The following is a 54,111-nucleotide window of genomic DNA, read 5'->3' as shown; positions in this document are numbered from 1 at the left end:
GTCCGCACAGCAGCCTCGGCGGCATGGCACCCGCCGACTTCACCAACCGCCCGCGCCACGGGCATGAGGACACCGAAGCTAACTTATCGGTGGCCTGAAAATGGGGAGCAGGTCAAATGCGGCCCAATCGAGAAACGACCAATCGACTTTATGAAGTTCGCGGTTCAGGATCGCCAAGCGAACCCCCTGGCCGTATTTTCCCCCGACTGTGGTTGCGGCGTGGCCGCAAATCTGGTCGACGATCCGTTCCAGCACGCCCGCTTCCAGAGCGAGGTCCTTGAAGCCATGACGGAAGCTGTGGAAGACCAACCGGGCGTCGGTCGAGACGTATCGATCGATGACACGGTTGGCGATGCGCGAGGCCTCTTTCGTCCGCTTGCCGAAGCCGTTGGGAACCAGATCGGGGAAAAGTCGAGTGTGTCCGGCCTTCTTCACCGCCTTGATGTAATCGCGAAAGCCCAGTTCGATCAGTATGGCATGGACAGGTACGAGCCGGCGTGACGTTGCCGTCTTGATCGATTTACTGTCATCGCTGGCCTCGGCCGCATAATCGTCGATGTCGATATAGGTGATGGTGCCATCGGCTTTCACATCGGCGATCATGGCCTGGCCGACTTCCTCCAGCCGGGCGCCCGTCGTCAGGCCGAGCAGAAATAGCCAGTACAGCGTCATGTCGCTGACCAGACGATCCTGCTTCCACGTCGCGGGGGCGGTGAACAGAGGGCTGGCGAACAGCCGTTGCAACTCCTCTTCCTGAAAGGTCTGGCGAGCGGCGGCACCGGTCTTGGAATAGCCGAGGATCGGCACATCGCGGCCCTCGTTGCGGCTGATCCACTTCTGGCCCTTGGCGAAGCTCAGCAGCGCCTGGATCGCGCCCACCCGTTTCTTGAGCGTCGCAGGGCTGATCCGGGGCGTATCGGAATACCGATGGCGATTGAGGCGTTCGGTAAAGCTCAGCCCGCGATCGGCGCGCGGCATGGAGGCAGGCAGATGGGCCGCCTCGTCGCGATAATCGAGGAGGTCGTTGTTGACGACCTCCTCGACGGGGATGTCGCCGATGAAATCGATGAAATCGCGTGCGGCACCCTCATACTCGTGCGCGCTCTGCAGGGAGGGCTGCATCACCGCCTGCCAGTCCGCGAACAATTCCATCAGGCGCACGTCGGGGCGTAGACGGCCCGAGGTCGGACGACGCTTGCGGGCCTTGGGCGTTTCGACCGGGACCGCGTCGAGATAGGTCCTGATCGCGGCCTCGATGCCTTCGGGGAGATCGGATGCTGTAGTGTTATTGTGCCGGGCGATCTGGCTGACGATACGGCCAATCTGTTGGTTTCTGGCATCAGGACGGAAGCTTTCATCGCCCCAGCGCCAGATCGTACCGGGCGCATGGCCTAGGGTCGGCTTGCGTCCGGGATGATCGCGGAACAGTGCGGCGTTATTCGCCATTTCCCACCATTGCTGGTCATGCAGAGAGGCAGGGGAACTGCATCCGGTCGGGGTCGCGTTCCACAACCCACGATCGAGTTCCAGCCTGGCCAGTAGCAGCCGTTCTTCACCATCCAGTCCGCCAGTCTTGAATTCGGGGCCCTGGAAATAGGCGAATACCATTTCGTCGGCACGGTCGCGCGCGGAAGGGCAGGGGCTGCCCGTTGCCTTCAGCCGGGCTCCCGCCTCTTCGAACCGCTGTTCAAGTGCGGCGTTGGCTTGGAGGAAGAGCACCGTGGCCTCGCTGCCATTCTTGGTGCCCAGCGATACCTTCCACAACGCCTTGCCGTCGAATGCGGGGCGCAGCTTTTCGGGAATCTGTCGGCGCAGGTAATAAACGCCGGTCGAAGGGTGTTTCCAGGGTGTCGCCATAAGGGCCATTTCAGTGCTCGCTGTACCTGTGCGCTGTACCAGCGAGCGGCAAAGAATGGCTTAATCGCGCAATTCTGCGCTCTTGAGCGCAGATGGTGACCCCTACGGGAATCGAACCCGTGTTTCAGCCGTGAAAGGGCCGCGTCCTAACCGCTAGACGAAGGGGCCGCCGGGTGGCGTGGAGGGGCCTCTAAGGGAGGGTGTCGAAACCGTCAAGCGCTTTTTTCAGTCGGCCCATGCGGCGTCGTCGATATGCAGTTCGGCGACGTCGCGGCCCGACCAGTCGTCGACCTTGGCACGGCCCGCCAGCCACAGGCGACGGCTGCTTCCGGCGCCCAGCAGGGCTTGGCCGAGCACGGTGTCGGCCTGGCGGAAGGCCATGGCCTTCAGGCTGCGTCCGTCCGCGCCCGCGACGATCGCGCGGACATGGTTGGTGCCGACCAGATCGGCCTTGATCACGCGGAAGGGGCCGGCGGCGATCCGGGGGGCGGGCCAGCCCATGCCATAGGGGCCGCCCGCCTCCATCGCGCCGACCAGGCCCGGATTGACTCCGCCGGGGGCCAGGACCGCGTCGACCAGCAGCGCGCGGCCCGCACTGGCGCGCACGACCGCCTCGGCCAGCCGTTCCTCCAGAAAGTCGGCAAACTCGGCGATCCGACCCGCCTCGATCGTCAGGCCCGCCGCCATGGCGTGTCCGCCGCCGGCGATCAGCAGGCCGTGTTCCTTGGCGGCCAGGATCGCCGCGCCCAGATCGACCCCGGTGATCGAGCGGCCCGAGCCCTTGCCCAGCCCATGTTCGTCCACCGCGATGACGATGGCGGGGCGGTCGAGCTTTTCCTTGAGCCGTCCGGCGACGATGCCGATGACGCCGGGATGCCAGCCTTCGCCGGAGACGACCGCCACCTGTCGGTTCCGATCGACGGTGGTTTCGGCGACGGCCTGCACGCCCGCCTCGATCGCGCGGCGTTCGTCGTTGAAATGGTTCAACTCCTCGGCGATCGCACGGGCCTCGACCGGGTCGTCGGTCGTCAACAGGCGGACGCCCAGATCGGCGCGACCGACCCGCCCGCCCGCGTTGATCCGCGGGCCCAGCGCAAAGCCCAGGTCCGCACAGGTCGGCGCGCGGGTCAGACGCGCCGCCTCGGTCAGCGCGGACAGGCCGACATTGCGCCGCTGGGCCATGACCTTCAGTCCCTGGGCGACGAAGGCGCGGTTCAGGCCCTTGAGCGGCGCGACGTCGGCCACCGTGCCCAGCGCGACGAGGTCGAGCAGGTCGAGCAGTCGCGGCTCGGGCCGATCGGCAAAGAAACCGCGCGCGCGCAAGGTGCGGATCAGCGCGGCCCCCAGCAGGAAGCACACGCCGACCGCCGCCAGGTGACCGTGCGCGGCCCCCTCGGTTTCGTCCAGTCGGTTGGGATTCACCACGGCATGGGCGAGGGGGAGCTCGGTCGCGCATTTATGGTGGTCGACCACCAGAATCTCGATGCCCGCCGCCTGCGCCGCGGCCAGCGGTTCGAAGGCCTGCGCGCCGCAATCGACGGTCACGATCAGGTTCGCTCCCTCCGCCTGGAGGCGGAGCAGCGCGCCCGCCGTCGGGCCATAGCCCTCGGTCATGCGATCGGGGATATAGGGGCGGGCGTTCAGGCCCAGGTCGCGGAGCAACCGGACCATCACCGCCGCCGACGTCGCACCGTCGACGTCATAGTCGCCGAAGATCGCCACGGCCTCGCCCGCGATCACCGCGTCGGCCAAGCGATCGGCGGCGCGGTCCATGTCGCGGAAGATCGACGGATCGGGCATGAAGCCCCGGATCGACGGCATGCGATGCGCCTCGATCGCGTCGGGCGGACAGCCGCGCGCCAGCAGCAACTGGGCGACCAGATCGTCATGGCCCAGCCCGTCGCGCGCATCGGCGGCGAGCGCACGCCAACGCCAGGGTTGGCCAAGGATGGACTGGGCGATGCCGAGAACCTCGGTCATGGGCGGATCACGATAAGCGGGAACGTCACGCGAACGCCATGCCATGCCGCATGGAGTCGCGACAAGAGCGGTGGGCGCCGCTTAGTGGCTGACCCAGTTGCCCTCGCGAAACCATTTGGTGATGACGTACTTCGTGCCCTCGACCACCGGCATGCCCTCGTGGAGAGTCATTTCGTTGGGGCTGCCGTCGAGCTTCATGTTGTTCCAGGCCAGCAGCAGGCCGCGACGCGGAGCCACGCGGATACCCGCCTGGGGAAACCAGGTCGCGCCGCCCTCCGCCACGTCGTTGAGATAGATCATCGCGGTCCAGGTCCGCTGTCCGCCATGGACGCGCACCCGTTCCCAATAGCTTTCGCTTTCATGGAAATAATCATGGTGCGCGCGAAACTGCTGGCCCGGCGCGTAACGCTGTCCCTGCATCGTCTCGCCCTGTTCGGGCGCGATGCCGAGGAGGGCCGCGATCGACTCGTCGATCGGCTGCACATCGGGTGACCAGCGGGCCATGTCGCAGCTTTCCGATGTGCGAAAGCCGTAGTCCGGCCGGTCGGACAACAGGGTCGAGGGCCGCCGGTTGGAGTCGATCATTGCCATCAGCGCGTCGCATTGTCGACCGGTCAGGAAATCGGCTTGATAATAAATCTGCGCCGTGTCGGTCGCCACGCGGGTGACGGCCGGGTTGGCGTCGAGATGCTGGCCGACGGTCGCCCCGAAGTGCGCGCGGACGGGGGAGGCGGCGGGATTGCCCTTCGGCTTCCTCGAAAAGAACGACATGCTGCCGATTTGCGATGGCCGCGCGCCAAACACAAGAGGGGAGGGGGTGCCATGGTCCCCTCCCGTCCCGTCCAACGCGTCACCAGAAGATGTCGTACACCACGTCGACGACCAGGCCGCTGCGCACATCGACCAGGATCGCGTCGTTATAATAACGGACCCAGCGATACGCGCCGTAGGCGGGCGGCAGGCGATAGGCGAACGGATCGTCCAGCCAGTAACTCTGGCCGAAGAACATCGGCTCCAGGATCACGCCGCTGGAAAAGCGCTGATAGCCATAGCCGCCGCCCGGCCCGTAATAGCGCGGCAGGTGATAGGCGCCCCGGTTCAGCGATCGCCAGCCCATCCAGTCGTAACGCCGGTCGCGCCGCCAGCCGCGATTCCATTGATCCGCCCAGTTGCGCCGCTCGGCGAAACCATAGGATTGATCGCCATGGTCGCGCCAGTCACCATTGTTGCGGCGGAAGCGGTCGCGCTCTTCCCGCTGGCGACGTTCGTCGTCACGCCAGCGTTGGTCCTGGCGCTGGTCCTGCCATTGCTGGCCACGGTCGCCACGCCATCCGTCGGGCCCCCGATCCTGGCGGTAGACCCGCACGCCGCTGGCCCCCGGATCGGGGCGCGGCATGGGCGCAGGCCTGGACTGGTCGCGCCAGCCGCCGCGATTGCCCCCGGAATTCCCCCATGCGCGTTCCTGGCCGGGAACGGGCGCGGGTGACGGCTCGGGTCGGTTGCGCCAACGCTCGCCGCGCCCACCGCCGTCGCGCGGGTCGACGCGCGGTGCGGCCTGGGGCGGGCGCGGGGCCTCGGCATGGTCCGGGCGAAAGGCCGGACGGTTTTCGGGGAAGGATTCGCGGTTGTTGAACAATGGCCGCCCCTCGCTGCGCTCCAGCCGTCCGGCCGGACCACCGGGCCCGCCCGGGCCGCCACGCGGCGGACCACCCTCGGGCCGGGCGCGCGGGCCTTCATCCATCCGCAGGTCCTGTGCACGTGCCGCCGCCGGGGTCGCCCCCGCCACCATCGCCGTCGCCGCCAGCAGAGCCGCCATCCAACGCCTGTTCATCATCGCTTACCCCATGTGTCGGCGCACGAGCCGACCCCGATCATGAGACGGGTTCTGCCAGACGTGCGTTGAGCGGTTGCTGAACTGGCCTGTCAGCAACGTGAAAGAATCATGGCGCGATCATGCCGGTGAAAGCGGGCCTCAGCGCTCCTCGGGCATCGCCCCCGGCACCAGCGCGGGGACGGCACGGGCGGCGTCGGCGGGATCGGTGCCGGGCATCGGGGCGGCGGGAATGGTTTCCTCGCCGCGGCCTGCGCGGGCGGCGCGCTGGATGGCATCGACCAGACGGGGGTAGATGCCGCAGCGGCACAGGTTCGTGATCTGCGCGCGGATCATTTCCTCCGACGGGTCGGGATGCTGGCGGATCAGCGCGGCGGCGGCCATCACCATGCCGGGGATGCAATAGCCGCACTGGCTGACATTGGCCGCCAGAAAAGCCTGCTGAACCGGGTGCGAGCGGTCGCGGGACAGGCCCTCGATCGTGGTGACGACGCTGCCCTCGATCCGGCCGATCGATACCTGACAGCTTCGGACCGCGCGGCCGTCGATATCGACCGTGCATGCGCCGCAATCGCCGGTGCCGCAGCCATATTTGGTGCCGGTCAGGTTCGACGCATCGCGCAGCGCCCAGAGCAGCGGCGTGTCGGGCGGCAGGCGATAGCGGACGGGCTGGTTGTTGACGGTGAAGCTGGACATCGCGAAGCCGGGCTTAGCCGATGCGCGGGGCGGGTGCTACCGATCCAGCAACGGCGCGGCACGGTCGAGCGACAGGTCCGCGTCCGAAAACCGGATCGGCGTGCGCACGCCCGGCACGCTCGATCCGTCCGGCCGCTCGGGCAGGATGGCAAGGCCGCGCGCCAAGATCTGCGGGTCGGCAAAGGCCTGTTCGACGGTGTTGATCGGCCCGGCCGGGACGCCGGCGGCCTCCAGCGCGGCCAGCAATGCGTCGCGCGGCCAGCGGGCGGTGGCGACCTCGATCACCGGGGTCAGCGTGTCGCGATGTTCGCAGCGCAGCGCATTGGTCGCAAAGCGCGGGTCGTCGCCATCGATCCCGACCACCTTCGCAAAGCGCCGGAACTGCGCATCGTTGCCGACGGCCAGGATGAACCAGCCATCGCTCGCCGGGAAGGCGGCATAGGGGACGATGTTGGGATGCGCATTGCCCAGCCGCGTCGGCGTCCGGCCCGAAGCGAGATAGTTCATCGCCTGGTTCGCCAGTACGCCGGTCATCGTGTCGAGCAGCGCCATGTCGATCTGCTGCCCCCGACCGGTGCGCGTCCGCATGTGCAGCGCGGCCTGGATCGCGATCACCGCATAGAGCCCGGTCATGATGTCGGCCAGCGCCACGCCGATCTTCTGCGGCGCGCCGTCTGGTTCGCCGGTCAGGTCCATGATGCCGCTCATGCCCTGCACGATGAAGTCGTATCCCGCACGCGGCGCATAGGGGCCGTCCTGCCCGAAGCCGGTGATCGAGCAATAGATCAGGCGCGGGTTGATCGCCGACAGGCTGGCATAGTCCAGGCCATAGCGGGCGAGGCCGCCCAGCTTGAAATTCTCGATCACGACATCGGCGTCGGCGATCAGGTCGCGGACCCTGGCCTGCCCCTCGGGTGTGGCGAAGTCGGCGACAAGCGAGGTCTTGCCGCGATTGGCGGCGTGGAAATAGGCCGCATCCCGGCTGCCGTCCGGGTTGTCGATGAAGGGCGGACCCCAGCGGCGGGTATCGTCACCCTCGGGGCTCTCGACCTTGATCACCTTCGCACCGAGATCGGCCAGCACCTGGCCTGCCCAGGGACCGGCGAGAATGCGGGCGAGTTCGACGACCTTCAGGCCGGTGAGGGGGGCGGGTTTGGCCATCTAAATCCTCCCCAAGCTGTGCTTGGGGAGGGGGACCATCGCGCCAGCGATGGTGGAGGGGCACGACGAACCTGCCATGCCCCTCCACCATGGCCTTCGGCCACGGTCCCCCTCCCCATCGGAGATGGGGAGGATTTGCGTAATGCTCAAAACGCCGCGATCCCCGTGATCGCGCGGCCCAGGATCAGCGCATGGACGTCGTGCGCCCCTTCATAGGTGTTGACCGTCTCCAGGTTCACCAGATGGCGCATCACCTGATATTCGCCCGAAATGCCGTTGCCGCCATGCATGTCGCGCGACGCCCGCGCGATATCCAGCGCCTTGCCGACATTGTTGCGCTTGACGATCGAGATCATCTCGGGCGCGAACCGGCCTTCGTCCATCAGCCGCCCGACGCGTAGCGACGCCTGCAGGCCCAGCGCGATCTCGGTCTCCATATCGGCCAGCTTCTTCTGGTAGAGCTGAGTCGCGGCCAATGGTCTGCCGAACTGCTTGCGGTCCAGGCCGTACTGGCGCGCCGCGTGGAAGCAGAACTCCGCCGCGCCCATCGCGCCCCAACTGATGCCGTAGCGAGCGCGGTTGAGGCAGCCGAACGGACCCTTCAGCCCCTCGACATGCGGCAGCAGCGCGTCCTCGCCCACCGCCACCTCGTCCATCATCACCATGCCGGTGATCGATGCGCGCAAGGACAGCTTGTTGTCGATCTTGGGCGCGGACAGCCCCTTCATGCCCTTTTCCAGCACGAAGCCCCGGATCACACCGCCATGCGCCTCCGACTTGGCCCAGATCACGAAGACATCGGCGATCGGGGAGTTCGAAATCCAGGTCTTGGCCCCGGACAGGACATAGCCGCCGTCCACCTTCTTCGCGGTGGTGCGCATGCCGCCGGGGTCGGAGCCCGCATCGGGTTCGGTCAGGCCGAAACAGCCGATCCACTCGCCGCTGGCCAGCCTGGGGAGGTAACGGTGCCTCTGTTCGTCCGAGCCATAGGCATGGATCGGATACATGACGAGGCTGGACTGCACGCTCATCATCGAGCGGTATCCGCTGTCGATCCGCTCCACCTCGCGCGCGATCAGGCCGTACGCGACATAGGATGCGCCCACGCCGCCATATTCCTCCGGGATGGTCGGGCCCAACAGCCCCAGCTCGCCCATCTCGCGGAAGATCGCGACATCGGTATGCTCGTTCGCGAACGCCTCGATGATGCGCGGGGCCAGTCGGTCGTCGGCATAGGCGCGCGCGGTGTCGCGGATCATCCGCTCGTCATCGCTCAGCTGGTCGTCGAGCAGGAACGGGTCCGCCCAGTCGAACTTGCCCATCGGGGACATTGATCTCTCTCCTTATGTCCCTCGCTTCTCGGCAAGGCGGGCGGCTTTGTCCACCCCCGGCCGCGACGGGGCGTGGGCCGGATACATACAAAAGGCCCCTCCCGCGGGAAGCGGGAAGGGCCAGTCTTTCCAACGCGCCAAAGGGGGGGTGGCGTCAGAGCTTGAAGCTGAGCGTCGCGCGCAGGTCGCGCCCGGACAGCGGTGCGAAGTCCTTGAGGACGCTGGCATGGCGGCGCGCGTCGACATCGAAGATGTTGTTCGCCGACAGGGTCAGCGTCGTCGGGTTCAGCGTGCCCCAGGGCTTGAGCTGGACCGAGGCGTTGACGAGCGTGAAGCCGTTGGTCGGCGTCTCCAGGCCCAGCACGCGGGTCTGGCGGAAGCTGCGTTCGACCTCGACGCGCGCGTTCACGCGGTCCGACTGCGCCTCGAGCCCGCCGAGCAGGCGCAGGGGCGGGATGCGCGGGGCAGGGCCGGTGCCGATGATCTGGGCATGGACATAGTCGCCGAGCAGGTCGGCGTTGATCGCGTATTTGCCCAGCGTGGCGAGGCGCAGCGAACCCTCCGCCTCGATGCCGTAATAGCGGGCATCGGCCTGCGCATATTGGAAGCAGGGCAGGTCGACCTCACGGCCCGACGGTGCGGCGGCGGCTTCGCACGGACCCTGCTGCACCAGCGCGTCATAGATGTAGTTGGAGAAGCGGTTGTAATAGGCGGACGCGTCGAAGCTATAGCCGTCGCCGTGACCGTGGACGGTCGCCTCGATGCCCCAGCTCGCTTCCTTCTTGAAGTCGGGGTTGCCCAGTTCATAGGCCTCGGTCCCGGCGTGTGGGCCGTTGGCGAACAGTTCTTCGGCCGAGGGCGCGCGTTCGGTGCGCGACAGGTTCAGGCCCGCCCGCCAGTCGGGGGCAAAGCCGTAGCTGGCGCCGATCGAACCCGAAAAGGCGTCGAAGTTGCGCTGGCCCCGGAAGAAGCGGTCGTCGGTGACGGCGGTGCGCGCGGTCAGCGAGGTATGCTCGAAGCGGGCACCCGCCTCCATCTTGAACGCGCCGCGATCCAGCTGTTGCAGCGTGAACAGGCCGACCTGCGCGGTGTTGTTGCGGGGCAGGAACGCCTCTTCGCCGCGCACGTCGAAGTCGCGGTTGAAGAACTGCACGCCCGACGCACCCTGCCAGCCGCCGCGCTTGGCCTGGACCAGTTCGACGCGGCTTTCGATGCCCTTGTTGTAGAAGGCGGTGCCGACCTCGCCGGTTTCCTCCAGCTCGAAGTGGCGATACTCGGCCGCCCCGGCGCGCAGGCGGATGCGGTCCAGGAAGCCGCCGCCCGTCTCGATCTCACCGCGCAGGTCGAGGCGGTTCTGGACCAGGCTGAGGCGCGGGGCCTCCGGCTCCTCGCCGCCGGGCGTCAGATTGTAGCGGACCGGAACGCCGTACAGGCTGTCATAATGGCTGTAGGCGATGCCCAGCGAACCGGTGTCGGTGATCAGCGCGCCGCCCAGGCCTGCGGTCCAGGTCTCGCTGGCGGTGTTGGGCAGGCGACCGCGCAGGTTCGCGACCGCGCCGAAGTTCAGCGGATCGTTCGGGGCCTGCGCGGCGGCGGCCTGCGCCTGGGCACGCGCGCGCGGGCTCAGGACATAGCCGCCGATCTTCAGGTCGTCGGTCTTCAGATAGGAGCCATCGGCGTGCAGCACGAACTGCTTGCCCACCGCGACATCGGCGGCCCCGGCCACCGATCGCTCATTGGCGGCCGAGCCATAGGAGCCCATGCCCGACAGGCGATAGCCGTTTTCGGGCACCGTGCGCGGGATGCGGGTGTCGATCACATTGACCACGCCGCCGACCGCCGACGATCCGAACAGCAGGGCGGAGGGGCCGCGCAGCACCTCGACCCGCTCGGCGAGCAGGGGGTTGATGACGACCGCATGATCGACGCTGGTGTTCGACACGTCGATCGAACCGATGCCGTCGGACAGGACGCGGATACGCTCGCCCTGGAAACCGCGGAGCACCGGGCGCGAGGCGTTGGGGCCGAACGAGGTCGCCGACACACCCGGCTGGCGCGCCAGCGTCTCGCCGATGGTCGGGCGGATCGAGCGTTGCAGTTCGTCACCCGTCACGATCGAGGTGCCCGCCAGCACATCGGCCTCGGACTGCTGGACCGGCGCGGTCACCACGATCTCGCGACCGCGATTGGCGGTGGGCGCGTTGGACTGGGCGACGGCGGGGGCCGCGAGCAGGCTGGCGAGCGCGGTGGCCGACAGGCCGGACAGGAGGACAGGCTTGAACACGAACAGGGCTCCCGAGGAATGAAGCCCTGCTGCGTAGCGAGGTGATACAACATATCAAGCGAAAAATGACGCCTGAATGGCGTCGCCGTCATCCATTCGCCGCATCGAGACAGAGCAGCGCGCGCAGACGCCAGGCGTCGTCCACCGGCTCGACCGTCAGATCGGCTACGATGTCGCGCCCCATCGGCAGGTCGCGATCCGGCAGTTCCGCCAGCCAGGCGAACAGGGCCGGGGCGGCGCGCGCCGTCAGCGTGAGGGTGACGACGACCCCGGCGAACGTCGCCGAGGACCAGGGCGTGACGTCCTCCACCTCAAGCACGACCGGGCATCCGGCGCGCATCGCATCGCCGGACAGGATACGCGCCAGACGCTCGCCGCGATCGACGGGGCGGCGGATGCGATAGGGCGATTTCGGCTGCGCCGTCGCGTGATGCGACGGATGGAGCAGGGAGGCTGTCGCGATCATGCCTGCGGCCCCCGGATGAAGGCGGCAACGCGGGCGATCATCTGCGTGCCCGGCTCGCGCCCCTTGCGCAGGTCGCTGACCAGCCGTGGATCATTGACCGCCAGTCGCCCGAATTTCGTTTCCGGCATATGCGTCGTTTTCAGATAGCCTTCGATCAGCCTCAGCAATTCCATGGACATTCTCCCAAAGTCCGATTCCCGTTTGAATGTTCATGATCCGTTCTCATTTCCAACTTGTCTAGGAAAATTCCTATGCCTATATCATCGGCTATGACGGGCTCCGAGATCAGGACGGCAATTCAGGCGCTTGCGGCACAGGCGGGGGTCAGTCTGGCGGCGCTGTCGCGGATGCTGGGGCGCAACGAGGCCTATCTCCAGCAGTTCGTGCAGCGGGGCACGCCGCGCGTGCTGGCGGAGGGGGATCGACGACAGCTGGCGGAGTTTTTCGGGGTGTCCGAAACGCGGCTGGGCGCTTCGCCCGAGGCCGGGCCGATGCTGATGCGACGGCTGGCGGTGGCGGCTTCCGCCGGGCCGGGCGCGACCGTGGACGGCGAGGTGATGCTGGGCGTCGAGGCGATCGACCGCCAACTGGCGCGCAGGCTGGGACTGCGCGACGGGTCGGCCTCGGTCATCCGGGTGCGTGGTGATTCGATGGCGCCGGGGTTGCTCGACGGCGATCATCTGGTGGTGGACCAGGACGATGTGCGCCCGACCGCGCGCGGCGGGCTCTACGTCATCCGCATCGGCGACGCGCTGCTGGTCAAGCGGGTCCGCGCCGGGGCGCAGGGATTGACGGCATCCAGCGACAATCCCGCCGCACCGCCATTGCCCGATGGACCGATCGCGGTGATCGGCCGCGTGGTGTGGCAGATGCGGATGCCGAATTAAGGCCGATGCCCCCTTTCTGCCCAACAGTGGAGAGGAACCGGAGACCCTATCGCCCGCGCCACCACAGTAGAAGCGCGACGGCGATGCCGATCGCCAAGCCGATCAGGACGCCCAGCGTGACCTCGCCGGTGGCCACGCCCCCGACGATTCCGCCGACCACACCCAGGGCGATGAAGATGCCGCCCGCAGGCCCGGTCGAGGCCGATGGCGGTGCAGGCGGGGAAACGGGCGGGGGCAGGGGATCAAGGGGATCGGTCATGCCCCATCCTGTCACGGCGGACGCGATCCGGCCAGTCGCACCATGGTTGACAAGCCGCTAACCAGCCGCGGGGGGGCTCCATTCATAACCCCGGCTTAGTCGGACATTCGTTCCAGGCTCGTATTCGGGGTATACATGTACGATCACCGCGACTTCCGTCCCGTCACGCCGTTCGTCAGCGACAACGACGTGGCGACCGCGGCGGCGCTGATGAGGACGTTCGGCGAATCGGCGGGGGGCGAGGCGGCGGCGCGCGCGGATCGCAGCCGGGGGCTGGGCAACTATATACATTTCTGCCGCTGGCGTCAGATTGAGCGGCTGATCGCCCTGCTGGCGCATGACGAGGTTTTCGGCACCATCCATTGAGGCCGTGGAGCGGCGCGCCGTCGTTGCGCGACCACCGGATCGGCAAATCTGTTCAAGCGAGGTGGCTTGGGGGTGTCGTTATCGCCTTCGCGCGGCTAGGGATTGCTGCATGATGGTCCGCGTCAGGCGGCCGTGCCGCTCGGCCGCCATCTTATGCATCGCAATGGGGGTGGGCGGCACGGGCTGGTCCGGCCGCGCCGTTGCGCAGACCGCATCCGCCGCGCCCGGCAAGCCGCCCGCGCAGACCACGCCGTCGCCCGATGTCGACGATCCCACGATGCTCGACCCGACCGCGCCGCTGGCCCCGCTGCCCGAGATCGGCGTCGCCTGGCCCGATCTGGCGACCGCGCCGGGCGATCCGGCAGGCGTCATGGCGGGACGGGTCGATGCGGCGGCCGAGCGGCGTTATCGCTGGCGGGTCGAGGGGATCGACGGAGCAGGTGCGCTCGTCCGCCAGCGTTTCGACCAGTTGTCCTCGCTCGATGCCAATGACGACGAACCCGCCAATGCCGCGCAGCTCGACCGCCGCGCGCGCGAAGACGCCGCGCTGCTGACCAATTTGTTGCGCGGGGCGGGCTATTACGATGCCCAGGTCGCCACCCGGATCGAGCCGGGCGACCAGCCCACCGTCGTGCTGGAGGCCGTACCGGGCAATCTCTACCGGTTCGCGGGCATCACGCTGGAGGGAGTGCAGGCGGCGGGAGACAAGGCGCGGTCGCTGGAGACGGCGTTCGGTATCAAGCCCGGCGATCCCGTCAACGCCGACACGATCGTGGCGGGCGAGGCGCGACTGAAGGCGGCGGTGGGCGAGGAGGGCTTTCCCTTTGCCAAGGTGGCCGAGCCCCGGATCGTGGTCGACCGGGCGGAGCGTACCGCGACGCTGGACCTGTCGGTCGATCCGGGCTCGCCGCGTCGTTATGGCCGGATCGTCATGGCGAACGACAAGTTGTTCGACGCCGCCCATGTCCAGGACATTGCGCGGTTCCGACCGGGCGAGCCTTACGATTCCGCCGGACTTGACGATCTGCGCCGGGCACTGGTCCAGACCGGCCTCGTCTCGTCGGTCGATGTGAAGCCCGTGCCCGGCGCCACGCCCGAAACGGTGGATATCGCCGTGGCTCTTGAACCGGCGCCGCCGCATACCATCGCGGGCGAGTTGGGTTACGGCACCGGCGAAGGCGCAAGCGCCACGATCAACTGGACCGACCGCAACCTCTTCCCGCCCGAAGGCGCGCTGACCCTGCGCAGCGTGCTGGGCACGCGCGAGCAGCTGGGCGCGGTCGTCTTTCGACGCAACAACTTCCAGGGGCGCGACCGGGTGCTGACGGCGCAATTCTCCGCCGCACACATCCTGCGCGATGCCTATGAGGCCAAGACGCTGTCGCTGTCGGCCGGGTTGGAGCGACAGACCAACATCTTCTTCCAGAAGACCTGGACCTGGTCGCTGGGTGCCGAGCTGCTGACCTCGGACGAGCGCGACGTGATCGAGAGCACGGGCCAGCCGCGTCGGCGGACATTCTTCATCGGCGCGTTGCCGACCAGCCTGAACTATGACGGGTCCGACGACCTGCTCAACCCGACGCGCGGCTTTCGCCTCGGCGGGCGGCTCAGCCCCGAACTGTCGCTCCAGGGCAGCGTCTTCGGCTATACCCGCACACAGGTCGACGCCAGCCTGTACCACCCGTTCGGCAAGCGGGTCGTGCTGGCCGCGCGGACCCGGCTGGGCACGATCCTGGGCGCGCCGCGCGACCAGATCGCCCCGTCGCGGCGTTTCTATGCGGGCGGCGGCGCCTCGGTGCGGGGCTACGGCTTTCAGGCGATCGGGCCGCGCGACGCGAACAACGATCCGATCGGCGGGCGCAGCCTGGCCGAATTCTCGATCGAGGCGCGGGTGCGCACCTTCGGCAATTTCGGCATCGTGCCGTTCCTGGATGCGGGCAACATCTCGACCTCGCCACTGCCGCGCCTGACCGGCCTGCGCTTCGGCACCGGGCTGGGCGTGCGTTATTATTCCAATTTCGGCCCGATCCGCCTGGACGTCGGCACGCCGCTCAACCCGCAGCTCGGCGACAGCCGGGTCGCGGTCTATGTATCGCTGGGGCAGGCCTTTTGAGCGACGCGCCCGAGCCTTCCCCGCCACCACGCGCGCGCCGTCGCTGGGGGCGGGCCGTATTGGTCGCGGCGGCCGGACTGGTCGGCATCGTGCTGGCCGCGTTGGCGATCGTCGACACGTCGATCGGCCATCGCTGGGTCGCCGACCGGGTCGCGACCATCCGTACCGATACGGGCCTGCGCTTTTCGATCGGGCGGATCGACGGGTCGCTCTATTCGGACATGCGGCTGGTCGACCTGCGGGTCTATGACCTGGACGGCCTCCTGGTCCGGGTGCCGCAGGCGCGGCTGGACTGGCGGCCGTGGAACTGGACGCGGGGGATGCTCGACATCCGGCGGGTCGAGGCACCGCTGGCGACGCTGTATCATGTGCCGCATACCCGGAAGACCGGGCGGCAGGGGCCGATCCTGCCCGATTTCGATATCCGAATCGACCGGCTGCGGCTCGACCGGCTGATCCTGGCCACGCCCGTGCTGGGTCGTCAGCGGGTGGCGCGGATACAGGGGCGGGCGGATATCCGGAACGGCCGGGCGCTCGTCGCGATCGACGGGCTGGTGGCGGGGACCGACCGTCTGCGCCTGCGGCTGAATGCGCGGCCCGATCGCGACCGGTTCGATTTGGACGTCGCGGCACGCGGCGGCGCGGACGGTGTGCTGGCCCGGATGGTCGGGGCCCGTTCCCCCGTCTCGCTCGTCATCGACGGGGCCGGCCGCTGGTCGCGCTGGGACGGGCGGGCGCGGGCGACGATCGCGAACCGACGCGCGGTGGCGCTCGGTCTGTCGGCGCGCGCCGGGCGCTATACGCTGTCGGGGGACGTCGCGCCTGCGCTGGTCCTGCACGGGCGGTTGCAGCGTTTGACCGCACCGCGCATCGTGGTCGCGGGACAGGCCGATTTCACCGACCGGCGGCTGAACGGCGCGCTGGTCCTGCGCTCGCCCGCCCTGCGGGTGCGGGCACGCGGGCTGATCGACCTGGGGGCCAATCGGTTCGAGGGACTGCGCATCGATGCCGCCCTTTTGCGGCCTAACGCGCTGTTCGCCAATATGAGCGGGCAGACGATCGCGCTGACCACGCGGCTGGACGGTGCCTTCGAGCGCGCGAGCTTCGACTATACGCTGGCGGCGCGTCGCTTCGCCTTCGACCGGACGGGGTTCGAGGATGCGCGGGCGAGCGGCAAGGGGCGGTTGACCGGTGCCTGGCCCTGGACGCTGCCGGTGCGCTTCACGGCGCAACGTGTGACCGGCATCGGCGATGTCGCAGGGGGTATCCTGCACCGCCTGTCGGTGGCGGGCAATTTGCGCATCACGCCGCGCGCGATCGACGGGCAGGGGTTGGTGCTGCGCTCCGACAAGCTGGCGGGCAAGCTGGCGCTGCGCATCGACCTGACCAATGGGCGCTATGACGTCGCCTTGAACGGCGCGCTGCAACGTTATCTGATCCCCGGTCTGGGCATCGTCGATGTCCGCTCGACCCTGAACGTGGTGCCGGGTGCTGATGGGCACGGCACGCGCGTCGTCGGCAAGGGCGAGGCGCAGGTCCGTCGGCTCGACAATGCGTTTCTCCGTTCGCTGGCGGGCGGTCTGCCGCATCTGACCACGGACGTGGAGCGCGGTGTGGACGGCGTGTTCCGCTTCCGTCGCCTGGTGCTGACCGGACCCAATATCCGCCTGACCGGCGAAGCCATAAGGCGGCGGGACGGGACGTTCCGCTTCGTCGGTGGCGGACGCCAGCGCAGCTATGGCCCGGTCCAGCTGGTGCTCGACGGCCGGATCGACCGGCCCACGCTCGACCTGACGCTGGCCGCGCCGAACGCGGCAATGGGGCTCAGCGGCGTGACGGCGCATCTTGACCCGACCGATCAGGGCTATGGTTTTCGCGCGGTCGGTGGTTCCCGGCTGGGGCCGTTCCAGGCGAGCGGTGCGATCCTGTTGCCGCGAGGACAGGCTGCGGTGATCCAGTTCAACCCGCTGCTCGTCGCGGGCGCCCGCGCCACCGGGGCGCTGACCGTCGCCAAGGGGGGCTTTGACGGGCGGCTCGACGTAGCGGGGGGCGGCGTGTCGGGCGAGTTGCTGTTCCGCCCCGTAAACGACGTGCAGCGGGTCGAGGCGCATCTGGCGGCGCGTCAGGCGCAACTGGCGGGCGTGACGGTGCGGCAGGGGCGGCTGGACCTTGTCACGTTGCTCGATCCGGCGGGTGCGTCGGTCGAGGCGTCGGCCAGGGCGCAGGGGCTGCGGCACGGCGCCCTCAACATCGCCCAGCTCAACGGCACCGCCCGGCTGCGTGGCGGTATGGGCGAGGTGCGGGTCGGCATCTCCGGCACGCGTGGTCGCGCCTTCACGATCCAGACGGTGACCCAGGTCACGCCGGGCCGCTTCGTGGTGAACGGGCAGGGGACGCTGGACCGTCGTCCATTGCAACTGCTGTCGCCCGCGATCGTGACGCGCGAGGACGATGGCTGGGTCTTGGCCCCGACCCGGTTGAGCTTTGCGGGGGGCGAGGCGAAGCTGGCCGGGCGGCAGGATGCCGACGGGACCGAGGTCCAGGCCAGCCTGACGCGGATGCCGCTGGCCGTGCTCGATATCGGCTATCCGGGCTTGGGCCTGGGTGGTTCTGCGACGGGCACGCTCACCATCCGCCAGGGGACGGGTGCGCCGACGGGCAAGGTCGACCTGACCATTCGCGGCCTGACCCGAGCGGGTCTAGTCCTCAACTCGCGGCCGATCGACATGGGCGTGGCGGGGCTGTTGGCGGACGACCGTCTGGGCGTGCGCGCCGTCATGGCCTCGGGGGGCAAGACCATCGGGCGCGCCCAGGCGCTGATCGTGCCCGGCGGCGCGGGGGACTGGGCCGCGCGGATGCAGGCGGGGCGACTGATCGCGCAGCTGCGCTATGCCGGGCCCGCCGACACGCTGTGGCGGCTGACCGGGGTCGAGATGTTCGACCTGTCGGGCCCGGTCGCCATCGGCGCGGACGTGACGGGCTCGCTGAGCCAGCCGGTCATTCGCGGTGCGGTGAAGGCGGTCGGTGCGCGGATCGAAAGCGCCACGACCGGCACCGTCCTGACCGACGTGCAGGCCAGCGGCCGCTTCGGCGGATCGCGCCTGGTCATCGACCGGTTCACCGGCCAGGCGGGCAAGGACGGCCGGGTCAGCGGCACCGGGCAGTTCGAGTTTGCAGCGGCCAACGGCGTCGGCCTCGACCTGTCGCTGAATGCCGCCAATGCGGTCATGATCGCCCGCGACGATATCGGTGCGACGGTCACCGGGCCGCTGACCATCCATTCCGATGGCGCGGGGGGCACGATCTCGGGCGACGTGGTCCTCAACCGCAGCCGCTATCGCCTGGGCCGCGCGACGGCGGCGACGGCGGTGCCGCAGCTCAACATCCGGGAGATCAACATCCCCGGCGGCGGTGAGGAAGACGACGTGCCGCGCAAGCCCTGGACGCTTGCGATCCAGGCCAGGGCGCCAAACGGCCTGATCGTCTCGGGTCTGGGCCTGAACAGCGAATGGTCGGCAGACCTGAAGATCGGCGGCGCGCCCGACAATCCGGCGATCACCGGCCAGGCGACGCTGATCCGCGGCGATTATGAATTTGCCGGTCGCGAGTTCGATCTGGCGCGCGGCGTCATCCGTTTCGGCGGAGAGGTGCCCGCCAACCCCGCGCTCGACATTGCCGCCAACGCCAATGTCCAGGGGCTGAGCGCGACGATCCGCGTGACCGGCACCGCGTTGAAGCCGGAGATCGGCTTTTCCAGCACGCCGGCACTGCCCAATGACGAACTGCTCTCGCGTCTGCTCTTCGGCACGTCGATCGCCAGCCTGTCCGCGCCCGAGGCGTTGCAGCTGGCCGCGGCGGTCGCCGCACTTCAGGACGGTGGCCGCGGGCTGAACCCGATCAATGCGGTGCGGCGGGCGGCAGGGCTCGACCGGTTGCGCGTCCTGCCCGCCGACGTGCAGATCGGCCGCGCCACCTCCGTCGCGGCGGGCAAGTACATCACCCGGCGTTTCTATGCCGAGATCATCACCGACGGGCAGGGTTACTCGGCGACCCAGATCGAGTTTCAGGTCACGCGCTGGCTGTCGCTGCTCTCCAGCATCTCGACGCTGGGGCGGCAGAATGTGAACCTGCGGATATCCAAGGACTATTGAGGCGTTGCCCCGCCCGAACCCGCGAACAGGAGATGCGCCCATGGAAAAGACCGCGTTCATCGAAAAGACCGGCGGGCCCGAGGTCATCCAGTGGCGTGACGAGGACCTGCCGCCGCCGGGGCCGGGCGAGGTTCGGATGCGGCACCACGCAGTCGGGCTGAACTATATCGACACCTATCACCGCAGCGGCCTCTATCCGATCGACCTGCCCGGCAAGCTGGGCTCCGAAGCGGCGGGCGTGGTCGAGGCGGTGGGAGAGGGCGTGACCGACTTCGCGGTCGGCGACCGGGTCGGCGTATTCGGCCCCGCGCGCGGTGCCTATGCCACGGCACGCAACGTCGCGGCCGAGCTGCTGGTGCCGCTGCCCGACCATGTCGATGACGAGACGGCGGCGGCGATCCTGTTGAAGGGGGCGACGACCGCCTTCCTGATCGAGGATTGCGCGAAGGTGCAATCCGGCTGGACCGTGCTGGTCCATGCGGCGGCGGGCGGGGTCGGGCATCTGGCGGTCGGCTGGCTGAAGGCGATCGGGGCGACGGTGATCGCGACCGTGGGCAGCGAGGCCAAGGCGGAGCGGGCCCGCGCGGCGGGTGCCGACCATGTCATCCTCAACCGGCAGGAGGACGTCGCCGCCCGCGTGCGCGAGATTACCGGCGGCGCGGGCGTGCCGGTGGTGCTCGACGGCGTGGGCAAGGCGACCTGGGACGCCTCGCTGAACAGCACCGCGCGGCGCGGGCTGATCGTCAGCTTCGGCAATGCCTCTGGCGCGGTGGACGGCGTCAATCTGGGCATATTGGCGGCCAAGGGCTCACTGTTCGTCACCCGGCCGACATTGTTCGATTATGCGGTGACGCCAGAGGAGAAGCGCAGCCTGATCGCGCGGGTCTTCGCGATGCTGGAGAAGGGCGCGATCACGCCGGAGATCGGGCAGAGCTTTGCCCTGGCCGATGTGGCCGAGGCGCACCGGGCGATCGAAGCGGGCGAGACGGTGGGGAGCACGGTGCTGATCCCGTGAGGGGAGGGATACACCCGGCCCTAAATCCCCGCTAACCAGTCCGCCAACACCGCACCCGGAGACCAAGATGATCGCGCTCCTTCCCCTCGCGCTGCTCGCTGCCCAGACCGCCCCCGTCACGCCGCCAGCCCCCGCCACGACCGAGGCGCCCAAGCCCGTCATGGCGCGCGTGGCGATGCAGACCAGCCTGGGGCCGATCGTGCTCGACCTGGATCGTACCCATGCGCCGATCACGACCGCCAATTTCCTTCGCTATGTCGATCAGCACCGGCTGGACGGGGTGACCTTCTATCGCTCGGTCCGCGTTGCCCCCGATTTCGGCTTCGTCCAGTTCGGTATCCGGAACGAACCCAAGCGCATCCTGCCGCCGATCGCGCATGAGCCGACGACCAAGACCGGCATCAAGCATACCAATGGCACCATCTCGATCGCCCGCCTCGCTCCCGGCACGGCGCGCGGTGACTTCACGATCATGGTCGGCGACCAGCCTTCGCTCGACGCCGATCCCACCAAGCCCGGTGACAATCTGGGCTATGCCGCCTTCGGCCATGTCGTCGAGGGAATGGACGTGGTCCACCAGATACTGGGCCAGCCCGCCGATCCCGCCAAGGGGCCGTTCAAGGGCGAGATGCTGGCCGCGCCGGTCAAGATCCTTTCCGCCAAGCGGGTGACCGTCACGCCGTGACCGCCATATTGTTGGTCATCGGCACCTTTCGCCTCGCCGCCCGACCAACTGGCGGCCGCGCGGCCGGTGATGCAGCGTATCATCGACGCCAGCCGCGTCGAGCCGGGATGTTTGGACTATGGCTATGCCGAGGACGTACTCGATCCCGGCCTGATCCATGTCACCGAGCGGTGGGTCGATCAGGCCGCGCTGGATCGCCACTTCGCCTCGCCGCATATCGCACAGTGGCGTGGCATCTGGCCCTCGCTCGGCATCGGCGAACGCCGATTGTCGATTTATGAAGTCGGCGAAGCCCGCGCGACCTGAACCGGTCAGAGCGCGGCTTCGGTGCGGCAGCTGGTCTTGGTCCCGACGACCTCGACCGTAGCCCGCTCGCCGTGCGCCATCGGAACCAGATTTTCGCGACCCTTCCAGTTGAACTTGAAGGTCACCGGGCCGACCAGCCGGCAGATCGCGCCCTTGCCCTTCATCATGCACATATCGTCCAGGCGTTTATATTCGGCCACATTCGCGGGCTCGATCGGCTTCACCCCGACGCCGGTCGCCGCCGAGCCACCGATCAGGAAGCGCTGGCCGAAACTCATCGCATTGGCCGTCCATGCGGTGTGCCCGTCCGGGGCGGCAGGCTTGTCGATACCGCTGTTCATCGCGAGGCGGGCACAGAAGTCGCCCTTGGCGGCATCCGGCTGAGTGGATGACACGGCCGCGGTCGATGCCAGCAGTGCTGCTCCGGCCACACATATGCGAACGACGATCATCATGCCCCCTTGCTCTCCCGCCAGTCGGGACGGACCTAGGTCAATGCAGGCCGTCAGGCAATCGCGTGGGTTCGAGTCCGGACCATCTGGGTGATGCCCAGCAGGTCGATTTTTCACCAAGTTCCTCTTTCCTTCTCTTCGGGGCGGGAGAGGATGAGGAGATGTGTCGCCAGAGCATGGAGACGCGAAGGCAGGGCCGCGTAGCGTGTCACACATGCCAAGAGATATATCCTGCTCCGACTTGCTCAGCCGGCCACGTGCTTGCTCCCGATATAACAGGATGACGTGACGAAGAATCGGTAGCGATGTCCGGTGTTCGGTGTGCGATCGAGAGGTTTGACCAACTTCTCAGTCCGGGACACCCCTTCGTCAGGCCTTCGGCCTGCCGCCTCCCATCACAGGGCAGGAATGAATTGGATATCGACGGGCCCCAGGATCAGTGTTGCGATCTGCTTTGCGTTCAGGGTCACGGCCACGATCCAGGGCGGCCGCCGCCGAAAATCCGAAACCGAGAGCGACGCCGTCCTCCCCAAAAAGAAAGGGGCCTTGCGGCCCCTTTCCCCGTAGTGACATCGTGCAGGGGCTGGATCAGCCGCTGTAGTACATGTCGTACTCGACCGGGCTGGGGGTCATTTCCCAGCGCATCACTTCGTGCATCTTCAGCTCGATATAGCTCTCGATCTGGTCCTTGGTGAACACGTCGCCCTTCAGCAGAAAGTCGTGATCAGCGGCCAGCGAGTCGAGCGCTTCGCGGAGCGAACCGGCGACGGTGGGAACCTGGGCCAGCTCGGCGGGCGGCAGGTCGTACAGGTTCTTGTCCATCGCTTCGCCAGGATGGATCTTGTTCTGGATACCGTCCAGACCCGCCATCAGGAGCGCCGCATAGGCGAGATACGGGTTTGCCAGCGCGTCGGGGAAGCGCACTTCGACGCGCTTCGACTTCGGGCCGGTGCCGTACGGGATGCGGCACGAAGCCGAGCGGTTGCGCGCCGAATAGGCGAGCAGCACCGGCGCTTCATAGCCCGGCACCAGACGCTTGTAGCTGTTGGTGGTCGGGTTGGTGAAGGCGTTCAGCGCCTTGGCATGCTTGATGACGCCGCCGATGAAGTACAGGCAGGTGTCCGACAGACCCGCATAGCCGTTGCCGGCGAACAGCGGGGTCTTGCCTTCCCAGATCGAGAAGTGGGTGTGCATACCCGAGCCGTTATCTTCCTTGATCGGCTTGGGCATGAAGGTCGCGGTCTTGCCATAGGCCTGGGCGACCTGATGTACGACATACTTGTAGATCTGCATGCGGTCGGCGGTCTGGGTCAGCGTGCCGAAGGTCATGCCCAGCTCGTGCTGCGCAGCGGCGACCTCATGGTGATGCTTGTCGCAGGGCAGGCCCATTTCGAGCATGGTCGAAACCATCTCGCCACGGATGTCGACGGCCGAGTCGACCGGCGCGACGGGGAAATAGCCGCCCTTGGCGCGCGGACGGTGACCGAGGTTGCCGCCCTCATATTCGCGGCCGGTGTTGGTCGGCAGCTCGATATCGTCGATCTTGAAGTAGGACGAGGCATAGTTCGTGTCGAACTGCACATTGTCGAACATGAAGAATTCGGCTTCCGGGCCGACATAGACGGTGTCGCCGATGCCGGTGGTCTTCACGAACGCCTCGGCGCGCTTGGCGGTCGAGCGCGGATCGCGTGCATACAGCTCGCCGGTCGACGGCTCGACGATGTCGCAGAACACGATCAGCATCGGGGTGGCCGAGAACGGATCGGTGTAGACGGCGTCGAGGTCGGGCTTCAGGACCATGTCCGACTCGTTGATCGCCTTCCAGCCCTCGATCGACGAACCGTCGAACATCAGGCCGTCGGTCAGCTCGTCCTCACCCAGGATCGAGGCGACCATGGTCAGGTGCTGCCACTTGCCCTTCGGATCGGTGAAGCGCAGATCGACCCACTCGATCTCTTCGTCCTTGATCTGGTTCAGAATGTCGCTGGCCGTTTTCGCCATGTGCCGTTCTCTCTCTGCTTGGATCCGTGCCCCGGAAGAAGACCGGGGCCGGTTGTACGTTTTTAGGCGGGCTGGGTGTCAGCCCGGTGACGTTTAGGGGTCGGGATGCGTCAGATCGCCGCGTCGTCGCGTTCGCCCGTGCGGATGCGCAGCGCCGTCTCGACCGGGATCACAAAAATCTTGCCGTCGCCGATGCGGCCGGTCTGCGCGGCGGCGGCGATCGCCTCCACCACGCGTTCGGCCAGACCGTCCTCGACCACCACTTCCAGCTTCACCTTCGGCAGGAAGTCGACGACATATTCGGCACCGCGATAGAGCTCGGTATGCCCCTTCTGGCGGCCGAAGCCCTTGGCCTCGGTGACGGTGATGCCGGACACGCCGATCTCGTGCAGCGCTTCCTTCACCTCATCGAGCTTGAAGGGCTTGATGATCGCCTCAATCTTTTTCACGAGTCTGATTGTCCCCGATGATGTACGAACCCTCGCCCGATCACCCGCGGTGCAGGGATCGTGCCAACTGCCCTGCCCTCGGCAGAGGGTAGGAATTCGGTAGGAAATGCGCTCGAAAAGCGGGCAGTTTGCTGTCCGCTGCTCAAATAACAGGCAGTGGTCACAGGATGCTCCGCACGGCTTCGGGGGGGCGACCGATGACCACCCCCTTGGGCGTTTCGACCAGCGGCCGCTCTATGAGAATGGGGTCGGCGGCCATCGCGGCAAGCACCGCCGCGTCGTCGGCGGTTGCGAGCGTCTTGGCTGCGGCCTCCGCCTTGCGCAGTCCGTCGCGAGGGCTCAGCCCACCCTTGGCATAGAGCCGGGCCAGTTCCTCGGCGGTGGGGGGCGTCTTGAGATACTCGATCACCGTCACATCGGCACCTGCCTCATTCAGCAGGGCCAGCGCCTCGCGCGACTTGGAGCAGCGCGGGTTGTGGAGGATCGTCGCCTTCATCGCCGATGCTTGTGCCATGGGCGGCGGGGAATGTGGAGGGGCAATGCTGATAAACAGGCAGGAAAAAGGCCCCCTTCCAACCGGAAGAGGGCCGTTTCGCTGTTCGGCGTGTCGAAAGAGGCTTAGCCGTTCTGCTTGGCCAGCCATTCCTCCAGCCACTTGATCGTATAGTCGCCCTTCTGGAATTCGGGATCGTCCAACAGTGACTGGTGGAGCGGGATGGTGGTCTTCATCCCCTCGATCACGAATTCGTTGAGCGCGCGGCGCAGGCGACGCAGCGCACCTTCACGGGTCGTGCCGTACACGATCAGCTTGGCGATCATGCTGTCGTAATAGGGCGGGACCTTATAGCCCTGGTACAGGCCGCTATCGACGCGGACATGCATGCCGCCCGGTGCGTGATACATCTTTACCACGCCTGGCGAGGGGGCGAAGGTGCGCGGATCTTCCGCGTTGATGCGGCACTCGATCGCATGGCCGCGGAACTGCACGTCCTGCTGGCGCAGGGTCAGCGGATGCCCCTCGGCAATGCGGATCTGTTCGCGGACCAGGTCCAGGCCGGTGATCATCTCGGTCACCGGATGCTCGACCTGAAGGCGGGTGTTCATTTCGATGAAATAGAACTCGCCGTCTTCCCACAGGAATTCGATCGTGCCCGCGCCGCGATAGCCCATATCGGCCATCGCCTTGGCGACCACGCCGCCCATGCGCGCGCGCTCCTCGGCCGTGATGATCGGCGAGGGGGCTTCCTCCAGCACCTTCTGGTGGCGGCGCTGGAGCGAGCAGTCGCGCTCGCCCAGATGGATCGCCTGGCCGTTGCCGTCGCCGAACACCTGGAATTCGATATGCCGGGGGTTGCCCAGATATTTTTCCATGTAGACGGTCGAGTCACCAAAGGCGGCCTTCGCCTCCGACCCGGCCTGCTGCATCAGCGTTTCGAGCTGGTCCTCGGACGGCACGACCTTCATGCCGCGACCGCCGCCGCCGCTCGCCGCCTTGATGATTACCGGATAGCCGATTTCGGCCGCGAGCGACTTGGCCGTCTCCAGATCCGAAATCGCGCCGTCCGAACCGGGGACGAGCGGCAGGCCGAGCGCGCCGGCGGTGCGCTTGGCCTCGACCTTGTCGCCCATGATCCGGATATGCTCGGGCTTCGGGCCGACGAAGATCAGGCCGTGCGCCTCGACGATCTCGGCGAACTTGGCATTCTCCGAGAGGAAGCCGTAGCCAGGGTGGATCGCGTCCGCGCCCGAAATCTCGGCGGCCGAGATGATGTTCGGGATGTTAAGATAGCTGTCGGTCGCTGCGGGCGGGCCGATGCACACCGCCTGGTCGGCGAGGCGCACGTGCATGGCATCGGCGTCGGCCGTGGAGTGCACGGCGACGGTCTCGATCCCCATTTCGTGGCAGGCGCGGTGGATGCGAAGCGCAATCTCACCGCGATTGGCGATCAGGAGTTTCTTGATCTGCGCCAAGGCGGCTTACTCTACGACGACGAGAGGCTGGTCGAACTCGACCGGCTGGCCGTTCTCGACCAGGACGGCGGTGACGGTGCCGGCCGCGGTCGCGGTGATCGGGTTCATCACCTTCATGGCCTCGACGATCAGCAGCGTATCACCGGCGGCCACCTTCTGGCCGATCGCCGCGAACGGCTTGGCACCCGGTTCGGCCGACAGATAGACGGTGCCGACCATCGGCGACTTCACGGCATTGGCCGAGATGGCCGGGGCCGAGGCGCCGACTTCCGCCGTGGCGGGCGCCGCGGCTGCGGGTGCCGCCGGAGCGGGGGCCGCTACGGGCGCAGGCGCGTAACCCATCTGGGCCACGGCCGCCGCCTTGCGCGCGACGCGGATCTTGCGGTCGCCATGCTCGACCTCGATCTCGGTCAGGGCGGTGGCGTCGAGCAGCTCGGCGAGCTGACGGACGAGGTCGACATCGACCTTCATCGCTTGTTCAGTCTTTTCGGTCATGGAACGGGCTCCTGTCAGAACCGGGCCGCGGCTTCAAGCGCGAGCAGATAGGAATGCGCGCCAAAACCCGCGATTGTGCCTTTTGCGGCACGCCCGATGAAGCTCTCATGCCGGAATGCCTCCCGTGCATGAGGGTTGGATAGGTGGACTTCGATCACCGGCGTCGTCACCGACTTGATCGCGTCGTGGATCGCGATCGACGTATGGGTGAAGCCGCCGGCGTTGAGCAGCACGGCCTTCGCCTCATAGGCCTGGGCCTCGTGCAGCCAGTCGATCAGATGGCCTTCATGGTTGGACTGGCGCATGTCGATCGTCAGATCGAGCTCGCGCGCCCGGTCCTCCAGCATGCCCGCAATGTCGTCCAGCGTGTCGTGACCATAGATATGCGGCTCGCGCATACCCAGCAGGTTCAGGTTCGGCCCGTTGAGGACGTAAACGGTCGCGGGCATCGGCACTCCCATGGTTGCGGCTCGGGATGGCCGGGCCTAGATCGAGGGCCCTCCTTAACCGCTTGCCCACCTCTCCGTCGAGCGGGCAACGACTGCATGGTAAGTGACACATATGCCGCACACCGATGGAACCGTGACGATCACCGTGAATGGCGAGCATAAGCGGGTCACCGCCGGACTGTCGCTCGCCGACCTGGCGAACCAGCTGGGGCTGGTGCCCGAAAAGGTGGCGGTGGAGCGCAATCTGGAGGTCGTGCCGCGCTCGACGCTCGCGCAGGTCGAGGTCGAGGATGGCGACGAGATCGAGATCGTCCACTTCGTCGGTGGCGGCGACCATGTGGCGGCGGTCGATGACGATTCGTGGGAAGTGGCGGGCCAGCGTTTCCGCTCGCGCCTGATCGTCGGCACCGGCAAGTATAAGGACTTTGCCCAGAACGCGGCGGCGGTCGAGGCGGCCGGCGCGGAGATCGTCACGGTCGCGGTGCGCCGGGTCAACGTCTCGGATCGCAACGCACCGATGCTGACCGACTATATCGACCCGAAGAAGATCACCTATCTGCCCAACACGGCGGGTTGCTTCACCGCCGAGGACGCGATCCGCACGCTGCGCCTGGCGCGCGAGGCGGGCGGCTGGGACCTGGTTAAGCTGGAGGTGCTGGGGGAGGCGAAGACGCTATACCCTGACATGGTCGAGACGCTGCGTGCGACCGAGATCCTGGCCAAGGAAGGCTTCAAGCCGATGGTCTATTGCGTGGACGACCCCATCGCTGCCAGGCGGCTGGAGGATGTCGGGGCGGTCGCGATCATGCCGCTGGGCGCGCCGATCGGCTCGGGGCTGGGTATCCAGAACAAGGTGACGATCCGCCTGATCGTCGAGGGCGCCAAGGTGCCGGTGCTGGTCGATGCGGGCGTCGGCACCGCGTCCGAAGCGGCGGTGGCGATGGAACTGGGCTGCGACGGGGTGCTGATGAACACCGCGATCGCCGAGGCCAAGGACCCGGTGCTGATGGCCCGCGCGATGAAGGCGGGCGTCGAGGCGGGGCGCATGGCGTACCGGGCCGGTCGTATGGGAATGCGCCGCTATGCCGACCCGTCCAGTCCGCTTGCGGGCCTTATCTGACATTAATTTCAGGGAACCAGCCGCGTAACAAACCGTTTTGCTTCCGAGTGTTCAACGGGGATTTGACGATCCCTTAGCAAATGGAGGCCTTCATGGGTGAACTCACCGACAAGATCAAGGGCAACGTCAACGAGCTGGTTGGCAAGGCCAAGGAAGCCATTGGCGAACACAACAACAATGACAAGCTCGTAGCCGAGGGCGAAGCCCAGCAGGCCAAGGGCAAGGGCGAGCAGGTCAAGGGCTCGGTCAAAGGTGCTCTTGGCGACAACATCTGAACCTGCTAGTCGTTTTCTGACTAAAGCAATCAGCAACGAACTTGCCGCCTCGGTTTACACCGGGGCGGTTTTGTTTTGTCTAGGCAAGATCAGTCATCGCAATCGTTTTCATGATAGCGTTATTTTCAGACTATTCGGTTTTGTTTGAAGGCTTTTGTCGTTGTCCGGCAACGGAATGTGGGACGACGGCGCGCGGGTAAGGATGCCCATCGATCGTCTCCACTTGCAGCGAGAACTCAGCGGCCAGCGATTCGCGACAATGTCGTGGCGGGGGTGATGACCTCGATATCGGTCTTCAGATGCAGCAATCGTACACCCGTCTCCGCCATGGCGCGGGAAAGGGCAGGGGCGAAGTCCTCGGTCCGCGTCACGGTTTCGCTCCAGCAGCCATAGGCCCGCGCCAGTGCGGCAAAGTCCGGGTTAGCGAGGCCCGTCGCGGCGATGCGGCCGGGATATTCCCGCTCCTGATGCATACGGATCGTGCCGTAACCGCCATTGTCGACGACGATGACCAGCATCGACGCGCCGTGCTGCACGGCGGTCGCCAATTCCTGCCCGTTCATCAGGAAACAGCCGTCGCCCGCCAGCGCGACGACCATGCGGTCGGAATGGCGTAGCGCGGCGGCGGTGGCGGCGGGGACGCCATATCCCATCGCGCCGCAGGTCGGGGCAAGCTGGCAACCCGGCTCGTAGCGCCAGTAACGGTGCCACCAGCCCGAATAATTGCCGGCGCCATTGCACAGGATTGAGTCGGCCGGGAGTGCCGAACGCATGGCCGCGACGCACTGGCCGAGGTCCAGCGTCACGCCGTCGCGCGGGGCAGGGTCGGACCAGGCGAGATAGGCGGCATGGGCTTCGCGGCCCGAGGGGTGCTGGGCGGCGGCTTCGTTCGCCAGCAACTCCAGCATACCCAGCGCACGGTCCATGTCGCAGCATAGCGCCAGGTCGGTGCGATAGACGCTGTGCAACTCCTCCGGGTCGGGATGGATGTGGATCAGCGTCTGCCCCGGATGATCGGGGGTGATCAGCGTATAGCCGTCGGTCGTCGCCTCGCCCAATCGCGCGCCCAGTATGATCAGCAGATCGGCGTCCTTGACACGGGCAACCAGCGCCGGGTTGGGGCCATAGCCGAGATTGCCCGCATAGACCGGGCAGGTCGCCGACACCGCATCCTGTCGCCGGAACGCCGCGACCAGCGGAATGCCCTTCGCCTCGCCCCATTGTTCGGCCAGTGTCACGGCCTCGGGGCTCCAGTGCGCGCCGCCGATGATGGCGACGGGGCGCTGGGCCTCTGCGATCATGGCCTGGACGGCGATGGCGTCTTCGATTCGCACATCCTGTGACGGGCGTGTGATGCGGGGGCGGGGGGTGCCTTCGACCAGGTCGCACAGCATGTCCTCGGGCAGCGCGAGCACGACCGGCCCCGGCCGCCCGCTCATCGCGGTGGCATAGGCGCGGGCGACATATTCCGGGATACGCGCGGCATCGTCGATTCGCGCTGCCCATTTGGCCAGCGGGGCGAACATCGTCAGGAAGTCGACCTCCTGGAACGCCTCGCGGTCGCGAGTGCCCCGGTCGACATCGCCGATGAACAGGATCATCGGTTGCGAATCCTGCCTGGCCACATGCACGCCGATCGCCGCGTTGGTCGCCCCCGGTCCGCGCGTGACGAAGGCCACGCCCGGCCGCCCGGTCAGCGTCCCGTCGGCGCAGGCCATGAACGTCACGCCGCCCTCCTGCCGACACGTCACCAAGTCGATCGCGGGCGTGTCGTGCAGCGCGTCGAGCACCGCCAGGAAACTCTCGCCCGGCACGGTGAAGATACGGTCGCACCCCTGTTCGAGAAGCGCATCGACAAGCAGGCGTCCGCCGGTTTTCAAACTCATGGAACGCAGCCTGCCTTGCTTGCCGGCAAAGCGCAAACGCCGGGTTGACCCGCCTCCACCGCTCCGCCTAACGCTTCGGCGATCATAGGGAGGACGCCCATGCAGAAGCTCTATTCCGACGCGGCCGCCGCGCTCGACGGCCTGCTCCATGACGGCATGACCATCTGTGCCGGGGGCTTCGGCCTGTGCGGCATCCCCGAACGCCTGATCGACGCGATCGAGGCGGCGGGGGTGAAGGACCTGACCATCGCCAGCAACAATGCCGGGATCGACGGCGTCGGCCTGGGCAAGCTGCTCCGCTCGCATCAGGTGAAGAAGATGATCTCGTCCTATGTCGGTGAGAACAAGGAGTTCGAGCGGCAATATCTGTCGGGTGAGCTCGAGGTCGAATTCTGCCCGCAGGGCACGCTTGCCGAGCGTTGCCGGGCAGGGGGCGCGGGCATCCCTGGTTTTTATACGAAGACCGGCGTCGGCACGAAGGTGGCCGAGGGCAAGGAAGTGAAGAGCTTCGACGGCGAGGATTACATCCTGGAGTGCGGCATCCGCGCCGACCTGTCGATCATCAAGGGATGGAAGGCCGACGAGGCCGGGAACCTGATCTTCCGCAAGACCGCCCGCAACTTCAACCAGCCGATGGCGACGGCGGGAAGAACCTGTGTGGCCGAGGTGGAAGAGGTGGTGCCGGTGGGCTCGCTCGATCCCGACCAGATCCATCTGCCGGGGATCTACGTGAAGCGGATGATCGTCGGCGCGCCGTACGAAAAGAAGATCGAGTTTCGTACGGTGCGCGAGCGGGTTTGACGGTTAGGGCAGGGGGTAGGGCGGGCCCTCCCCCCGACCCCCTCCCGCTTGCGGGAGGGGGGGAGCGCATGTGACGGAGGGCATGGCTTTGAGAAACGTGCGATGGAAACCGACGGGTAGCCAAACAACCTCTCCCCTCCCGCAGGCGGGAGGGGCTGGGGGAGGGCACCCCGGCATGAGGCTAGGCATCGCCCTGGCCGCCGCCCTGACCCTATCCGGCTGCGTCGTCGCGGTCGGCAACAACACCCCCGCACCCCCACCTCCCGCCAGCGCGAGCCCCAAGCTCGCGGGCATGCAATATCTCTACGGCTCGGCCGAGGCCGATGCGATCTCGCGCCAGGCCTGGAACGCGCTCGTCACCTACGCCGCCGACCGTGTCCGCCGCCCGCAGGCGGGCAGCGTCGTGCTGGCGCAGGGTGCAAGCCTCGACGATGCCCGCTTCGTATCGTGCGCGGGCAAGCGTCCGGCGGCCGTGTTCGACGTCGATGAGACGGTCCTCCTGAACCTCGGTTTCGAGCAGGACGACCTGACCGGCCGCGCCGATCGGGCCTTTCCCGGCCGTTGGAGCGCCTGGGAAAAGAGCGACGGCCGCGCCGTCCTGCCGACCCCCGGCGCGGCGGCGGCGATCGCCGATCTGCGGGCGATGGGCGTGACGGTGGTCTTCAACACCAATCGCGACGATGCCGCCGGGGCCGCGCGCGCGATCGAGGCGGCGGGGCTCGGTCCGGCCGTTCATGGCGACACCCTGTTCGTCCGCAGCGACACGACGACGGGCGACGGCAAGGACGTCCGCCGCTGGCGCATCGCGCAGCGCTATTGCGTGATCGCGATGGGCGGCGATCAACTGGGTGATTTCAGTGACTTGTTCAACGATCCTGCCAGCGTTGCACAGCGGCGTGCCAAGGCAGATGCGCCGCGCGTCGCCGCCTTGTGGGGGCGTGGCTGGTTCGTTTTTCCCAACCCCGTCTACGGCAAGGCGCTGAAGGGCACCGCTGACGACATCTTCCCCGCCGACCGGCGGTGGCAGCCGACAGGAGAATAAGGATGGCCTGGACCCGCGACGAAATGGCCGCCCGTGCGGCCAAGGAACTGAAGGACGGTTTCTACGTCAATCTCGGCATCGGCATCCCGACGCTGGTTGCCAACCATATCCCGCAAGGGGTTGAGGTTACGCTGCAATCCGAAAACGGCATGCTGGGCATCGGGCCGTTCCCTTATGACGACGAAGTCGATCCCGATCTGATCAATGCGGGCAAGCAGACGATCAGCGAGCTGCCGCACTCGGTCTATTTTTCATCCGCCGACAGCTTTGCGATGATCCGGGGCGGGCATATCGACCTGACCGTGCTGGGCGCGATGGAGGTGTCGGAGGGCGGCGACATCGCCAACTGGATGATCCCCGGCAAGATGATCAAGGGCATGGGCGGCGCGATGGATCTGGTCGCGGGCGTCAAGAAGATCATCGTGGTGATGGAGCATAACGCCAAGGACGGTAGCCCAAAGTTCATCCCCGAATGTACCCTGCCGCTGACCGGGCGCAATGTCGTCGACATGATCGTCACCGACCTGGCGGTGTTCCAGCGGGCAGATCACGACAGCCCGTTCCGCCTGATCGAATGCGCGCCGGGCGTCACCGCCGATGAGGTCGCCGCCAAGACGACCGCCAAGTTCGAACTCTGATGGCCTACACCCTCGTCACCGCGAACCGGAACTATTCCAGCTGGTCGTTGCGTCCCTGGTTGCTGATGAAGGCGCTGGGGATCGGCTTCACCGACCGGATCGAGCCGTTCGAGGCGGCGGAGAATTACGAGGCGTTCCGCGCCTTCTCGCCTACAGGTCAGGTGCCGGTGCTGCTCGACGGCGAGCGGGTGGTATGGGACTCGCTGGGTATCACACTCTACCTCGCCGAGCGGCATCCGGGCATATGGCCGCAGGACGAGGGTGCGCGCGCCTGGGCCATGTGTGCCGTGACCGAGATGCACGGCGGGTTCGGCGCGCTGCGGGGCGAGCGGACGATGAATGTCGGGGTGCGGGTGGAGCCGAAGCCGCCATCCGCCCGGCTGGAACGCGATGTCGCACGGCTGGCGGAGCTTTGGGCTGAGGGGTTGTCGCGCTTTGGTGGGCCCTGGCTAGCAGGGGAAAGCTTCTCGGCGGTCGATGCTTTCTACGCGCCGGTCGCCTTTCGGGGGCGGACCTACGGGATCGACGTCGGCGCCGCGGGCGCGGCATGGGTCGAGACGGTGCTGGCGCATCCGGCCATGCGGGATTGGGAAGCGCAGGCCTTGGCCGAGACGTGGCGGGACCCGGATCATGAGGTCGAGCTGGCCGAGTGCGGCGACGTGACCGAGGATTTGCGTGCCAAGGGGTGAGTGAAGTCGAAGGCCATGGGAAACCCCTGGCAGAATGACAAACCCGACACTTTCGCGAAATAAGATTACGCGTGGCCTTTGCGTCGCGCATATTTTCGGATAACAGCGCCCCCATCATGGCCCAACGACCCCAGACTCTGTACGAGAAGATCTGGGCCGCGCACGTTGTCGAACGGCGGCCCGATGGCACCTGCCTTATCTATATCGACCGGCACCTCGTCCATGAGGTGACGAGCCCGCAGGCGTTCGAGGGGCTACGTGCCGCCGGACGCAAGGTGCGTCGTCCCGAGCTGACGCTGGCGGTGCCCGATCACAACCTGCCGACGACGCCGCGCAAGGATGCGAACGGCAGGCTGCTGCCCATCGCCGACCCGGAAAGCGCGCAACAGCTCGACGCCCTTCGCCGCAACACCGCCGAATTCGGCGTCGACTATATCGACGCGACGGCGGCGGCGCAGGGCATCGTCCATGTCGTGGGGCCCGAACAGGGCTTCACCCTGCCGGGCACGACCCTGGTGTGCGGTGACAGCCATACCTCGGCCCATGGCGCACTGGGCGCACTGGCGTTCGGCATCGGCACGTCGGAGGTCGAGCATGTGCTGGCGACCCAGACGCTGTTGCTCTCGCCGTCCAAGACGATGGAAGTGCGTGTCGACGGCACGCTGGGGCACGGCGTGTCGGCCAAGGACGTGGTGCTGGCCATCATCGGGAAGATCGGTGCGGCGGGCGGCACCGGCCATGTCATCGAGTTTACGGGCAGCGTCATCCGCAACCTGTCGGTCGAGGGTCGCCTGACGATCGCCAACATGTCGATCGAGGGTGGCGCCCGCGCCGGCCTGATCGCGCCGGACGAGACGACCTTCGCCTATCTGAAGGGGCGTCCGATGGCGCCGCAGGGAGAGGATTGGGACAAGGCGGTCGCCTGGTGGCGGACGCTGCCGACCGATGCCGGTGCCATGTACGACAAGGTCGTGACGCTCGACGCCGCCGACATCGCGCCGAACCTGACCTGGGGCACCAGCCCCGAGGATGTGGTGCCGATCACCGGCGTCGTCCCCGATCCCGACAGCTTCGCCGATCCGTCCAAGCGTGAAGCGGCGCGCAAGTCGCTGGATTATATGGGCCTGACCCCCGGCACCGCGATGCAGGACATCGGTGTCCAGCACGTCTTCATCGGCAGTTGCACCAACAGCCGCATCGAGGACCTGCGTGCCGCCGCCGCCGTGGCGCGCGACCGCAAGGTTGCCGACGGCGTCCGCGCGCTGGTCGTGCCCGGCTCCGGCCTGGTCAAGCGCCAGGCCGAGGCCGAGGGGCTGGACCGCGTCTTCGTGCAGGCGGGCTTCGAATGGCGCGAGCCGGGTTGCTCGATGTGCCTGGCGATGAACCCCGACAAGGTGCCGCCGGGCGAGCGCTGCGCCTCGACCTCGAACCGCAATTTCGTCGGTCGTCAGGGGCCGGGGGCGCGGACCCATCTGCTTTCTCCCGCCATGGCGGCGGCGGCAGCGGTGACCGGGCGCCTTTTTGATGTTAGAGAGTTGAAGACCCACGATTTCGATCGTGAAGGCATCTGACAGAGACGACCCTGACAGGGACAATAGGGGACACGCATCATGAAGCACGTATTGGTCATGCTCGTCACCGGCGCAGTGCTGTGCGGGGCCGCCGCCTATGCCGCCGGTGTCGCCTCGCACCCCGCCGTCGCCGAACAGCCGCCGCAGCGCGCGGGCTGATCCCACAGGGTTAACAGAATACAGGGATGATGGAATGAATCCGGTCACCACCGTTTCCGGCACCTCCTATCCGTGGGGCGCCAAGAATATCGACACGGATGTCATCATCCCGGCCCATTGGCTGAAGACGATCACCCGCGCCGGGCTGGGGCGTGGCGCGTTCGAGACGGTGCGGGCGCAGCCGGGCAATATCTTCGACGATCCGCGCTATGCGGGCGCGCCGATCCTGATCGCGGGCGACAATTTCGGTTGCGGCTCCAGCCGTGAGCATGCGGCCTGGGCGCTGGCGGACATGGGCATTCAGGCGGTGATCGCACCGAGCTTCTCCGACATCTTCTCGGGCAATGCCTTCAAGAACGGCATCGTGCCGGTCGTCCTGCCGCAGGAGGCCGTCGACCGTCTGTTGGAAGTGGCGAAGGACCAGCCTGTCACCGTCGACCTGGAAAGCATGACGGTGACGACGCCGTATCAGGATCGCTTCACGTTCGAGCTTGATCCGTTCCGTCGCGAGTGCCTGATGAACGGATTGGACGAGGTCGGCCTGACGCTGGCGCGATCCGAGGCTATTGGTCGGTTCGAGGGCGAAATGGCGCAGGGGCGTCCATGGATCGAGGGGCGTACCCGGCTGGCGACCGCGTCGGCGTGAACCGCTCGATCGCCGTTGGCGGCGGATAGTCGGTCAGGAAGCGACGACGACGACCCCTGCGATCAGGGCCCAAATCGCCAGTGATCCGAGCATACCGTTGACGATGCCCAACATGGGGCTGCGGTCGCCATGATGCGGGTCGCGGGCCGGATTGCGGGTCTGCAGGAACTGTTCGTGGCGCATCACACTCTCCTGCGTTTGTCGGCACCGGCTCTTGGATGCGGCCGATCATCCGATCACTGCGTCGGTTACACTACGCCCGAAGGGCCCCTTCTGTTCCCCTTTCGCCGGGGTGGCACATGGAAATCCGGTGCCGATCCTCATGCCGAATTCCGCGCAATCGAAGGGCGCGCGAACGGCGTCGCGGCACATTGGTTGCACCCGCCCGGCGCTATGCCTATTTCGGGGCTTCGATAGAGACACATGACGAGGCCCTGCGGGGCTGGGGGATGGCGGACCGATGACGAGTTTCGACGATCGCAGAAAGGGCTTCGAGGCCAAATTCGTGGCCGATCAGGACATGGTGTTCCGCATCACGGCGCGCCGTAACCGGCTGGTCGCGCAATGGGCGGCCGAGCGGATGAAACTGACCCCCGCCGAGACCGATGCCTATGCCAAGGCGGTCGTCCAGGCCGATTTCGAGGAAGCGGGCGACGAGGATGTGATCCGCAAGCTGCTGGGCGACCTGACCGCCGCGGGAATCGACGTCGGCGAGGCCGAGGTCCGCCGTGCGCTCGACGAACAGATGGTCGAGGCGCGCCGCCAGCTTATGGAGAGCCGCTGACCATGCCGATGGCCGCCGATGACATCGCCGCGATGATCCGCACCGCCATTCCCGATGCCGAGGTCCAGATCACTGACCTTGCCGGAGACGGCGACCATTATGCCGCGCATGTCGTGGCCGCGAGCTTTGCGGGCATGAGCCGCGTCGCACGTACCCGCGCCGTCTATGCCGCGCTTGGCGGGCGCATGGGGGGTGAGCTCCACGCGCTGCAACTGACCACCGCGGTTCCGGCCGCCTGACCCGTTTCCTGAAGGACGAATGATATGACCGACGATACGAATGCGCGGATCGACGCGCTGGTGAAGGACAATGCGGTCCTGCTGTTCATGAAGGGCACGCCGCTCTTTCCGCAGTGCGGCTTTTCCAGCCGTGCGGTCGCGATCCTGAACCATCTGGACGTGCCGTTCGAGAGCGTCGACGTGCTCCAGGACCAGGGCATTCGCCAGGGTATCAAGGCCTATTCCGACTGGCCGACCATCCCGCAGCTCTACGTGAAGGGCGAATTCGTCGGGGGATCGGACATCATGATGGAGATGTACGAAAGCGGCGAACTGGCCGAACTGGTCCAGGATGTGAAGACCGCGTGACCGGTCCGCGATCGTAGGAATGTAAGGGGGGGGCCGGGTTTCGATCCGGCCCCCTTTTTTTGTGCCTCCCCTTGCGGGGGAGGAATGGTTCGGCCCTATTGACTACGCCTGTAATCACAATAGGATTACACATGTAGTCAATGAGAGGGCGAGTCGATGGCCGAGCGTATCAGCGATGCCGAACATGCGGTGATGGAGGTCCTGTGGGACGAAGCGCCGTTGACGGCGCAGGACGTCTCCGAACGGGTCGACCCGGAACGCGGCTGGAGCACCAACACCGTCAAGACGCTGCTTGGTCGGTTGCTGGCCAAGGAAGCCATTGCGCATGAAGAGCAGGGGCGGCGATATCTGTATCGCCCGCTGGTCGCGCGCGACGATTATGTCGTCGGCGAATCGCGCCGTCTGATCGACCGGCTGTTCGGTGGTCGCCTGACCCCGCTGGTCGCGCACCTTGCCGAACGCGACGAACTGACCGCGCAGGACATTTCCGAGATCGAGGCGCTGCTCAAGGAGCTGAAGGCGTGAGCGGCGCGCAACTCGGCTGGGCGGTGGAGGCGATGATCGCGTCCACCCTCCTGATGGTGCTGGTCCTGGTGGCCCGCCGCCATGTCCGCCAGGCCTTCGGGCCGCAGGTCGCCTATGCGCTCTGGGCATTGCCGCTGCTGCGCCTGATCCTCCCGCGCCTGCCGCAGGGGGTGTCCGAACAGGCGACGCCGCCGCTGTCGGCCGCCAGCGAGGGTTTCTCGACCTATGTCATGGCACCGGTCGCCCAGCAGTTGCCGGCCGCGCTTGCCGAGCCCAGCTTGTGGCCGATGATCGCACAGGGCGTCGCCTTGTTCTGGATCGTCGGGGCGGCGGGCTTCCTGGGATTTCAATTCTATCGCCACTGGCGGTTCCGCACCCGCCTGCTCGCCACCGCCGAGACGCTGGACGCGATCCAGGGGGTGCGGGTGGTCGCCAGTGACGGCGCGCCGGGGCCGCTCGCCTTTGGCATATGGCGGCGCTACGTCGCCTTTCCGCGCGATTTCGCCGAGCGCTACGATGCCGACGAGCGCGACCTTGCGCTGGCGCATGAGCTTGGCCACCACGCACGCGGCGACCTGATCGCCAACTGGATCGCGCTGGCCGTGCTGGCGCTCCACTGGTTCAATCCCGTCGCCTGGCGCGCTTTCCATGCTTTTCGCGCCGATCAGGAATTGGCGAATGACGCCCGCGTGCTGAAGGGGCGCAGTCGGGCCGACCGGCATGTCTATGCCTGCGCCATCGTCAAGGCCGCGCATGGCCGCGCGCTGTCGGGCGCCTGTCACCTGCACACCATCGATGATCTGAAAGGGAGGCTGAAGATGTTGACGACTTCTCCGAAATCGCGTCGCCAGTTGGCGATCGGCGGCGCCACCGTATCCCTGCTGGTGATGGGCGGCCTGATCGCGACCGCATCGGGCACCCCGGCGGCGGCGGCGCTGACCAGCAAGGTCGAGGATACGCTGGGCGTGGACCTGTCGAGCGAGGTCGTCACCGATCCGATCGCGGTTCCCGCCGTCCCCGAAACGCCCGAGCCGCCCGAGCCGCCCGCCGCCATCGATGCGCCCGCTGCTCCGATGGCTCCGGTCGTAGCCTCGTCGCCGCAAATACCGGCAACGCCCGCAACGCCCGCAACGCCTGCCACGCCCTCCACCCCGGCGCCCCCACGAACCGAGATCGTCACCATGCGCGATGGCCAGCGGGTGCGGATCGTGACCGCGAACGGCGCGTACAGCACGCCCGTTGCCGGGATCGCGCGAGTCGAATCGCGCAACTGCGGCACCGGCAGCAGTGATACGCGCACCAGCTTCACCACGGTGGACGGCCGGACGCAGCAGAATGTTACCGTGATCTGTACCGATCGCATCCGCGCCGACGCCGCCCGCTCCGCCGATCTCGTCAAACGGATGCAGCTATTGCCTCTCGTCCAGTCGCGCACCTGCGGCATTGACGGCGTCGACGGGCGGACCAGCTTTACGACGAAGGACAGCAAGACCGGCCAGTCGATCACGGTCATCTGCACCGATCGTATCCGCCGCGATGCCGAGGAAGCCGCCGCCGCATCGCGTGGTTCGGCGCGGCAGAGCATGGCGATCGCCTTGGCCAGTGTCGCCTCGGCCCGCGCCTCGCTCGCCAATGATCGCAACCTGTCGGGCCAGGCTCGTGACGAGGCATTGGCGGGCATGGACAAGGCGATGGCCGAGATGAAGGCCAATATCGCCAATGCCGATCGCAACTGATGCGCTGTCCCCGCCCGGCCATGTTCGGGCGGGGGCTTGCCTCGGGCGGTGCTTGAGGCCACATCATCGCCGATGGCTGAGCACCCGACCGGCATCCCGATCCTGCTCGAGCCGCTGGTCACCCGCGTGCTCGCTCCCAATCCGTCGCCCTTCACCTATACGGGGACGCAGACGCATATCGTCGGCGACCGCGACGTGGCGGTCATCGATCCGGGCCCCGACGACCCCGCGCATCTGGACGCGCTGATCCGCACGATCGCCGGGCGGCCCGTGGTTGCGATTGTCATCACCCATCACCACCGCGACCACAGCCCGGCCAGCCGCCCCTTGGCGAAAGCGACCGGCGCCCCGATCGTCGGTGCCGCCCCCTTCGCGGCGGATTATGCGGGCGGACGCGCCGATGCGGCATTCGACCGCGACTATGCTCCAGACCGGGTGCTGGCCGAGGGAGAGGGCGTCCGTGGCGACGGCTGGACGCTGACTTCGGTCGCCACGCCCGGCCATACCTCGAACCATCTGGCCTTCGCGCTGCCCGAAACCAGGGCGCTGTTCTCCGGCGATCATGTCATGGGCTGGTCGACCAGCATCGTGTCGCCCCCCGATGGCGACATGGCGGCCTATATGGCGAGCCTGGACAAGCTGATGATACGCGATGACCGCGTCTATTATCCCGGTCACGGCGACGCGGTCGACAATCCGCAGCGGCTGGTGCGCGGGATGCTCGGCCATCGCAAACAGCGCGAGGGGCAGATCGTGCGGCTGCTGGCCAAGGGCGCGCCGCTGACGCTTTCGGCCATGACCGCGCAGATGTATGTCGGACTGAACCCCAGGCTGATTCCGGCGGCGGAACGATCGGTGCTGGCGCATCTTTATGACCTGCAGACGCGCGGACTGGTTCGCGAGGAAGGAGCATCATGGACGAGCGCGGCGTGAACCCACCCCAATCTCCAACACGCCCGCGCGGCGGCGTCGGCCTGTTCCTGACCAAGGTCGCGGGCGTCATCGTCCTGCTGGTGCTGGCGGGATTGATCGTGGTGTGGGGCGTGCAGCGTTACGTCGCCGACCGGCTCACCCCGGATCCGACGACGATCGCCCGCGCCAGCCTGGACGGGCTTCGCGAGCAGAACCGGCTCTCCGCCTTTGCCGCGCGCTATGTCGCGGTCGTCACCTCACGCCAGTCGCAGCTGGGCTTTTCCACCGAGCGGACGCTGATCATGCCGGGCATGGTCCGTTATGAAGTCGATCTGGGCAAGCTGCGCCAGCAGGATGTCCGCTGGGACGCAGGCAGCCGGACCCTGTCGGTCACGCTGCCCTCGGTCGAGATCGATGGGCCGCAGGTCGATCTGGCGGCGATCCGAGAATATGGGTCGGGCGGGGTGCTGACGACCTTTACCGATGCCGAACAGCGCCTGGACGCGGCCAATCGCACCGCCGGGCAGGCCGAGCTGTTGCGACAGGCGCGGGCTCCGGCCCCGATGAAGCTGGCCCGCGATGCGACCCGGCGGGCGGTGGAGAGCAGCTTCGCCATGCCGCTGCGCGCGGCGGGGGTCGAGGCGAGCGTGAAGGTGCGCTTTGCCGACGAAGCGTCCAACAACGAACGCTGGGACACGACACGCACCGTCCAGGAGGTTCTGGGCAACGCGGGCTGATGTCCATGATTGTCGGCGCCAAACCTAGCGCCTAGGGGGAATGCCATGACCATCCAGACGAATCTGACGGGCCTCGACCTGCGCGCCGAGATCGACCGCCTCCGCAAGGAGCGCAATGCCGTCATCCTCGCCCATTATTACCAGAAGCCCGAGATTCAGGATCTGGCCGATTTCGTCGGCGACAGCCTGGACCTCAGCCGCAAGGCGCAGGCGACCGATGCAGACGTTATCGCGTTCTGCGGCGTGCGCTTCATGGCGGAGACGGCCAAGATCCTGTCGCCCGAAAAGATCGTCGTGCTGCCCGACATGGCCGCCGGGTGCAGCCTGGAGGACAGCTGTCCGCCCGACCAGTTCGCCGAGTTCCGCGCGCAGCATCCCGATCACATCGCGCTGACGTACATCAACTGCTCGACCGAGGTGAAGGCGCTGTCCGACATCATCGTGACGTCGTCGTCGGCGGAGCAGATCCTGGCGCAGATCGACCCCGCGCAGAAGATCATCTTCGGCCCCGACCGCAATCTGGGCGGCTATCTCGCGCGCAAGACCGGGCGCGACATGCTGCTGTGGCCGGGCGTCTGCATCGTGCACGAGGCGTTCAGCGAAACCGAGCTGCTCAAACTGCGCGCCCAGCATCCGGACGCGCCGATCGCCGCGCATCCCGAATGCCCCGCGGTCATCCTGGACCATGCCGACTATGTCGGTTCGACCCGCGGCATCCTTGAGTTCGCCCAGACCGTCACCGGCGACACATTGATCGTCGCGACCGAGCCGCACATCATCCACCAGATGCAAAAGGCGATGCCGGGCAAGACCTTCATCGGCGCACCCGGCGCGGACGGCAACTGCAACTGCAATATCTGCCCGTACATGGCGCTGAACACGATGGAGAAGCTGTACCTGGCGCTCCGCGACCTGACGCCGCGTGTCGAGATCGAGGAGGGCCTGCGGCTCCAGGCGAAGAAAAGCCTCGACGCGATGCTGACGCTGGCCAGCGGCACGGTCGGCAAGGGCGATCTGGGCCCGCGTTCGTGATTGAAGGCTTCGACCTCGACGCCTTCGTCACCGCGACGCTGGCGGAGGATCTGGGGCCGGGTGGCGACATCACGTCGGCCGCCGTGATCCCGGCCGAGGCGCGTTTTGTCGGCACCATGGCCAGCCGCGATGCGATCACCGTCGCGGGCCTGCCCATTGCCGAGGCGTTCTTCCGTCGCCTCGACGCCGATGTCCAGATCGAACGCCTGGTCGAGGATGGCGCCAGCGTTCCTGCGGGCACCGCGCTGTTGCGGCTGTCGGGCAAGGCGCGCGCGATGCTGACCGCCGAACGCTCGGCGCTCAATACCGTCCAGCATCTGTCGGGCATCGCGACGATGACGGCGGGCTATGTCGCGGCCATTGCGGGCACCGGCGCGACCCTGCTCGACACGCGCAAGACGATCCCAGGCCTTCGCCTGATCGAGAAATACGCCACCCGCATGGGCGGCGCGCAGAACCACCGCATGGGCCTGTGGGATGCGGCGATGATCAAGGACAATCATGTCGCAGTCGCCGGCGGCATCGGCCCGGCGGTTGCGGCGGCCAAGGCGGCGGGCATCGCGCGGATCATCGTCGAGGTCGACGAACTCGACCAGATCGAACCGGCACTGGCGGCGGGCGCGACTCATCTGCTGCTCGACAATATGGGGCCGCCCAAGCTGGCGCAGGGTGTCGCGCTGGTCGCGGGTCGCGTGCCGACCGAGGCGTCGGGCGGGGTGCGGCTCGACACCATCCGGGCGCTGGCCGAAACCGGCGTCACCTATGTCAGCGTCGGGCGCTTGACCCAGTCGGCCCCGGCGGCCGATATCGGACTGGATTTCGCCGCGGCCTGAGCCCGGCTTGGAAGGGGAAATGGTCGTGCGACCGAAGTCGGTAGTCCTGGGCGAGCGCCTGTCGTTCCTCGCCATCATCCTGCTGGTGGTTCTGGCCGCGCTGGGGTGGGGTGAGGCGGTGGCGCAATATGGCGCGGTCATCACCATCGTCGCCAATGTGATCCCGATCGCGCTGTTCCTGGCGGCGACGCTGATCACGACGCGCGGGGCGAGTTTCGGGGGGCTGATCTTCCTGATCGTCCTGACCGTCTTCAACCTGCTGGGGTTCCTCTATCAGGTATCGGTCGGTGCACTGGCGGAGGGCGTGTTCGGCATCTTGACGGCGGTCCAGGCGGCGGCGTCGCTTGTGGCGGTCGTCATGCTCTCGCGGCCCAATGCCCGGGCCTGGTATCGCACCATGTCGGAGGTAAGCGACGCATGAAGACCATCCTGATCGGCCTTGCCCTGCTGGCCGCGCCGCAACTGGCGTCGGCGCAGACGTTGCAGTGCTCCTCGCCTTCCAGCGTGCCGCGCATCCGCCCCGACCTGCCCAGCGCCAGCCAGCCGACCCGCGTGCTGCCGATCGGCGGCTATACGCTGGCGATCACCTGGAGCCCGCAATATTGCCGCGACCCGAAGGGCGACAGCCGCTTTCAGTGTGGCTCGGCCAATCGCTTCGGCTTCACCCTGCACGGCCTATGGCCCGATGGCGTGGACAAGGACTGGCCGCAGTATTGCCGCCCCACCGCGATCCTTCCCCAGGCGGTGGTCCGCCGCCATATCTGCGCCACACCCTCGGCGCAGCTGATGCAGCATGAATGGGCCAAGCACGGCACCTGCATGGCGGGCTATAGCCCCGCGCGCTATTTCCAGCAGTCCAACGCGCTTTACTACCGCCTGCGCTATCCCGACATGGCGGCGCTGTCGCGGCAGGGTGACCTGACCGCAGGCGATCTGGCGAAGGCGTTCGCCGCGGCCAACCGCGGCATGAGCGCCGACATGATGCGCGTCACCGCCACGCGCGAAGGCTGGCTGGACGAAATCTGGATCTGCCTCAACAAGGCATTCCGGCCCGGCCGCTGCCCGGCGCATCAGGGCGGCCTGTCACCGAACGCGCCGCTGAAAATCTGGCGCGGGGGCCGCTGACCGGGCCTACCCCTCCAGCACCACGCTGGAGGGGTGATGCTTGTCGAGATGCTTGCGGATGATCCGCAGGTTGCGCGTGTTCGACCGGAACAGCACATCGGCGGCGTCGCCGATCAACGGCACGAAGCCCAGCAGCGCGTCGAAGCCGACATTGCCCATCATGCGCGCCATCTGGAACTTCGACAGGCCCAGATTGCGCGCTTCCCAGATGATATAGCTGCCCAGCGCGGCGGCGGCGATGTCGCCGATGACGGGCACCAGCCCCAGCACGACGTCGAGTCCGATGGGTCGGTTGAGACCGGGCAGCACCACGACCCGTTCCAGCAGGCGCTCCATCGCCTCGATCCGCTGGCGGCTGGCCGCGATGCCCTTGTCGAGCGGAAGCGCGTCGAAGCTGGTCGGGTCGATACGGGATGCGTTGGCCATAACGATCAATTGGTGTCGGCACGCAACCGGTTCAATGGATGCCAGGCGCGAACATTCGGTTGATACTGCGGAAGCCGCCGCGTCACGAGCGACCAGCGCAGCGGCCGGGCCAGCGGGATGAACGGCGTGTCCTGGTTCATCGCAGCATCGGCGGCCGCGATCGCTGCGCTGCGCGTCGCGAGGGTCGGGGCCAGCCGGGCTTGCTCGATCGCGGCCTGTGCCTCCGGGCCGCAGGGCGCACAGGCGGTCGCCAGATACCAGCGCGCGCTGTCGAACGGAGCGACGGCGTCGATCAGCCGCAGGTCGGCGGGGGCGTCGTTGTCGACCCGCTCGGGCGTGATGCCGATCGCCAGCAGGGTCGCGCCGATCTGTCCGTAGAGCAGGTTCGCGCCCGGCCCGCGCGGCAGGGCGATCCGCAGCCGCACCGGCTGTCCCCAGGCGGCAACCCGTGCCCGTGCGCCCGCCCGCCGCTCGTCCAGGGTCAGGAGGGCCCAGCCGGGGATTTGGGGCGGGGCATCCGAATCGAGCGCGTCGGGCAACAGCCGGTCGGCGGCCTCCCAGTTGGGTGCAATGCTGCTCAGCATCGCCGTCCGGTCGAACGCCGCCGACAGGGCCTGGCGGTTGCCGGCATCGGCCAGGAAGCCGTCGCGAGTGGCGATGGCAAGTCCGAACAGCCCCGCGGCGGGGTCGACCCGGACCGCGGTCGAGGCGACCCCGCCTGCATCGATCAGCGGCCAGGTTTCGAACCGCCCGCCCAGCATCAGGTCCGACTTGCCGCGCGCAAAGCGCAGGACGGCGCGGGCCGGACTCTCGGTAACGAGCAGCACGTCATCCTCGGGCGCGGGTGTCTCGGTATCATCGGGCTCGGCGCGGCGGGGGTCGGGGATAGGGCGGAGCAGGGGCGGGGGACCCGATCGGATGATCCGGAACGGTCCGGTGCCATGACGGGCACGGTCGATGATCGCCATCTCTGGCTGTGCGAACAGCTTCAGCAGGTCGGGCCGGGGGCGTGACAACCGCACTTCGATCACTTGCGGCGTCATCACGACGATCTCGTCGATCGCGGTCAGGAAGGGGGCCAGCGGGTTGCCCGACTGCGCCGAGGTGAGACGGCGCAGGATTGGCACGACCTGGTCGGCGGTGACGGGCGTACCGTCGTTCCACTTCGCCTCGCGCAGCCGGAAGATATAGCTGCCGCCGTCATCGATCACGATCCAGCGCTCGGCCAGCCCCGGCTCGATCTGTCCATTGGCGTCGAAGCGCACCAGCCCCTGCGCCAGCGCATTGCGCAAGACCCGGTGCGGCATATCGCCTTCGCCGGAACGATCTCGGGACGCCGTGGGGGCGGTATCGGCGGAGGACACCGCGCTGACGACCACGGAGCCGGTATCGGCGTGGCGGTCGCATCCCGATGCGGTCAGCAGGACGGCGCCCAGCGCCATGGTGCGGACGGCGGGACTCGAACCCGCACTCCATAGGAAGCCGATTTTAAGTCGATGGGGGACATATCCCCAAGTATGCCTATTTCGACCTAATTTCATGCCTTTAGCCACGCTCCGTGCTTAGGGCTGATACCCAGAAATACCCCCTTTTACCCCCCTTTTCCGGCATTGATTACACCAGAATTACACGCGGTCTGACTTCGGAAAGAGGGAAGCGACAGGGGGGGGGCTATGACTTACCCAATACTACTCGAAACGATGACGCAGAAGTAGGCGTTATAAGTATGTCGATACGCCAAAGTCATAATATCAAGTGCCATAAAGTTAAAATAGACGCGTGATAGGCCCGGCAATATGAATCTACGTAGTTTTGGTTGATTTAGACAGGAAAGTAAGATACAGGGGGCGAACGTCGGGCCGTAGTGCGCGTAGATAAACGGAGCGACAAGCTAAAGTTGAAATAATGAATTTAAGAATAAATATAGATTTAATGTGTAAGCAGTGTAGTTTTGATTATCTAAGTCCTGGTACTGCATTGGAGCAGATCGCAGTTTGTTCTGTGCTGTCGTGTCCATTGCACCCTGTTCGCCCTCTTCCTCGTGGTTGCAGGAAGAATGGCGTTATCGATCCCGTAAAAATAGCACGGATTGATGAAAAGCTTCGCGACATGGATCGGGAGCGCGCAAAAAGCGGCCGATAGGTTCATTTTTTGCAGAAAAACCCTGCTATTTTTATACAGCGCTGGACGTTTAGATATCAGTACCCCACTCCGCATGCGCTGTTAAATTTTGCAGGGTTTTTGATACAAAACCGTAAATCGTAAAGAATGTCGCATGGCTTAATCAATAAGGCATGATTCTATATGTGCTCTAATTTATATCGTAGCACTAAGAATGTGATATAAATACAAAATAAATCTAGCATTTTGGAAGCAATGACGAATGTGAAGCCGTCATTGCTTCTAAAATGTTAATAGTATGTAGGGCTATTCTTTCCCCATTAGCGTTTGGGCTGCCTTCACTAGCAATTTGGCGCGATCTTCTACAAATGCATCAAAATCATCCAAAAATAAAGAGGGTGGTATTAAGTTAGTAGGTAGGAGAACATCAACATTGCTGGCAAGTTTTTCCCTGTAGGCAGACGGTGATTTTGATCCCACCTTCTTGTTATCAGACGCTGAAAGCATACAAAAGTTGGCAAGGCAATTTACTCTGCTTGGGTCTACACCATTTCTCTTTAAGTGAGCCTGAGGAAATAGATGATGGAACTCTGATTTGTTTCCTGCTGCAAGAACACGACCGATTTGTACGTCGCCGCCGTTCACGATAGATTTTGGGCTATATGAGGCAAGTAGCAAGATGAAGGCCTTTGTATCTACCGTTCCGGCAATAAAGCGTCGGTCCTTGAATAATCCAGAACCAAGTGACACTTCAAAATTACCAAGTGTGCTTACTTGACCAGCTCGCAAATGCTTCGCTTCGCGGATATCATTCTCTAAATTGCGTTTCGTGGCACTGCTATATCGGCGAGAAAACACAGATCGCCAAAACCAATGTTTTAAAGTCTTTATCTGCTGGTCTGTAAGCGCAAATTGTTCACCCTCGGGGCCTGCAAAGAACGCTGTTAAGGGTATGAGAATTGTGGGGTATGGAAGATTTGAAAATTTTTGGACGCGCATATTTCCTTTAAGAAAGTCAATTGATGCTTTTAATCCCTTCTTTATTTTGGGCAGTGCATCACGCACTTCCGTTCCCGAAACATTCAAGAGGCTTTCGGCGCTTTCTTTTCCGATTAAAACCGCGGCGGCACAACGAAGTAAAAGATCGGTATCCTCGCCAATGCCATCGAAGCCAAAAGGCTCCAGCTCCCCTGCTAGCTCCTCAAACTGCTGCTTGAGTTCAAAATCTTCACTCCAAGTCCATGCGGAGAGAAGTTGAAACGTATCAAGCGGAACGCCTTTTCTATTTATGCGCTCAAAAACTATAGCAATCTTGGGTTTTTCTTCCGTTTCAACCATAGAAAATGGTAGCTGGGCCTGTTGAAAACGCTTTTTTAAGTTATCGAGGCGTTCAGCTACAGATTCATCAAAGCCTCTTGTTGCTTTTCTGTAGGCTGTCGAGTCGAATATTATGTTTAGTGGGAAATGCTTGTCATCCTCCACCTCTGATTTATCAAGGGCTACAAACTGGCTGGACTGTGTATGGTCGTTACTCGATAGGTCAAAGTATATGTCACGCCACTCAACTGCGTCCGTCTTTGGTAAGTCAGTGGCGAAAACTCCAAGTATCGATGTAATTCTTTGTTGGCCATCTAAAACATAGTCAATGGGATAGTCCGCGGTTGGCTCTGGAATAACAAAAGGGCCAAGTGCACGTTCTTGAGCTAACATATTTTTTGTTCGCCAGAGCAAAACCCCGCCAAATGGATAGGATTTATAGATACTATCCATCAGGAATGCGACGTCGTCGGGTGACCATACGAAGCCCCGTTGGAACGCCGGAATCCGAAGTTCCCCACGCTTGAGCTTGGCGATTATTTCCTCAATGAACATAGCTGACACAAAACAATCCTCCCGAACTGAAAGCGTAAACCCGGCGGCGATTAATGCAACAGGCTTTGGATGCCATTGATGGTAAATCGTAGCTACATTCGCTTCACGCTTAGCGCTGGCTCCTTGGGTGGGGCGCTCAATCGGGGACCATAGCGCGCCTTGACTGCTGATTGGGTAGCTTGCGGTCCGTCAGCCTTTTTCCACTCCGTCCCGTTAAGGCAGTTAGAAAGAGGTCGTCTCGGCTTTTGTTTAGTCGATTACTATCGCTTTAAAGATTTCAATAGCTAATGCGAACGAAAGTGAGGCCGTTTGGGTATACCCGAACGAGACAGATAAATGAGACGCGGGGGTTGTCCCAATAGGGTTGACTCTCGTTAATTGAGACAGCAGGGTGGCTTGGTCTAGAGGCTATTGGGACATTCCATTATGTCGACCATCATCGGCTACGCCCGAGTTTCCACCGACGATCAGAACTGCGAAATCCAAGAGGCAACGTTGCGCGCTGCCGGTTGCACTATCGTCCGGTCGGAGCAGCGTTCAGGGACTACGGTTGAGGGCAGGGCGGAGTTGGATACCATTCTATCCTTCATCCGTTCTGGCGATACCCTCATGGTTACCCGGATTGACCGCCTTGCGCGGTCGGTTGCCGACCTAGAGAAGATTGTTGCCATGCTTAAAGAGCGAGGGGCTTTCTTGCGGGCGACAGAACAGCCGATTGATACCTCGACCCCCGCTGGCGTTGCCTTCCTTCAAATGCTCGGTGTTTTTGCCCAGTTTGAAACGGCAATCCGTAAGGAGCGCCAGATGGAGGGCATTGCGAAGGCTAAAGCCGCTGGCGTGTATAAGGGGCGCAAGCCTTCGGTTGATATCACCGCAATCAATGCTCTTCGTGCAGAAGGCATTGGCGCTACCGAGATTGCCAAGCGGTTGGGTATCGGCCGGGCCAGCGTTTATCGCGCCTTTGCAGATAACGCATACTGCCGGAGCGTGGCGGGTAGGACGCGCCTAAGGGGCCAATTGATGGATGCCCTAATAGCGGCAGATGACGAGTGACGTTGAGGGGTTGGGGGGGGGGGCAGCGTTGGCCCGCCCCCGTCTCGACTATTCGCTAGAGCCGCCCAAATGTGCCTGTGCAGCGGCCTTTGCATCCGAGATCGACTTACCCTTACGAGCGGGTTTTGCTTCCGGCTTTGCGGCTTGTGCCGCCTTCGGGCTTTGTCCCGGCTTGCGTCCTAGACCAATCTTTTTCGCCATGGCGCGGCGGCTTTCCGAATAGGTCTCGGATACCATTGGATAATCAACCCTAAGGCCATAACGATCGCGGTATTCTTCCGGGGTCAGGCCGTTGGTGGCGAGATGGCGGCGTAGCGTCTTGTAGGGCTTGCCGTCGATCATCGAAATAATGTGATCCTTGGACGCCAGCGACTTTCGAACTGATACAGCCGGGGTGTATTCGGTAGGAGCCTGTTGTTCGGTGGCTTGGGTGTCGCCGCCGCCGAGCAATGCTGAAACCGTTTCGTGCATCTTGCCCAAGAAGGCGGGAACCTCATCGGCGGGAGTACGGGTGTTCGGGTTGCCCAACCAAGCTATAGTCAGGTCCGTTGCCAGCTCTACGGCATTCACGTTTACGGCTTCGTCCGCCATGGTCGCTCCTTTGCTATGACCCTGTAATCATATTGGTAGCGGAAGGTTGCGGTCACGTTGATTTCGGACGTTCCACCCATCGGCAGGCTGACGGTCGACACCGCTAACCCATTGCCAAGCGTTCACTCTTTGTTCTACCTTGGATGGAGCAATGGAGCATAGGCCATGAACCACGATACGCAGCTACGGCCAGCGGCAGAGGCGATTTACAATGAAGTCTACCCTTCGGACGAGTGGAGCCCGTTGCCGTTCGAGGATGCCGAGCGGTTCGGCACGATACACTATCGACAGGCGGTAGGGGCAGCACAGCGGGCAAGGGCCGTATTGTCCGGTGCCGGGGTGCAGTTGCAGCTAACCGCCGTCCTGTAAGCCAGTGTGCTGAACGATGATGAATACGACCATCTAAACCGGAAGCTGCGGAACCTAGAGCATTGCGCCCTTCATCGGCGAACAATCGAGTTTGCCTGTTTGCAGGGCAACAGGATTATTTTGGAACAGCCCTAGGGGCATCGTCAGCAGTCAACCAGTCGCCCTCGTCGCGAGATCGATTTTCAATGAAGGGTCGGTCTCGTATTCGTCAATGATGGCATTGTATTTGTCAACGATGTCGCTAATGGCCGTAATGCGCTTCGCCGCCTCAAATACTCCGATCTCATAGATGTTGGTCGCTAAAAACTGCTCCACCTCGATGGTGTCGACACGGTCAGCGATACCGAGATTGCGCGCTAGGCCTTCCGCGACTGCCAACCCTTCGCGCGTAGTAACAATGACCGGTCGACGCCCCTGGCCAAGGTTATCCCTGCACTTCAGCAAGAGAGCCTCTCCGGGCGATACCGACACATGGATAGACGTATCCCCCAGATCGAAGTCCCCGCCCCGCGACTTCACGTCATTGACGTTCGCGCCGTGGTGCTCGACGTCTGCCCGGCCTTCCAGAGCGACCTGTAGCTTAGCTCCCACCAAGTGCTGGAGCACCGTGCCAACGATCATGGTCCCGCCCGCCTCACGCTGACGTTCCTCAGCCTGCGCGACAAGGCTACGGACTGTCGAACGCAAGCCATGGCTTGGGTCTACCCGAAGCGTGAACGGCTTCGCAGCGAAGAACTCTCGGACCTTCTGGACCCAGAACCCCTCGATAGTATCAAGATCGAGCGGACCTAGTTCATGGGCGTCGTTCAGGAAGGCCACGTAGGCCTTCATGTTATCGATGCTGCCACGGCTCGTGCGTCCACCTTCCTTGGCCAGCACCCGGTCAATGCCATGCCGGGCAAGAATGGCCTGCACCTTAGCGGCTCCCGCGCCCAGCACCTGCCCACCTCGTTCGACCACGAGATTAGCAGCCTTAAGAGGCAGCCCCATGGTCCGAGCGTGATCGGTGACCACGAGCATGATTGATAACGCGCCCTTGTTCTTGATCTTGGACTTGGTGACGAACTCTTCCAGCAACTGAATCATGCGGCGGCAATCGCAAGACGGGTAGAATTTTCCGCCAAGATTGGCTCCAAGATGAAGGCAGCGAGATGCCGAACTACGGGCACAGCAACGCCATCGCCTGCCACATGGTAGGCGTCGTTATAGCCCTTGGGCAAGACATAGCTGTCCGGCAGCCCCATGAGACGCGCGGCCTCTCGGGAGGAGATCAGACGAGAACGTATCTCGCGCCCCTCAACCACGAGGACGAGCTGCCGTGACGAACCCCCGGCGGGTGTCCGTAGACAGCCCGCGATACCGTCGCAACGAAGCTCGGCCCGCTGCACCCCATCCCGCGTCCGCTTGTACACTGTACCAACCCTACGCCGTCCGCTGTCCATCATGCTCTGGACTTTGAGGTAGTTGCGCTCCGTCATCATTGAGACCAACCGCTTCGTCTCAGACGCCGAATGCCACCTAACGTCCTGCGGGTCGTCCTCTATCAGGGCCTCCAACGGCAGTGGAGGATACGTCGGGTCGGGTACACGCCACCACGTCCAAGCCTCCCGCGCCGCCATGTCCATCTGCTCGAAAGCCTTGATCAATTGTGGCGGGTGCCAGCCCGGCTGCGGTCCCTCCGCAGTGATGTCGTACGGGATTGAGACGTCATTCCGCACGGCAACGATGAACACGCGAGGCCGAGACTGCGGCAGGAAGCGCGCGGCATCCATCAGGACCGCACCAAAGCGATACCCAGCCGATGCGAGGCAAGCCCCCACGGCGGCAAAATCCCTGCCTCCGCCAGAGGTGAGAATGCCGTAGACGTTCTCAAGGACGATCAACCGAGGGGCGCGACCGCGCCGCTTCAGATCAAGCATCAGCTTCCAGAATGACCAGAACGTCCCTGACCGGGTACGCTCATTGTCATGCTCCCTGCCGATGCCCGCATAGTTGCCCGCGAGCGAGAGATCTTGGCAAGGGAACGAAGCCCAGGCGAGGTCAGCCTTACCGGGCAGGTCACCGACTTGCAGAAGTCCCACATCGCCGACAATCAGGTCTGAGTCGCCCCAGTTCAACCGATAGACATGTGCCTTCATGGCTGAAAAGTCGTTAGCGAGCAGGCAGTTCCAGCGCTTGCCGAGACCCGCTCGCGCCATCCCGCCGCCAGCGAAGAACTCGTAAAAATCCAGCACTTCCGAACCCTTCTGCGTTCCTCGCATGTTCCTGCCTACCGCGATTCCCGTTGTCAACGACGGGAGGAACAAAGTCGTGGATATCCGTCTCATTTAATGATGGGAGCATAGCTGTCACCTAGACACCGGCCCGCAGGCAGCATATCAAACCACCATCGTTCCGATCTTAGCCGTGAGGGACGATCCGCATCCGTGCGGCGAACGTAGGCACTCGACCAGACAGGTCGGGCGGCCTGCAGAATAAAACACCTTCGGGGAATACGCAGGGCGCGTGTTCCTACGTTCGCGCGCGGCTAACCGTCCCGACTGTCGGGGCGGAGCGGTAGAACGTGGGGCAACATTTCATGAAGCCTAAGGCTCTCTATGCGCTCGCCATTGTAGCAGCGCTTTTCCCGACGGCGTCGCTGTCTCAACGCCGTGCAAACAAGCCATCGGCAATAAGGGCAGAGGCGGCGGTTAAGGCGGAACCTGCCATCTGTGCCAAGCTCATGGCTGATTATGAGGGCGCTAGTAAGAAGTTGGCCTACAGTCAGTCGGAAGACGCGATTGATGACAGCGCACCTCGAACGACGATGCGTGAAATGCAGAATTCCAACGTCATGAACCAAGCGCAGATGACGATGGATTTGATGAAGAGCGCGGGTTGCACGATGCCAACCTTCGTTCCTTCTGCGTCCCGATATGGTTTGGCATCGTTGCGGTGTGCGACCGCATTGCAGGGTATCAAGACTAAGCACGCCGTAGATCGTGTTGAAGGCAAATATGTCAGCTACCCCGAGCCTGTTGAGTGCGACACCGCCACGTGGAAGCCTGACACTCGCTGATGTGGCTGCCCTTGGTTGTCGACACCAAAAGCATCAGTGTAATAAAATTTGCAAAGGTGGGGAGCATTACCCAATGCTTAGAAATCGTTGCCGCTCTATTTTCAGGGCCGGATTGATGGTCGCTGCAATATCTGTAATCGCCTTCAATTCAGCAGCGTATGCGAAAGCACATATAGTAAATCGCTATCATGCGTCGGTGAACGGTAGGTGACCTGCTCCCCGGAAATCATGCCATTGGTAAGTTAGCTCGTCAGATGGAGACGAGCGATGCGGCGAGGCCGTTTTACCGAGGATCAGATCATAGGCGTGCTGCGTGAG

General features: G+C 65.2%; 55 protein-coding genes and 1 tRNA gene. 29 read left to right on the top strand and 27 right to left on the bottom strand.

Features of this window, described 5'->3' with window-relative positions; translation table 11 throughout:
- Positions 1–78 precede the first annotated feature (78 nt).
- The 11 genes from U1703_RS16795 to U1703_RS16745 all read right to left on the bottom strand — a co-directional run bounded on the left by U1703_RS16795 (position 79) and on the right by U1703_RS16745 (position 11,779).
- Positions 79–1,866 (bottom strand): DUF6538 domain-containing protein, encoded by a 1,788-nt coding sequence (locus U1703_RS16795; protein WP_332786617.1) that lies wholly within the window; start codon positions 1,864–1,866, stop codon positions 79–81.
- A gap of 84 nt (positions 1,867–1,950) precedes the next feature.
- Positions 1,951–2,025, bottom strand: a tRNA-Glu gene (locus U1703_RS16790).
- 57 nt (positions 2,026–2,082) lie between these two features.
- Positions 2,083–3,837, bottom strand: a complete 1,755-nt coding sequence (gene recJ, locus U1703_RS16785) for a single-stranded-DNA-specific exonuclease RecJ (protein ID WP_332786616.1) — start codon at positions 3,835–3,837, stop codon at positions 2,083–2,085.
- Positions 3,838–3,918: 81 nt separating this feature from the next.
- Complete coding sequence (locus tag U1703_RS16780) at positions 3,919–4,608, bottom strand: 2OG-Fe(II) oxygenase (RefSeq protein WP_332786615.1); 690 nt, start codon at positions 4,606–4,608, stop codon at positions 3,919–3,921.
- 79 nt (positions 4,609–4,687) lie between these two features.
- Positions 4,688–5,671, bottom strand: a complete 984-nt coding sequence (locus U1703_RS16775; protein WP_332786614.1) for an RcnB family protein — start codon at positions 5,669–5,671, stop codon at positions 4,688–4,690.
- Between the two features lie 138 nt (positions 5,672–5,809).
- Entirely contained in the window at positions 5,810–6,364 is a 555-nt protein-coding gene (locus U1703_RS16770; RefSeq protein WP_332786613.1) for a (2Fe-2S)-binding protein, read from the bottom strand.
- 36 nt (positions 6,365–6,400) lie between these two features.
- Complete coding sequence (locus U1703_RS16765) at positions 6,401–7,525, bottom strand: CaiB/BaiF CoA transferase family protein (RefSeq protein ID WP_332786612.1); 1,125 nt, start codon at positions 7,523–7,525, stop codon at positions 6,401–6,403.
- A gap of 146 nt (positions 7,526–7,671) precedes the next feature.
- Positions 7,672–8,856: an acyl-CoA dehydrogenase gene (locus tag U1703_RS16760; RefSeq protein WP_332786611.1), complete on the bottom strand. Its 1,185-nt coding sequence runs from the start codon at positions 8,854–8,856 to the stop codon at positions 7,672–7,674.
- A 154-nt stretch (positions 8,857–9,010) separates the two neighbouring features.
- Complete coding sequence (locus U1703_RS16755; protein WP_332786610.1) at positions 9,011–11,140, bottom strand: TonB-dependent receptor; 2,130 nt, start codon at positions 11,138–11,140, stop codon at positions 9,011–9,013.
- Positions 11,141–11,228: 88 nt separating this feature from the next.
- Positions 11,229–11,606 (bottom strand): hypothetical protein, encoded by a 378-nt coding sequence (locus tag U1703_RS16750; RefSeq protein ID WP_332786609.1) that lies wholly within the window; start codon positions 11,604–11,606, stop codon positions 11,229–11,231.
- Complete coding sequence (locus U1703_RS16745) at positions 11,603–11,779, bottom strand: hypothetical protein (protein WP_332786608.1); 177 nt, start codon at positions 11,777–11,779, stop codon at positions 11,603–11,605. Before U1703_RS16745 ends, U1703_RS16750 begins: the two co-directional genes overlap by 4 nt.
- Positions 11,780–11,875: 96 nt before the next feature.
- Between U1703_RS16745 and U1703_RS16740 the strand changes: the two genes are divergently transcribed.
- Positions 11,876–12,493, top strand: a complete 618-nt coding sequence (locus U1703_RS16740) for a S24 family peptidase (protein WP_332786607.1) — start codon at positions 11,876–11,878, stop codon at positions 12,491–12,493.
- A 46-nt stretch (positions 12,494–12,539) separates the two neighbouring features.
- Here the strand turns inward: U1703_RS16740 and U1703_RS16735 are convergent, their stop codons facing one another.
- Complete coding sequence (locus tag U1703_RS16735) at positions 12,540–12,752, bottom strand: hypothetical protein (protein WP_320453941.1); 213 nt, start codon at positions 12,750–12,752, stop codon at positions 12,540–12,542.
- Positions 12,753–12,887: 135 nt separating this feature from the next.
- Here U1703_RS16735 and U1703_RS16730 point away from each other — a divergent pair, with 135 nt between their 5' ends.
- From U1703_RS16730 to U1703_RS16705, 6 genes are all read left to right on the top strand, one after another.
- Entirely contained in the window at positions 12,888–13,118 is a 231-nt protein-coding gene (locus tag U1703_RS16730; RefSeq protein WP_320453957.1) for a hypothetical protein, read from the top strand.
- A gap of 109 nt (positions 13,119–13,227) precedes the next feature.
- On the top strand, positions 13,228–15,231 hold the full coding sequence (locus tag U1703_RS16725; protein WP_332786606.1) for an autotransporter assembly complex protein TamA: 2,004 nt from the start codon (positions 13,228–13,230) through the stop codon (positions 15,229–15,231).
- Positions 15,228–19,382 carry a translocation/assembly module TamB domain-containing protein gene (locus U1703_RS16720; protein WP_332786605.1) on the top strand — a complete coding sequence of 1,385 codons (4,155 nt, stop codon included), beginning with the start codon at positions 15,228–15,230 and terminating at the stop codon, positions 19,380–19,382. The genes U1703_RS16725 and U1703_RS16720 overlap by 4 nt, the downstream gene beginning before the upstream one ends.
- 40 nt (positions 19,383–19,422) lie before the next feature.
- On the top strand, positions 19,423–20,397 hold the full coding sequence (locus U1703_RS16715; RefSeq protein WP_332786604.1) for a quinone oxidoreductase family protein: 975 nt from the start codon (positions 19,423–19,425) through the stop codon (positions 20,395–20,397).
- A gap of 67 nt (positions 20,398–20,464) precedes the next feature.
- The gene (locus U1703_RS16710) at positions 20,465–21,082 is read left to right on the top strand and encodes a peptidylprolyl isomerase (protein ID WP_332786603.1); all 618 of its coding nucleotides are present in this window, start codon (positions 20,465–20,467) and stop codon (positions 21,080–21,082) included.
- 69 nt (positions 21,083–21,151) lie between these two features.
- Complete coding sequence (locus U1703_RS16705) at positions 21,152–21,388, top strand: putative quinol monooxygenase (RefSeq protein ID WP_332786602.1); 237 nt, start codon at positions 21,152–21,154, stop codon at positions 21,386–21,388.
- Between the two features lie 5 nt (positions 21,389–21,393).
- Here the strand turns inward: U1703_RS16705 and U1703_RS16700 are convergent, their stop codons facing one another.
- The 7 genes from U1703_RS16700 to aroQ form a co-directional block, all read right to left on the bottom strand.
- Positions 21,394–21,843: a hypothetical protein gene (locus tag U1703_RS16700; protein WP_332786601.1), complete on the bottom strand. Its 450-nt coding sequence runs from the start codon at positions 21,841–21,843 to the stop codon at positions 21,394–21,396.
- A 585-nt stretch (positions 21,844–22,428) separates the two neighbouring features.
- Positions 22,429–23,841 (bottom strand): type I glutamate--ammonia ligase, encoded by a 1,413-nt coding sequence (gene glnA / locus U1703_RS16695; RefSeq protein WP_332786600.1) that lies wholly within the window; start codon positions 23,839–23,841, stop codon positions 22,429–22,431.
- A gap of 110 nt (positions 23,842–23,951) precedes the next feature.
- Entirely contained in the window at positions 23,952–24,290 is a 339-nt protein-coding gene (locus tag U1703_RS16690; RefSeq protein ID WP_007405799.1) for a P-II family nitrogen regulator, read from the bottom strand.
- Between the two features lie 160 nt (positions 24,291–24,450).
- Positions 24,451–24,786 (bottom strand): arsenate reductase (glutaredoxin), encoded by a 336-nt coding sequence (gene arsC / locus U1703_RS16685; RefSeq protein ID WP_332786619.1) that lies wholly within the window; start codon positions 24,784–24,786, stop codon positions 24,451–24,453.
- A gap of 122 nt (positions 24,787–24,908) precedes the next feature.
- Positions 24,909–26,261, bottom strand: a complete 1,353-nt coding sequence (accC, locus tag U1703_RS16680) for an acetyl-CoA carboxylase biotin carboxylase subunit (protein WP_332786599.1) — start codon at positions 26,259–26,261, stop codon at positions 24,909–24,911.
- Positions 26,262–26,267: 6 nt separating this feature from the next.
- Entirely contained in the window at positions 26,268–26,756 is a 489-nt protein-coding gene (gene accB, locus U1703_RS16675; RefSeq protein ID WP_332786598.1) for an acetyl-CoA carboxylase biotin carboxyl carrier protein, read from the bottom strand.
- A 14-nt stretch (positions 26,757–26,770) separates the two neighbouring features.
- Positions 26,771–27,205, bottom strand: a complete 435-nt coding sequence (aroQ, locus tag U1703_RS16670) for a type II 3-dehydroquinate dehydratase (RefSeq protein ID WP_332786597.1) — start codon at positions 27,203–27,205, stop codon at positions 26,771–26,773.
- Between the two features lie 112 nt (positions 27,206–27,317).
- Between aroQ and thiS the strand changes: the two genes are divergently transcribed.
- On the top strand, positions 27,318–28,325 hold the full coding sequence (gene thiS / locus U1703_RS16665; protein WP_332786596.1) for a sulfur carrier protein ThiS: 1,008 nt from the start codon (positions 27,318–27,320) through the stop codon (positions 28,323–28,325).
- Positions 28,326–28,417: 92 nt separating this feature from the next.
- Entirely contained in the window at positions 28,418–28,600 is a 183-nt protein-coding gene (locus U1703_RS16660; protein WP_320453928.1) for a CsbD family protein, read from the top strand.
- Positions 28,601–28,836: 236 nt separating this feature from the next.
- Here the strand turns inward: U1703_RS16660 and U1703_RS16655 are convergent, their stop codons facing one another.
- Positions 28,837–30,486, bottom strand: a complete 1,650-nt coding sequence (locus U1703_RS16655; protein ID WP_332786595.1) for a thiamine pyrophosphate-binding protein — start codon at positions 30,484–30,486, stop codon at positions 28,837–28,839.
- 99 nt (positions 30,487–30,585) lie between these two features.
- On the opposite strand from U1703_RS16655, the gene U1703_RS16650 reads away from it, so the two are divergent.
- The 6 genes from U1703_RS16650 to leuD all read left to right on the top strand — a co-directional run bounded on the left by U1703_RS16650 (position 30,586) and on the right by leuD (position 36,032).
- Positions 30,586–31,287 (top strand): CoA transferase subunit A, encoded by a 702-nt coding sequence (locus tag U1703_RS16650; RefSeq protein WP_332786594.1) that lies wholly within the window; start codon positions 30,586–30,588, stop codon positions 31,285–31,287.
- A 175-nt stretch (positions 31,288–31,462) separates the two neighbouring features.
- Positions 31,463–32,329 (top strand): HAD family acid phosphatase, encoded by an 867-nt coding sequence (locus U1703_RS16645; protein ID WP_332786593.1) that lies wholly within the window; start codon positions 31,463–31,465, stop codon positions 32,327–32,329.
- A 2-nt stretch (positions 32,330–32,331) separates the two neighbouring features.
- Positions 32,332–32,967 (top strand): CoA transferase subunit B, encoded by a 636-nt coding sequence (locus U1703_RS16640; RefSeq protein ID WP_332786592.1) that lies wholly within the window; start codon positions 32,332–32,334, stop codon positions 32,965–32,967.
- On the top strand, positions 32,967–33,656 hold the full coding sequence (locus U1703_RS16635) for a glutathione S-transferase family protein (protein ID WP_332786591.1): 690 nt from the start codon (positions 32,967–32,969) through the stop codon (positions 33,654–33,656). Before U1703_RS16640 ends, U1703_RS16635 begins: the two co-directional genes overlap by 1 nt.
- 116 nt (positions 33,657–33,772) lie before the next feature.
- The gene (gene leuC, locus U1703_RS16630) at positions 33,773–35,227 is read left to right on the top strand and encodes a 3-isopropylmalate dehydratase large subunit (RefSeq protein ID WP_332786590.1); all 1,455 of its coding nucleotides are present in this window, start codon (positions 33,773–33,775) and stop codon (positions 35,225–35,227) included.
- Positions 35,228–35,420: 193 nt separating this feature from the next.
- Positions 35,421–36,032: a 3-isopropylmalate dehydratase small subunit gene (leuD, locus tag U1703_RS16625; RefSeq protein WP_332786589.1), complete on the top strand. Its 612-nt coding sequence runs from the start codon at positions 35,421–35,423 to the stop codon at positions 36,030–36,032.
- 33 nt (positions 36,033–36,065) lie between these two features.
- Here leuD and U1703_RS16620 read toward each other — a convergent pair whose 3' ends face one another.
- On the bottom strand, positions 36,066–36,215 hold the full coding sequence (locus tag U1703_RS16620) for a hypothetical protein (RefSeq protein ID WP_332786588.1): 150 nt from the start codon (positions 36,213–36,215) through the stop codon (positions 36,066–36,068).
- Positions 36,216–36,492: 277 nt separating this feature from the next.
- Between U1703_RS16620 and U1703_RS16615 the strand changes: the two genes are divergently transcribed.
- The 11 genes from U1703_RS16615 (at position 36,493) to U1703_RS16565 (ending at position 44,303) form a co-directional block, all read left to right on the top strand.
- Positions 36,493–36,816, top strand: a complete 324-nt coding sequence (locus tag U1703_RS16615; RefSeq protein ID WP_320453919.1) for a DUF1476 domain-containing protein — start codon at positions 36,493–36,495, stop codon at positions 36,814–36,816.
- A gap of 2 nt (positions 36,817–36,818) precedes the next feature.
- Complete coding sequence (locus U1703_RS16610; protein ID WP_058717554.1) at positions 36,819–37,055, top strand: BolA/IbaG family iron-sulfur metabolism protein; 237 nt, start codon at positions 36,819–36,821, stop codon at positions 37,053–37,055.
- Positions 37,056–37,079: 24 nt separating this feature from the next.
- Positions 37,080–37,403, top strand: a complete 324-nt coding sequence (gene grxD / locus U1703_RS16605; protein ID WP_056439494.1) for a Grx4 family monothiol glutaredoxin — start codon at positions 37,080–37,082, stop codon at positions 37,401–37,403.
- A gap of 156 nt (positions 37,404–37,559) precedes the next feature.
- Positions 37,560–37,928, top strand: a complete 369-nt coding sequence (locus U1703_RS16600; RefSeq protein WP_320453917.1) for a BlaI/MecI/CopY family transcriptional regulator — start codon at positions 37,560–37,562, stop codon at positions 37,926–37,928.
- Entirely contained in the window at positions 37,925–39,664 is a 1,740-nt protein-coding gene (locus U1703_RS16595) for a M56 family metallopeptidase (protein ID WP_332786587.1), read from the top strand. The genes U1703_RS16600 and U1703_RS16595 overlap by 4 nt, the downstream gene beginning before the upstream one ends.
- 72 nt (positions 39,665–39,736) lie before the next feature.
- Entirely contained in the window at positions 39,737–40,597 is an 861-nt protein-coding gene (locus U1703_RS16590) for an MBL fold metallo-hydrolase (RefSeq protein WP_332786586.1), read from the top strand.
- Positions 40,579–41,313 carry a DUF4230 domain-containing protein gene (locus U1703_RS16585; protein WP_332786585.1) on the top strand — a complete coding sequence of 245 codons (735 nt, stop codon included), beginning with the start codon at positions 40,579–40,581 and terminating at the stop codon, positions 41,311–41,313. Before U1703_RS16590 ends, U1703_RS16585 begins: the two co-directional genes overlap by 19 nt.
- A gap of 45 nt (positions 41,314–41,358) precedes the next feature.
- A complete protein-coding gene (gene nadA / locus U1703_RS16580; protein WP_332786584.1) occupies positions 41,359–42,345 on the top strand; it encodes a quinolinate synthase NadA in 987 nt (328 codons plus the stop codon).
- Positions 42,342–43,178, top strand: a complete 837-nt coding sequence (nadC, locus tag U1703_RS16575; protein ID WP_332786583.1) for a carboxylating nicotinate-nucleotide diphosphorylase — start codon at positions 42,342–42,344, stop codon at positions 43,176–43,178. The genes nadA and nadC overlap by 4 nt, the downstream gene beginning before the upstream one ends.
- 19 nt (positions 43,179–43,197) lie before the next feature.
- A complete protein-coding gene (locus U1703_RS16570) occupies positions 43,198–43,599 on the top strand; it encodes a hypothetical protein (protein WP_332786582.1) in 402 nt (133 codons plus the stop codon).
- Entirely contained in the window at positions 43,596–44,303 is a 708-nt protein-coding gene (locus tag U1703_RS16565) for a ribonuclease T2 family protein (RefSeq protein ID WP_332786581.1), read from the top strand. The genes U1703_RS16570 and U1703_RS16565 overlap by 4 nt, the downstream gene beginning before the upstream one ends.
- A gap of 6 nt (positions 44,304–44,309) precedes the next feature.
- Here U1703_RS16565 and U1703_RS16560 read toward each other — a convergent pair whose 3' ends face one another.
- From U1703_RS16560 to U1703_RS16550, 3 genes are all read right to left on the bottom strand, one after another.
- The gene (locus U1703_RS16560; RefSeq protein ID WP_332786580.1) at positions 44,310–44,729 is read right to left on the bottom strand and encodes a DUF4112 domain-containing protein; all 420 of its coding nucleotides are present in this window, start codon (positions 44,727–44,729) and stop codon (positions 44,310–44,312) included.
- A 5-nt stretch (positions 44,730–44,734) separates the two neighbouring features.
- Positions 44,735–46,171: an ABC transporter substrate-binding protein gene (locus tag U1703_RS16555; RefSeq protein ID WP_332786579.1), complete on the bottom strand. Its 1,437-nt coding sequence runs from the start codon at positions 46,169–46,171 to the stop codon at positions 44,735–44,737.
- A 985-nt stretch (positions 46,172–47,156) separates the two neighbouring features.
- Complete coding sequence (locus tag U1703_RS16550; RefSeq protein ID WP_332786618.1) at positions 47,157–48,722, bottom strand: GmrSD restriction endonuclease domain-containing protein; 1,566 nt, start codon at positions 48,720–48,722, stop codon at positions 47,157–47,159.
- Positions 48,723–49,148: 426 nt separating this feature from the next.
- Here U1703_RS16550 and U1703_RS16545 point away from each other — a divergent pair, with 426 nt between their 5' ends.
- Positions 49,149–49,775, top strand: coding sequence for a recombinase family protein (locus tag U1703_RS16545; protein WP_332786578.1), 627 nt, complete (start codon positions 49,149–49,151; stop codon positions 49,773–49,775).
- A 48-nt stretch (positions 49,776–49,823) separates the two neighbouring features.
- On the opposite strand, the gene U1703_RS16540 is transcribed toward U1703_RS16545, so the two are convergent.
- On the bottom strand, positions 49,824–50,366 hold the full coding sequence (locus U1703_RS16540; protein WP_332786577.1) for a Ros/MucR family transcriptional regulator: 543 nt from the start codon (positions 50,364–50,366) through the stop codon (positions 49,824–49,826).
- 165 nt (positions 50,367–50,531) lie between these two features.
- Between U1703_RS16540 and U1703_RS16535 the strand changes: the two genes are divergently transcribed.
- The gene (locus U1703_RS16535; RefSeq protein WP_332786576.1) at positions 50,532–50,735 is read left to right on the top strand and encodes a hypothetical protein; all 204 of its coding nucleotides are present in this window, start codon (positions 50,532–50,534) and stop codon (positions 50,733–50,735) included.
- A 150-nt stretch (positions 50,736–50,885) separates the two neighbouring features.
- Here the strand turns inward: U1703_RS16535 and U1703_RS16530 are convergent, their stop codons facing one another.
- Together U1703_RS16530 and U1703_RS16525 are read right to left on the bottom strand one after the other, a co-directional pair.
- Positions 50,886–51,821 (bottom strand): DUF4928 family protein, encoded by a 936-nt coding sequence (locus U1703_RS16530; protein WP_332786575.1) that lies wholly within the window; start codon positions 51,819–51,821, stop codon positions 50,886–50,888.
- Positions 51,818–52,969 carry a DNA cytosine methyltransferase gene (locus U1703_RS16525; RefSeq protein WP_332786574.1) on the bottom strand — a complete coding sequence of 384 codons (1,152 nt, stop codon included), beginning with the start codon at positions 52,967–52,969 and terminating at the stop codon, positions 51,818–51,820. Before U1703_RS16525 ends, U1703_RS16530 begins: the two co-directional genes overlap by 4 nt.
- Before the next feature lie 344 nt (positions 52,970–53,313).
- On the opposite strand from U1703_RS16525, the gene U1703_RS16520 reads away from it, so the two are divergent.
- A complete protein-coding gene (locus U1703_RS16520) occupies positions 53,314–53,793 on the top strand; it encodes a hypothetical protein (protein ID WP_332786573.1) in 480 nt (159 codons plus the stop codon).
- Positions 53,794–54,111: the final 318 nt, after the last annotated feature.

It is taken from the genome of Sphingomonas flavida (genome assembly GCF_036663655.1).
GTDB lineage: Bacteria > Pseudomonadota > Alphaproteobacteria > Sphingomonadales > Sphingomonadaceae > Sphingomonas.
The sequence above is the reverse complement of the archived record's forward strand: the minus strand, read 5'-3'. Positions and strand labels throughout refer to the sequence as shown.

Coding starts and splice junctions, on each gene's coding strand:
- U1703_RS16705 (WP_332786602.1), top strand. CDS start 21,152: ATGCAGCGTATCATCGACGCCAGCCGCGTCGAGCCGGGATGTTTGGAC.
- U1703_RS16585 (WP_332786585.1), top strand. CDS start 40,579: ATGGACGAGCGCGGCGTGAACCCACCCCAATCTCCAACACGCCCGCGC.
- U1703_RS16550 (WP_332786618.1), bottom strand. CDS start 48,722: ATGTTCATTGAGGAAATAATCGCCAAGCTCAAGCGTGGGGAACTTCGG.
- aroQ (WP_332786597.1), bottom strand. CDS start 27,205: ATGCCCGCGACCGTTTACGTCCTCAACGGGCCGAACCTGAACCTGCTG.
- U1703_RS16540 (WP_332786577.1), bottom strand. CDS start 50,366: ATGGCGGACGAAGCCGTAAACGTGAATGCCGTAGAGCTGGCAACGGAC.
- U1703_RS16780 (WP_332786615.1), bottom strand. CDS start 4,608: ATGTCGTTCTTTTCGAGGAAGCCGAAGGGCAATCCCGCCGCCTCCCCC.
- U1703_RS16730 (WP_320453957.1), top strand. CDS start 12,888: ATGTACGATCACCGCGACTTCCGTCCCGTCACGCCGTTCGTCAGCGAC.
- U1703_RS16725 (WP_332786606.1), top strand. CDS start 13,228: ATGATGGTCCGCGTCAGGCGGCCGTGCCGCTCGGCCGCCATCTTATGC.
- U1703_RS16745 (WP_332786608.1), bottom strand. CDS start 11,779: ATGGAATTGCTGAGGCTGATCGAAGGCTATCTGAAAACGACGCATATG.
- U1703_RS16770 (WP_332786613.1), bottom strand. CDS start 6,364: ATGTCCAGCTTCACCGTCAACAACCAGCCCGTCCGCTATCGCCTGCCG.
- U1703_RS16620 (WP_332786588.1), bottom strand. CDS start 36,215: ATGCGCCACGAACAGTTCCTGCAGACCCGCAATCCGGCCCGCGACCCG.
- leuC (WP_332786590.1), top strand. CDS start 33,773: ATGGCCCAACGACCCCAGACTCTGTACGAGAAGATCTGGGCCGCGCAC.
- U1703_RS16775 (WP_332786614.1), bottom strand. CDS start 5,671: ATGATGAACAGGCGTTGGATGGCGGCTCTGCTGGCGGCGACGGCGATG.
- U1703_RS16765 (WP_332786612.1), bottom strand. CDS start 7,525: ATGGCCAAACCCGCCCCCCTCACCGGCCTGAAGGTCGTCGAACTCGCC.
- U1703_RS16520 (WP_332786573.1), top strand. CDS start 53,314: ATGAAGCCTAAGGCTCTCTATGCGCTCGCCATTGTAGCAGCGCTTTTC.
- U1703_RS16610 (WP_058717554.1), top strand. CDS start 36,819: ATGCCGATGGCCGCCGATGACATCGCCGCGATGATCCGCACCGCCATT.
- glnA (WP_332786600.1), bottom strand. CDS start 23,841: ATGGCGAAAACGGCCAGCGACATTCTGAACCAGATCAAGGACGAAGAG.
- U1703_RS16565 (WP_332786581.1), top strand. CDS start 43,596: ATGAAGACCATCCTGATCGGCCTTGCCCTGCTGGCCGCGCCGCAACTG.
- accB (WP_332786598.1), bottom strand. CDS start 26,756: ATGACCGAAAAGACTGAACAAGCGATGAAGGTCGATGTCGACCTCGTC.
- U1703_RS16660 (WP_320453928.1), top strand. CDS start 28,418: ATGGGTGAACTCACCGACAAGATCAAGGGCAACGTCAACGAGCTGGTT.
- U1703_RS16535 (WP_332786576.1), top strand. CDS start 50,532: ATGAACCACGATACGCAGCTACGGCCAGCGGCAGAGGCGATTTACAAT.
- nadA (WP_332786584.1), top strand. CDS start 41,359: ATGACCATCCAGACGAATCTGACGGGCCTCGACCTGCGCGCCGAGATC.
- grxD (WP_056439494.1), top strand. CDS start 37,080: ATGACCGACGATACGAATGCGCGGATCGACGCGCTGGTGAAGGACAAT.
- U1703_RS16615 (WP_320453919.1), top strand. CDS start 36,493: ATGACGAGTTTCGACGATCGCAGAAAGGGCTTCGAGGCCAAATTCGTG.
- U1703_RS16655 (WP_332786595.1), bottom strand. CDS start 30,486: ATGAGTTTGAAAACCGGCGGACGCCTGCTTGTCGATGCGCTTCTCGAA.
- U1703_RS16560 (WP_332786580.1), bottom strand. CDS start 44,729: ATGGCCAACGCATCCCGTATCGACCCGACCAGCTTCGACGCGCTTCCG.
- U1703_RS16735 (WP_320453941.1), bottom strand. CDS start 12,752: ATGACCGATCCCCTTGATCCCCTGCCCCCGCCCGTTTCCCCGCCTGCA.
- U1703_RS16590 (WP_332786586.1), top strand. CDS start 39,737: ATGGCTGAGCACCCGACCGGCATCCCGATCCTGCTCGAGCCGCTGGTC.
- U1703_RS16600 (WP_320453917.1), top strand. CDS start 37,560: ATGGCCGAGCGTATCAGCGATGCCGAACATGCGGTGATGGAGGTCCTG.
- U1703_RS16795 (WP_332786617.1), bottom strand. CDS start 1,866: ATGGCCCTTATGGCGACACCCTGGAAACACCCTTCGACCGGCGTTTAT.
- U1703_RS16760 (WP_332786611.1), bottom strand. CDS start 8,856: ATGTCCCCGATGGGCAAGTTCGACTGGGCGGACCCGTTCCTGCTCGAC.
- U1703_RS16650 (WP_332786594.1), top strand. CDS start 30,586: ATGCAGAAGCTCTATTCCGACGCGGCCGCCGCGCTCGACGGCCTGCTC.
- U1703_RS16545 (WP_332786578.1), top strand. CDS start 49,149: ATGTCGACCATCATCGGCTACGCCCGAGTTTCCACCGACGATCAGAAC.
- U1703_RS16530 (WP_332786575.1), bottom strand. CDS start 51,821: ATGATTCAGTTGCTGGAAGAGTTCGTCACCAAGTCCAAGATCAAGAAC.
- arsC (WP_332786619.1), bottom strand. CDS start 24,786: ATGAAGGCGACGATCCTCCACAACCCGCGCTGCTCCAAGTCGCGCGAG.
- U1703_RS16555 (WP_332786579.1), bottom strand. CDS start 46,171: ATGGCGCTGGGCGCCGTCCTGCTGACCGCATCGGGATGCGACCGCCAC.
- U1703_RS16740 (WP_332786607.1), top strand. CDS start 11,876: ATGACGGGCTCCGAGATCAGGACGGCAATTCAGGCGCTTGCGGCACAG.
- U1703_RS16640 (WP_332786592.1), top strand. CDS start 32,332: ATGGCCTGGACCCGCGACGAAATGGCCGCCCGTGCGGCCAAGGAACTG.
- U1703_RS16570 (WP_332786582.1), top strand. CDS start 43,198: ATGGTCGTGCGACCGAAGTCGGTAGTCCTGGGCGAGCGCCTGTCGTTC.
- U1703_RS16750 (WP_332786609.1), bottom strand. CDS start 11,606: ATGATCGCGACAGCCTCCCTGCTCCATCCGTCGCATCACGCGACGGCG.
- U1703_RS16710 (WP_332786603.1), top strand. CDS start 20,465: ATGATCGCGCTCCTTCCCCTCGCGCTGCTCGCTGCCCAGACCGCCCCC.
- thiS (WP_332786596.1), top strand. CDS start 27,318: ATGCCGCACACCGATGGAACCGTGACGATCACCGTGAATGGCGAGCAT.
- U1703_RS16715 (WP_332786604.1), top strand. CDS start 19,423: ATGGAAAAGACCGCGTTCATCGAAAAGACCGGCGGGCCCGAGGTCATC.
- U1703_RS16645 (WP_332786593.1), top strand. CDS start 31,463: ATGAGGCTAGGCATCGCCCTGGCCGCCGCCCTGACCCTATCCGGCTGC.
- U1703_RS16700 (WP_332786601.1), bottom strand. CDS start 21,843: ATGATGATCGTCGTTCGCATATGTGTGGCCGGAGCAGCACTGCTGGCA.
- recJ (WP_332786616.1), bottom strand. CDS start 3,837: ATGACCGAGGTTCTCGGCATCGCCCAGTCCATCCTTGGCCAACCCTGG.
- U1703_RS16635 (WP_332786591.1), top strand. CDS start 32,967: ATGGCCTACACCCTCGTCACCGCGAACCGGAACTATTCCAGCTGGTCG.
- leuD (WP_332786589.1), top strand. CDS start 35,421: ATGAATCCGGTCACCACCGTTTCCGGCACCTCCTATCCGTGGGGCGCC.